The organism is Paenibacillus sp. 01T47, from assembly GCF_056398245.1.
In genome coordinates this window covers 115,343-173,013 of record NZ_JBFTPA010000005.1, presented here as the reverse complement: position 1 = coordinate 173,013, position 57,671 = coordinate 115,343, and the positions used below count along the sequence as shown (strand labels likewise).

General features: G+C 44.3%; 49 protein-coding genes (2 of these 49 running past the window's edge). 10 read left to right on the top strand and 39 right to left on the bottom strand.

What is annotated here, in order from left to right; all coding sequences use genetic code 11:
* On the bottom strand, nucleotides 1–2,048 hold the beginning of the coding sequence (locus tag AC1DOV_RS12770; RefSeq protein WP_477550116.1) for a glycoside hydrolase family 3 C-terminal domain-containing protein. It extends 2,590 nt beyond the left edge of the window; 2,048 of the gene's 4,638 nt are visible here — the first part of the coding sequence; the start codon lies at nucleotides 2,046–2,048; its stop codon lies beyond the left edge, outside the window.
* 747 nt (nucleotides 2,049–2,795) lie between these two features.
* Between AC1DOV_RS12770 and AC1DOV_RS12765 the strand changes: the two genes are divergently transcribed.
* The 4 genes from AC1DOV_RS12765 (at nucleotide 2,796) to AC1DOV_RS12750 (ending at nucleotide 10,254) form a co-directional block, all read left to right on the top strand.
* The gene (locus AC1DOV_RS12765; RefSeq protein WP_477550115.1) at nucleotides 2,796–4,775 is read left to right on the top strand and encodes an AraC family transcriptional regulator; all 1,980 of its coding nucleotides are present in this window, start codon (nucleotides 2,796–2,798) and stop codon (nucleotides 4,773–4,775) included.
* 6 nt (nucleotides 4,776–4,781) lie between these two features.
* Nucleotides 4,782–5,819, top strand: coding sequence for a FecCD family ABC transporter permease (locus AC1DOV_RS12760; RefSeq protein ID WP_477550114.1), 1,038 nt, complete (start codon nucleotides 4,782–4,784; stop codon nucleotides 5,817–5,819).
* Complete coding sequence (locus AC1DOV_RS12755; protein WP_477550113.1) at nucleotides 5,816–6,820, top strand: FecCD family ABC transporter permease; 1,005 nt, start codon at nucleotides 5,816–5,818, stop codon at nucleotides 6,818–6,820. The genes AC1DOV_RS12760 and AC1DOV_RS12755 overlap by 4 nt, the downstream gene beginning before the upstream one ends.
* A gap of 284 nt (nucleotides 6,821–7,104) precedes the next feature.
* A complete protein-coding gene (locus tag AC1DOV_RS12750; RefSeq protein WP_477550227.1) occupies nucleotides 7,105–10,254 on the top strand; it encodes an ATP-binding protein in 3,150 nt (1,049 codons plus the stop codon).
* A 223-nt stretch (nucleotides 10,255–10,477) separates the two neighbouring features.
* On the opposite strand, the gene AC1DOV_RS12745 is transcribed toward AC1DOV_RS12750, so the two are convergent.
* The 9 genes from AC1DOV_RS12745 to AC1DOV_RS12705 form a co-directional block, all read right to left on the bottom strand.
* On the bottom strand, nucleotides 10,478–12,091 hold the full coding sequence (locus AC1DOV_RS12745; RefSeq protein WP_477550112.1) for a helix-turn-helix domain-containing protein: 1,614 nt from the start codon (nucleotides 12,089–12,091) through the stop codon (nucleotides 10,478–10,480).
* A 124-nt stretch (nucleotides 12,092–12,215) separates the two neighbouring features.
* Nucleotides 12,216–13,250, bottom strand: coding sequence for an ABC transporter substrate-binding protein (locus AC1DOV_RS12740; protein WP_477550111.1), 1,035 nt, complete (start codon nucleotides 13,248–13,250; stop codon nucleotides 12,216–12,218).
* Between the two features lie 250 nt (nucleotides 13,251–13,500).
* On the bottom strand, nucleotides 13,501–14,346 hold the full coding sequence (locus AC1DOV_RS12735) for a carbohydrate ABC transporter permease (protein WP_477550110.1): 846 nt from the start codon (nucleotides 14,344–14,346) through the stop codon (nucleotides 13,501–13,503).
* A 13-nt stretch (nucleotides 14,347–14,359) separates the two neighbouring features.
* Nucleotides 14,360–15,253 carry a carbohydrate ABC transporter permease gene (locus tag AC1DOV_RS12730; protein ID WP_477550109.1) on the bottom strand — a complete coding sequence of 298 codons (894 nt, stop codon included), beginning with the start codon at nucleotides 15,251–15,253 and terminating at the stop codon, nucleotides 14,360–14,362.
* Nucleotides 15,254–15,295: 42 nt separating this feature from the next.
* Nucleotides 15,296–16,627 (bottom strand): ABC transporter substrate-binding protein, encoded by a 1,332-nt coding sequence (locus AC1DOV_RS12725; RefSeq protein WP_477550108.1) that lies wholly within the window; start codon nucleotides 16,625–16,627, stop codon nucleotides 15,296–15,298.
* Nucleotides 16,628–16,708: 81 nt separating this feature from the next.
* A complete protein-coding gene (gene bglS, locus AC1DOV_RS12720; RefSeq protein ID WP_477550107.1) occupies nucleotides 16,709–17,926 on the bottom strand; it encodes a beta-glucanase in 1,218 nt (405 codons plus the stop codon).
* Nucleotides 17,927–17,983: 57 nt separating this feature from the next.
* Nucleotides 17,984–19,159 carry a family 16 glycosylhydrolase gene (locus tag AC1DOV_RS12715; RefSeq protein ID WP_477550106.1) on the bottom strand — a complete coding sequence of 392 codons (1,176 nt, stop codon included), beginning with the start codon at nucleotides 19,157–19,159 and terminating at the stop codon, nucleotides 17,984–17,986.
* Nucleotides 19,160–19,522: 363 nt separating this feature from the next.
* Nucleotides 19,523–19,807, bottom strand: a complete 285-nt coding sequence (locus AC1DOV_RS12710) for a hypothetical protein (protein WP_477508977.1) — start codon at nucleotides 19,805–19,807, stop codon at nucleotides 19,523–19,525.
* A 167-nt stretch (nucleotides 19,808–19,974) separates the two neighbouring features.
* Entirely contained in the window at nucleotides 19,975–20,514 is a 540-nt protein-coding gene (locus tag AC1DOV_RS12705) for an NADPH-dependent FMN reductase (RefSeq protein ID WP_441908252.1), read from the bottom strand.
* A gap of 203 nt (nucleotides 20,515–20,717) precedes the next feature.
* On the opposite strand from AC1DOV_RS12705, the gene AC1DOV_RS12700 reads away from it, so the two are divergent.
* Entirely contained in the window at nucleotides 20,718–21,716 is a 999-nt protein-coding gene (locus tag AC1DOV_RS12700; protein WP_477550105.1) for an NAD(P)/FAD-dependent oxidoreductase, read from the top strand.
* Between the two features lie 39 nt (nucleotides 21,717–21,755).
* On the opposite strand, the gene AC1DOV_RS12695 is transcribed toward AC1DOV_RS12700, so the two are convergent.
* Entirely contained in the window at nucleotides 21,756–22,409 is a 654-nt protein-coding gene (locus AC1DOV_RS12695) for a helix-turn-helix transcriptional regulator (RefSeq protein WP_477550104.1), read from the bottom strand.
* Nucleotides 22,410–22,643: 234 nt separating this feature from the next.
* Between AC1DOV_RS12695 and AC1DOV_RS12690 the strand changes: the two genes are divergently transcribed.
* Together AC1DOV_RS12690 and AC1DOV_RS12685 are read left to right on the top strand one after the other, a co-directional pair.
* Nucleotides 22,644–23,006, top strand: a complete 363-nt coding sequence (locus tag AC1DOV_RS12690; protein ID WP_305953881.1) for a HesB/IscA family protein — start codon at nucleotides 22,644–22,646, stop codon at nucleotides 23,004–23,006.
* A 127-nt stretch (nucleotides 23,007–23,133) separates the two neighbouring features.
* The gene (locus AC1DOV_RS12685) at nucleotides 23,134–23,748 is read left to right on the top strand and encodes a superoxide dismutase (RefSeq protein ID WP_477550103.1); all 615 of its coding nucleotides are present in this window, start codon (nucleotides 23,134–23,136) and stop codon (nucleotides 23,746–23,748) included.
* 58 nt (nucleotides 23,749–23,806) lie between these two features.
* Here AC1DOV_RS12685 and AC1DOV_RS12680 read toward each other — a convergent pair whose 3' ends face one another.
* The 8 genes from AC1DOV_RS12680 to AC1DOV_RS12645 all read right to left on the bottom strand — a co-directional run bounded on the left by AC1DOV_RS12680 (nucleotide 23,807) and on the right by AC1DOV_RS12645 (nucleotide 33,687).
* Nucleotides 23,807–24,580: a polysaccharide deacetylase family protein gene (locus tag AC1DOV_RS12680; RefSeq protein WP_477550102.1), complete on the bottom strand. Its 774-nt coding sequence runs from the start codon at nucleotides 24,578–24,580 to the stop codon at nucleotides 23,807–23,809.
* An 83-nt stretch (nucleotides 24,581–24,663) separates the two neighbouring features.
* Nucleotides 24,664–25,365, bottom strand: coding sequence for a YhcN/YlaJ family sporulation lipoprotein (locus AC1DOV_RS12675; protein WP_477550101.1), 702 nt, complete (start codon nucleotides 25,363–25,365; stop codon nucleotides 24,664–24,666).
* Between the two features lie 87 nt (nucleotides 25,366–25,452).
* Nucleotides 25,453–26,289, bottom strand: a complete 837-nt coding sequence (locus AC1DOV_RS12670) for a polysaccharide deacetylase family protein (protein ID WP_477550100.1) — start codon at nucleotides 26,287–26,289, stop codon at nucleotides 25,453–25,455.
* Between the two features lie 249 nt (nucleotides 26,290–26,538).
* Nucleotides 26,539–27,429, bottom strand: coding sequence for a transglutaminase family protein (locus AC1DOV_RS12665; RefSeq protein ID WP_441876846.1), 891 nt, complete (start codon nucleotides 27,427–27,429; stop codon nucleotides 26,539–26,541).
* Nucleotides 27,426–28,421: an alpha-E domain-containing protein gene (locus AC1DOV_RS12660; RefSeq protein WP_441876843.1), complete on the bottom strand. Its 996-nt coding sequence runs from the start codon at nucleotides 28,419–28,421 to the stop codon at nucleotides 27,426–27,428. The genes AC1DOV_RS12665 and AC1DOV_RS12660 overlap by 4 nt, the downstream gene beginning before the upstream one ends.
* 18 nt (nucleotides 28,422–28,439) lie before the next feature.
* On the bottom strand, nucleotides 28,440–29,897 hold the full coding sequence (locus AC1DOV_RS12655; protein ID WP_441876840.1) for a circularly permuted type 2 ATP-grasp protein: 1,458 nt from the start codon (nucleotides 29,895–29,897) through the stop codon (nucleotides 28,440–28,442).
* 224 nt (nucleotides 29,898–30,121) lie between these two features.
* The gene (locus tag AC1DOV_RS12650) at nucleotides 30,122–31,129 is read right to left on the bottom strand and encodes a globin-coupled sensor protein (protein WP_076267612.1); all 1,008 of its coding nucleotides are present in this window, start codon (nucleotides 31,127–31,129) and stop codon (nucleotides 30,122–30,124) included.
* A 662-nt stretch (nucleotides 31,130–31,791) separates the two neighbouring features.
* Nucleotides 31,792–33,687, bottom strand: a complete 1,896-nt coding sequence (locus AC1DOV_RS12645) for a PrkA family serine protein kinase (RefSeq protein WP_339204377.1) — start codon at nucleotides 33,685–33,687, stop codon at nucleotides 31,792–31,794.
* 242 nt (nucleotides 33,688–33,929) lie between these two features.
* On the opposite strand from AC1DOV_RS12645, the gene AC1DOV_RS12640 reads away from it, so the two are divergent.
* On the top strand, nucleotides 33,930–34,655 hold the full coding sequence (locus AC1DOV_RS12640) for a DUF2161 family putative PD-(D/E)XK-type phosphodiesterase (RefSeq protein ID WP_477550099.1): 726 nt from the start codon (nucleotides 33,930–33,932) through the stop codon (nucleotides 34,653–34,655).
* Here AC1DOV_RS12640 and AC1DOV_RS12635 read toward each other — a convergent pair.
* From AC1DOV_RS12635 to trmL, 3 genes are all read right to left on the bottom strand, one after another.
* Nucleotides 34,639–35,835: an aminotransferase-like domain-containing protein gene (locus AC1DOV_RS12635; protein ID WP_477550098.1), complete on the bottom strand. Its 1,197-nt coding sequence runs from the start codon at nucleotides 35,833–35,835 to the stop codon at nucleotides 34,639–34,641. The genes AC1DOV_RS12640 and AC1DOV_RS12635 overlap by 17 nt on opposite strands.
* Before the next feature lie 340 nt (nucleotides 35,836–36,175).
* Nucleotides 36,176–36,424 carry an AbrB/MazE/SpoVT family DNA-binding domain-containing protein gene (locus AC1DOV_RS12630; RefSeq protein WP_054023539.1) on the bottom strand — a complete coding sequence of 83 codons (249 nt, stop codon included), beginning with the start codon at nucleotides 36,422–36,424 and terminating at the stop codon, nucleotides 36,176–36,178.
* Between the two features lie 176 nt (nucleotides 36,425–36,600).
* Nucleotides 36,601–37,065, bottom strand: coding sequence for a tRNA (uridine(34)/cytosine(34)/5-carboxymethylaminomethyluridine(34)-2'-O)-methyltransferase TrmL (gene trmL / locus AC1DOV_RS12625; RefSeq protein WP_339204382.1), 465 nt, complete (start codon nucleotides 37,063–37,065; stop codon nucleotides 36,601–36,603).
* Nucleotides 37,066–37,214: 149 nt separating this feature from the next.
* Between trmL and AC1DOV_RS12620 the strand changes: the two genes are divergently transcribed.
* Complete coding sequence (locus AC1DOV_RS12620) at nucleotides 37,215–37,937, top strand: response regulator transcription factor (RefSeq protein ID WP_076267607.1); 723 nt, start codon at nucleotides 37,215–37,217, stop codon at nucleotides 37,935–37,937.
* A gap of 99 nt (nucleotides 37,938–38,036) precedes the next feature.
* Here AC1DOV_RS12620 and serC read toward each other — a convergent pair whose 3' ends face one another.
* The 11 genes from serC to liaF all read right to left on the bottom strand — a co-directional run bounded on the left by serC (nucleotide 38,037) and on the right by liaF (nucleotide 50,830).
* Nucleotides 38,037–39,122 carry a 3-phosphoserine/phosphohydroxythreonine transaminase gene (gene serC / locus AC1DOV_RS12615; RefSeq protein WP_477508989.1) on the bottom strand — a complete coding sequence of 362 codons (1,086 nt, stop codon included), beginning with the start codon at nucleotides 39,120–39,122 and terminating at the stop codon, nucleotides 38,037–38,039.
* 217 nt (nucleotides 39,123–39,339) lie between these two features.
* On the bottom strand, nucleotides 39,340–40,764 hold the full coding sequence (gene glnA, locus AC1DOV_RS12610) for a type I glutamate--ammonia ligase (protein ID WP_076267605.1): 1,425 nt from the start codon (nucleotides 40,762–40,764) through the stop codon (nucleotides 39,340–39,342).
* 290 nt (nucleotides 40,765–41,054) lie between these two features.
* Nucleotides 41,055–42,116: a 3-deoxy-7-phosphoheptulonate synthase gene (gene aroF, locus AC1DOV_RS12605; RefSeq protein ID WP_076267604.1), complete on the bottom strand. Its 1,062-nt coding sequence runs from the start codon at nucleotides 42,114–42,116 to the stop codon at nucleotides 41,055–41,057.
* 297 nt (nucleotides 42,117–42,413) lie between these two features.
* Nucleotides 42,414–43,394, bottom strand: coding sequence for a 4-hydroxy-3-methylbut-2-enyl diphosphate reductase (locus tag AC1DOV_RS12600; protein ID WP_339204386.1), 981 nt, complete (start codon nucleotides 43,392–43,394; stop codon nucleotides 42,414–42,416).
* 37 nt (nucleotides 43,395–43,431) lie between these two features.
* Nucleotides 43,432–44,955 carry a sensor histidine kinase gene (locus AC1DOV_RS12595; RefSeq protein ID WP_441876821.1) on the bottom strand — a complete coding sequence of 508 codons (1,524 nt, stop codon included), beginning with the start codon at nucleotides 44,953–44,955 and terminating at the stop codon, nucleotides 43,432–43,434.
* A gap of 4 nt (nucleotides 44,956–44,959) precedes the next feature.
* Nucleotides 44,960–45,652 carry a response regulator transcription factor gene (locus AC1DOV_RS12590; protein ID WP_076267601.1) on the bottom strand — a complete coding sequence of 231 codons (693 nt, stop codon included), beginning with the start codon at nucleotides 45,650–45,652 and terminating at the stop codon, nucleotides 44,960–44,962.
* An 84-nt stretch (nucleotides 45,653–45,736) separates the two neighbouring features.
* The gene (locus AC1DOV_RS12585) at nucleotides 45,737–47,425 is read right to left on the bottom strand and encodes a S1C family serine protease (protein ID WP_441876817.1); all 1,689 of its coding nucleotides are present in this window, start codon (nucleotides 47,423–47,425) and stop codon (nucleotides 45,737–45,739) included.
* 192 nt (nucleotides 47,426–47,617) lie between these two features.
* The gene (locus tag AC1DOV_RS12580; RefSeq protein WP_076267599.1) at nucleotides 47,618–48,031 is read right to left on the bottom strand and encodes a YugN family protein; all 414 of its coding nucleotides are present in this window, start codon (nucleotides 48,029–48,031) and stop codon (nucleotides 47,618–47,620) included.
* Nucleotides 48,032–48,106: 75 nt separating this feature from the next.
* Nucleotides 48,107–48,772, bottom strand: a complete 666-nt coding sequence (locus AC1DOV_RS12575; protein ID WP_076267598.1) for a response regulator — start codon at nucleotides 48,770–48,772, stop codon at nucleotides 48,107–48,109.
* 17 nt (nucleotides 48,773–48,789) lie between these two features.
* Nucleotides 48,790–49,803 (bottom strand): sensor histidine kinase, encoded by a 1,014-nt coding sequence (locus AC1DOV_RS12570; protein ID WP_430060077.1) that lies wholly within the window; start codon nucleotides 49,801–49,803, stop codon nucleotides 48,790–48,792.
* A 7-nt stretch (nucleotides 49,804–49,810) separates the two neighbouring features.
* Entirely contained in the window at nucleotides 49,811–50,830 is a 1,020-nt protein-coding gene (gene liaF, locus AC1DOV_RS12565; RefSeq protein WP_441876812.1) for a cell wall-active antibiotics response protein LiaF, read from the bottom strand.
* Between the two features lie 263 nt (nucleotides 50,831–51,093).
* Between liaF and AC1DOV_RS12560 the strand changes: the two genes are divergently transcribed.
* Entirely contained in the window at nucleotides 51,094–52,389 is a 1,296-nt protein-coding gene (locus AC1DOV_RS12560; RefSeq protein WP_441960593.1) for an ammonium transporter, read from the top strand.
* A gap of 68 nt (nucleotides 52,390–52,457) precedes the next feature.
* Here the strand turns inward: AC1DOV_RS12560 and AC1DOV_RS12555 are convergent, their stop codons facing one another.
* From AC1DOV_RS12555 to mqnC, 6 genes are all read right to left on the bottom strand, one after another.
* Nucleotides 52,458–52,841 (bottom strand): hypothetical protein, encoded by a 384-nt coding sequence (locus tag AC1DOV_RS12555; protein WP_339204396.1) that lies wholly within the window; start codon nucleotides 52,839–52,841, stop codon nucleotides 52,458–52,460.
* 182 nt (nucleotides 52,842–53,023) lie between these two features.
* On the bottom strand, nucleotides 53,024–53,152 hold the full coding sequence (locus AC1DOV_RS12550; RefSeq protein ID WP_477508994.1) for a hypothetical protein: 129 nt from the start codon (nucleotides 53,150–53,152) through the stop codon (nucleotides 53,024–53,026).
* Nucleotides 53,153–53,213: 61 nt separating this feature from the next.
* Entirely contained in the window at nucleotides 53,214–53,807 is a 594-nt protein-coding gene (locus tag AC1DOV_RS12545) for a 3D domain-containing protein (RefSeq protein ID WP_477508995.1), read from the bottom strand.
* Nucleotides 53,808–53,867: 60 nt separating this feature from the next.
* The gene (gene thrS, locus AC1DOV_RS12540) at nucleotides 53,868–55,805 is read right to left on the bottom strand and encodes a threonine--tRNA ligase (protein WP_477550097.1); all 1,938 of its coding nucleotides are present in this window, start codon (nucleotides 55,803–55,805) and stop codon (nucleotides 53,868–53,870) included.
* Nucleotides 55,806–56,253: 448 nt separating this feature from the next.
* Entirely contained in the window at nucleotides 56,254–57,186 is a 933-nt protein-coding gene (ytxC, locus tag AC1DOV_RS12535; RefSeq protein ID WP_441960589.1) for a sporulation protein YtxC, read from the bottom strand.
* A 174-nt stretch (nucleotides 57,187–57,360) separates the two neighbouring features.
* On the bottom strand, nucleotides 57,361–57,671 hold the 3' end of the coding sequence (mqnC, locus tag AC1DOV_RS12530; protein WP_430060069.1) for a cyclic dehypoxanthinyl futalosine synthase. 826 nt of this gene lie beyond the right edge of the window; the window shows 311 of its 1,137 coding nt (coding positions 827–1,137); its start codon lies beyond the right edge, outside the window; it ends in the stop codon at nucleotides 57,361–57,363.

The window sequence follows — 57,671 nt, the reverse complement described above, 5'->3', positions numbered from 1 at the left end:
TTCACAACCGTTTCTTTAAATTTCACATCTGCACTGCGAATAGCTGCATTCGATTCATTTCCGAGTACCGCAGCTGCTGTTTTCAGCTTGGCATCTGCACCTGCTGTAATAAAACGTCCATTTGAATAATACCAATTTGTAAAATCACCGGAGAAGCCGCTTCTATAGCCATTCGCTACAAGCGATATGGTTTGGTCAGCGTTTTGCTCGATGCGAATTCTTGGCGGGATCGCACTCGTATTCCCAAGCATCGCTGCAAGATCCCAATCATTGTTGGTTAAATTGAGCGTTGTTCCATCCGTATTGCCTACCGCTGCATTATTACTGGCCGGAGATGTCACCCAGCGGTTGTTTTTGAGCGATAGCAAGCTGTACCCTTCTTGTCCCCAATCGAAGACCCGGAATAGCTGGGCAGGATCGGAAACATTAAGCTGGTCCGCTGTCGTTACTAGCTGAGCTCCTCCCGTATTAGCTGCAGGATCATACACATTAGCGGTAACGGTCTGATTATTATTCATTGCAGTAAGTGCGATAACCTTGCTCGCTGAATCGTAAGTAACATGGTTAGATCCATTCGCATTAATAATCGCGAGCAGCGGAGATACGCCCGATTCAGGAAGCGCAGGAGTTGTTCCTACTGAATAAGTCGTTTTAAATCTCGCATCTGCGTAGATACCGGATACCGCTGCATTTTTATTTTTGGCCAGCGGCAGAATACCGTCATTTTTCAATAAAACAATGCTCTCTTGCGCTGCTTGAAGTGCAATTAGCTGATGCTCCGGCAAGCTGTAAGTTGCTGCCGCTGCCGTACGCACATCCTTAGCATCCTGTGCAAACGGATAAAATTTCGGTATTCCGTTTTCATTGACTTCATTAAAAATGCCAACGCGTACCATTTGATTCACATGAGGCCTTGCTGCCTTAATTAAATCCTCTGCGGTAATGCCATACTCCCCTTTATTTACCAGTGCAACCAAATCCGGCACATCGGCAGGCGTCGTACCTGACGGCCTTCCGGCATTCGCTTCAGCCAGCGCCATCAGTACCGTTGCATGCGTACGGTCGACAGCATAATTAGTATCATAGCCGTTGCTTAAATTGCCTGAACTCGATACATGGGCATCCGCGTTAAAGTCTGGCGAGCTGTAAACGCCGTACTTCGAGAAATCATTCGCATGCAGCTGCAGGGGAGATAAAATATTCGGTATCCCATTCGTACGGCCATATGAAGTCATAACACCTGCAATTGAGCCCGATTCCAGACCCTTAAGTGGGCTGCGTGTCTGGTACTCGAACATCGCTCTTGCCCCGGCGCTATTGTTTGAAGTCTCACGGAACCATTGCGCGTTATAAACAGAATAATGCTTGGTACCGACAGCTGCACGCATCCAGAATCCGTCATCGCTTGCCGCTTGGTCTATGCCGCTAAGTCCCGAAGCCATCTTATCTATTAATGTCCCTGCCATGTAAGGATCTTCAGAATAGCCCTCGTCGAATCTTCCGCTTAAAGGGTTGATACGCATGTCGCTGACCACTGTAAAAGCAACAGTAGCCGATGCATTCGTACCGCCATGAATATTGGACTCTCCTTGTTTTACTTTAAGTAAACTGATTTTTTCACTGCCCACTACCTTCCCTATATTGGAGAGCAGCTCCTTGTTCCAGGATTGTCCCATGCCTACCAGCGCTGGGAAATCCGTTGACACCCCTTGCACATTATCCGCGGCCGCAAGTGCGCCAGGAATGATTTTCCCGGCATTTCGCCCTTGTGTCAGCGTATAATGATTGCGTGAGCCTGTTACATAAACAGCGGGTCCCTCGAGCCCCGTATAATCAAAATACGTATCCACATACGCATCCAAATGCTCCGGATTGCCATCAAATAACGGCATCCCGTCAAAGACTCCTCCGTTCTGCGTTTTAAATACAACATTTGCTGCTGCTTGAACTGGCTGGACGGCGTTTGCAGTTATGCTTGTGGCAAGAACCCCTGCAAGCACCAAAGACAGCATTTTCTTACCCCTTCTATGCTGGGTTTTGTAGTTCATTTTTTCGCTCCCTCTCTTCTCTCATTTTTTTGCAATCGCTTTCAATAGTGACCCAAGCTCATTATACAATTGCCAAGAGTACACTTTGTTTCTACCTTTTGGTGCAGTAATTTTAGATTTTCAGTTCAGTAGAACCACCAACCCCCGAGGCACTCCCCACCTCTTCCATCCGGGTTTCATAACCATATCTTTCTACAACATGCTGAAAAAGTTGCTTTTTCATTCGAATACTCGAAAACAAGATATGAAATTTGATGATAATACGACTATGCAAAAAGCTCATTGTCAGTGTTCTACAATTAACATAATGTCTCGTGGAAAAGTTAGTCCTAGGCATGTTCTGCACTTTTCGTTGTGCATTGTGTTTTTCTATGTGCCAGGTACCTCGCTTACGAACCTAGCAGCTCTTATTTCGCCAATTTATTAACGATTAGAAGTTTAACGAACTCCAGAATCATTATTTGTTGAAAAACAACGCAAAACACCCCAAACAGCATGCAATAACGCTAATACGATTCGCTAAAACGTAAGAATATTAGTTTTCTTCATAATAAGCGTCATACTGTTCGTTAGAATCGCAAGCACACAGTCATCACTTAAATGCCAATTCGACAGCAAATCAGCATATTTAAATTGTAAGTGATAATGGTTATCAATTATAATGGTGAGATCGTATAGCTCTAACGTACTTCTCCCCGTTTATACGAATCCAATCTTACAGGGAGAAGGATTGGAGATGAAAGCATTATGAAACTGGAAGAACATATTTTGTTATGGAATCATGCAGCTGTAAAAATATTGGACATACGTCACGTTATTATGGAACCAGGCGAGCTGCTTGAGTCTTATCTGCTGCCGGCAAGCAGCTTTATTTATGGTGTTCGAGGTTCAGCAACTCTACAGCTCGACGGCAATAAGCATGAAGCAAGGCGCTTTCATATGCTGCATGGCGGTAAAGGGATGCGCCTAGATATAGAGGCAAAGGAAGAATTTGAATATTATCAACTGTTTTACAAAACCGGGTATGCATTCACGGGCCGGAAAGAGCTTACACAATTAATGGAGCGCTATCATCCTTTTTCGCTCCAATATGCCTTTCGGCCAGAGGAGCCGCTCGCTCTGCTCCGCTGCCTCACCCTTATGAGAAATATATGGCAAGGTGCGCATAGTTTGGATCAGCTTCATATTAAGGGACTTTTTTATCAGTTTCTGCATGAGCTTCTTCGTCAAATGGATACTCAAGGGATTGATGCGCGCAAACCGGATCTTGTATCACAAGCCATAAGGTACATAGATGAACATTATCAAAAGAGCCTAACACTGGAATCAATTGCTGATACGCTGAATTACAGCCCACGTCATCTATCCATGCGGTTTAAGGAAGAAAAAGGGGCCAGTCCGATCCATTATTTAATTCAGGTTCGGGTAGGTCACGCCATCGAATTACTGCTTGGTACAGATGCTGATATGCAGGAAATCGCAAGGGAAATCGGCTATTCAGATGTCTATTATTTCAGCCGAATTTTCAAAAAATATACGGGATTGTCACCGCTTCGCTTTCGGACATCAGAGCGGCAGCGACGAAAAATAGATGATTATCCATTTAATTTAACCAGATTATCCATTGGATCAGGCGGGATGAGGCGTTATATTGGTAACGATGATGATAATCATTATCAATATAAACGTGGAGGGTCTATACAAATGAAAAGACACACAAAACCTAGATTAGCTGTGAGCATATTGCTCAGTTTAATGCTACTGCTAGGAGCTTGCTCAGCAGGCGGAACGAATACCGGCAATTCTTCTTCGACTACTACAAATACCGCAGCTGCATCCAATGCCGCTCAAAATACGAATGGTACCGCTGGCGATATCAATCAAGCAAGTAAATCAACACGTATCGTGTCTACTGTAATGGGTGATGTTGTGGTTCCAGCTGAACCTAAACGTGTAGTCGTGCTTTATTTGCTAGGTGACGTCGTTGCTATGGGAATTAAGCCAGTTGGTGTGTCCGATGTATTCGAAGGGGCTGCTTTTGAAAAGGATCTTGCAGGTGTGAAAATGCTGGGCAGTTGGTTTGAGCCGAACCCAGAAGCCATTATGGCGCTTGAGCCAGATCTCATTATTGTCCCTTCTGAGGATACGTTTAAGAAATTAAACCAAATTGCACCAACCATTCTTGTTCCAAATGAAAAAATGACTACGGATGAAAGACTTGCTTTGCTGGGCAAAACCTTCGGTAAGGAGCAGGAAACGCAAACCCTCCTTGACAACTTTAATACGAAGGTAAAAGAAAGCAAAGAGAAGCTCGCAGCAGCTGGCGTACTGGACAAAACGGTAACGATTATTGAGGGCGGAAAAAAAGAAATGTCGGTCGTAACAGGCAAGCAATTTGGACGCGGCTCTCAAATTATTTATGAATATTTAGGCATGAAAGCGCCAGAGATCATTCAGAAAAAAATTGATGGATCAACGAATGAAGAAGGTGATACCGTTTCTATGGAAGTCCTTCCAGAGTATATTGGCGATTATGTTGTCCGTTCTTCCTATGAAGGAATGGATGATTTGACTGGCAATCCTATTTGGAATAGCATTCCAGCTGTCAAAGAAGGCAGAATGATCGAGCTGAGCTTTAACCTCTCATATTACAGTGATATCTATTCCCTTGATGAACAGCTTGACTTTATCGTCGAACAGTTGCTGGCCACAGCAACAAAAAACTAAACCGGCATGGTCTACGTAAAAGAGCAGCTGGCTTCAAAAAGCCAGCCTACAAACACATATTTTGCTACCATTATGCTCGTTGGATGCCTGTTAGTGCTGTTGGCTGCTGCAGCGTCCATTTCCTTCGGAGCTGCTCGAATGAACCTATCAACGGCATGGAGCGCTGTCTTTTCTTTTGATCAGAAGCTGACTGAACACCAAATTATTCGTTTCCTGCGGTTTCCCCGAACCATTGCAGATATCATCGTTGGTTCCAGCCTTGCAGTCGCAGGAGCGATTATGCAAGGAAGCACACGCAATCCGCTGGCTGATTCAGGGTTGATGGGAATAAACGCAGGAGCCGCCTTAGCTATGGCGATTGCATTAGCATTTATGCCGGGGAGCCAATATAGCGTGCTGCTATTGGTATGCTTCATCGGAGCCGGCCTTGGCGCAGGGTTAACGTATTTAACCGCTTCTCTGAGCCGCAAGGGCATGTCACCGCAGCGGCTAGTGCTTGCGGGCATGTCAATCACGCTGCTTTTTGGAGCAATTGGTACATTTATCTCTATTAATTTTAATATCGGTCAAGCTCTCTCCTACTGGACGTCAGGAAGCGTTGCTGGGGCTACTTGGGCGGAGCTCGCACTGACAGCCCCTTGGTTTGTGATAGGGTTAGCACTATCGATGGGACTCGCCCGCTCAATTACTATTCTGAATCTAGGCGAGGAAATTGCACGGGGCGTGGGTCAGCGAACCGTAGTCGTCAAGCTCCTCTCTTCCCTTGCTGTTCTTCTATTGGCCGGTGTATCTGTTGTGCTCGTAGGTCCGGTCGGATTCGTAGGACTTATTGTTCCGCATATGATGCGGTTCATGGTTGGGGTAGATTATCGGTATATCATACCTGCCTCGGCTGTATATGGCGGACTTTTTATGCTAATCGCCGATCTAATCGGCCGTTTGGTCAACCGTCCGAACGAAATGGCGCTTGGCATTATTTTCGCCATTGTCGGCGTTCCTTTCTTCTTGTTGATTTCTCGCAGGGAAAGGAGAGCGTTTGAATGAGGCAGCAACTATTACACGGAAGAAGAAGTCTGCTGCTAGCAGGGCTGCTGGTGATGCTAATTGCTGGTATTCTTATCAGCATGAATACAGGGAAGATGGCGCTTCACCCCGTAGAGGTGTTGAACACTTTATTTGGACAAGGCACGGAGAGACAAAATCTTGTCGTGTTCAAGTTTCGGCTGCCGCGCATCGTATTGGCTGCGCTTGTAGGCATTGGGATGGCGATCTCTGGAGCTGTCCTCCAAGGACTTCTGCGCAACGATCTCGCTGATCCAGGGATGCTCGGTATCAACGCCGGTTCAGGGCTCATGGTTCTACTGTTCATTACGCTATTCGGCCTTTCTGGATTATCATCTGCCTTCCTGCTTCCCGTCATGGCGTTTGTTGGGGGATTGCTGGCTGCACTGTTGATTTATATTCTTGCCTATAGGTCACGAAGCGCTCCTTCTTCCACTCGTCTCGTACTGACAGGAGCTGCAATAAATGTCGGCCTCAGCGCCTTAACCCTGTTTCTGACGCTCAAGCTCGATGATGAGCAGTATGTCTTCGCTCAGAAATGGCAGGCTGGTTATTTATGGGGGACGGAATGGCAATATATTGCGCTTCTTGCCCCATGGGTGCTGATACTTGTGTCGTATATCTGGTACAAATCATTAGTGCTCAATACATTGAATCTTGGCACTGAGATTGCTACTGGCGTAGGCGCTCACGTTAAAAAAGAATTTCTAGGGCTCGTCCTAGCCGCGGTCGCCATTGCATCAGGATGCGTCGCACTCGGAGGCTCAATCGTCTTCCTCGGGTTGATTAGTCCTCATATTGCACGCAAACTTGTTGGTCCAGACCATAAGCTATTGCTTCCTGCTTCAGCGCTCATTGGCGGCATTATTATGGTTGCGGCCGATACGATTGCCCGCACCATTAGTTTTGGAGCTGATATTCCAGCAGGTATTATCGTTACGATCCTAAGTGTCCCTTATTTCCTATATTTATTGATGCGATAAACATGGTAAAGAAAATTGAATGTAATCAGATACATTTCCCCCTGATGTAAAGAAAGATAAAATAATCGATAATGATTCTCATTTACTCATACAGTATATCAAAACTAACTACCTATGAGAACATATTCTACTAATTAGCTTAATGAACATAACTAGAAGCACCTTTGCCGCTGTTTTTTTGATATTTTCCCAAGCTGCCAATCGTATATATTACTCGCTTCAATCATAAAATATCCAAAATATGTTAAAGGAAAAACGCGTATTATGTCGAATTTCAATGTATGATGATACAGCTGAAAAATAAAATCACCTTCAAATATGTAGCTATTATTCTATTGTTTCTTAGCATTCTTCTTGCCCTGCGATGGACATGGTCTGAACTATTTTCTACAGCGGAGCACCCTCGTGCTGTAAATGGCGTACTCGACATGCGCGGCTGGGACTTTAACAACTCAGCTACCATTCCCTTGGATGGCCAATGGGAGTTTTACCCTGCAAAATTAATCCATCAACAGGATGTTCAGCCGCTGCAAAACCAGTTCCGCTATATTCAGGTTCCAGGTGACTGGGGCAGTGTGCTGACCAAAGAGGCAGACACCTCTATCGGGTACGGAACGTACCGATTGCGTATTCTGATCGATCCGCTAGAGCAGCCTGTTGCATTTTGGCTGCAAAAAATACAAGCCTCATCAGGCGTAGAATTAAATGGACTTGTTGAGAACGACTTCGGAAAACCTGCCGAAAATGCTGAGGAGTACAAGCCCAAGAAAATCTCCTACACCGCTTCTTACTCTGTAAAAGGCACCAAAGAGCTTGAACTGCTCATTCGTGTTGCTAACTATGACGATGCTTACAACGGGGGAATTTTACACTCCATTCAATTTGGTTCACAAGCAGCGATTGATTATGTGCGATGGTACTCTATCGGCTTTCAGCTCGTCATATTTGTTGTTTTGCTGCTTCACGGCTTGTATGCTACTATCCTTTTCTTATTCAATCCTAAAGAAAAAAGTTTGCTTATCGTTGGTTTATTAACGCTCGCTACCGGTATTACGATCGTCGTCGGCCATGACAACCTGCTCTTGTTATGGCTGCCACTCAACTATACATGGGCGCTGAAGCTCAGGCTGCTCTCTCTGCTTTGGCATTCCTTTTTTATTTTTCTACTATTTAGAAGATTGTCTTCGGCTCCTCCGAAGAACCGCTGGCTGGGAGCATTCACTGCAGCGCTCATTTTTTATTCTGTGTTTCTAATTGTCGCAAACGCACCGCTTGTAAATGAATCGGTAGCATTAAAAATATTTTCTTTTTTTTATCTATTGCCCTTTGCTTGGTTCGTTTATATAACAGGAACGATGGTCTTAAGGAAGCAAACAGACAACAACGACGTCGTCTTCCTGTTGTTATCTGCTGCAGGCGTTATGTCCAGCTTTCTGTGGAGCTTAATCAACTCAAATAGCCAGGTTTCGGTTGTATATTATCCAATAGATATCATAGCAGCTATCATTGGTTTTTCTACGTACTGGTTAAAGCAATTTTTCCGTAACTCGAAGGAAAACAAAGAGCTGAACGAACAGTTAAAAAAGGCTGACAAGCTGAAAGACCAATTTCTTGCCAATACTTCACATGAACTGCGAACGCCGCTGCACGGTATTATGAATATTGCTCAAACCGTTGTAACGAAAGAGAAAGGGCAAATGAATACAAAAAGCGTTAACGATATGGAGCTGCTTATAAGAATAAGCCGCCGTATGTCGCATATGCTCGGTGATCTTCTAGATGTAGCAAGGCTGAAGGAACACCGAATCGTGCTGCAGCAGGAGCCTTTACAAATTCAATCCATCGTGCCTGGCATCGTTAGCATGCTGAAATTTATGATCGAAGGCAAACCGATTCAACTGCATGTGAATATTGCTGAATCCATGCCTTGGGTCATGGCAGATGAGAAAAGGCTTGTACAAATTTTGTACAACTTATTGCACAACGCTCTAAAATACACGGAAGAAGGAACAATCTCCATCTCTACCGAAATTCAGCATGGGAATGCCGTCATTCATGTCTCCGATACCGGAGTCGGCATGAATAAAGAAACGCAGGCGCGCATCTTTCTCCCTTACGAACAAGGCATTTACGGTATCAATGATGGAAGAGGAATTGGGCTTGGTTTAAGCATTTGCAAGCAGTTGGTCGAATTGCATGGCGGAGCACTAACTGTTCGCTCTACACTCGGCAAAGGTTCTGTTTTCAGCTTTCAATTACTGCTTGCTACTATGTCTAGCCTCCCTTCAACACAAGCTTTGCTTCCTATTGACCATACAACGAAAGGAACAGAAGAAAGCCATGGTGGATTAATTTTTCCTAACATCGCAATCGACGAAATAGCAGCCTCTGCAACCAACCCGCCATTTCTGAATGATGGGAAAATGAATATACTTGCAGTGGATGACGACCCGGTTAATCTGAATGTGCTTGTTGGCATTTTATCTTCCGAGCCGTATAACATTACAACAGCCAATTCAGCACGTGAAGCGTTAGTGTTGCTAGGCAGTCGGCAGTGGGATCTATTAGTTGCCGATGTTATGATGCCACAGATGTCCGGCTACGAGTTAACGAAGAAGGTACGGGAGCAATACTCTGTATCTGAGCTTCCGATTTTACTGTTGACTGCCCGTAGTCAGCCTGCTGACATCTATACCGGATTCTCATCTGGAGCAAATGATTATGTTACCAAGCCTGTGGATGCTCTGGAACTCAAATACCGAATCAGGGCGTTGACTATGCTGAAGCAGTCCATTAATGAACGTTTGCGTTTAGAAGCCGCTTATCTTCAGGCACAAATCCATCCGCATTTTCTGTTCAATACCCTTAACTCCTTAATGGCGCTAAGCGATATTGATACTGAAAAGATGCGTAATCTGGGCGATTCTTTTGTATCCTTTTTACGGATTAGCTTTGACTTCTTAAATACAGGGGAGCTTGTTGAGCTCTCTCACGAGCTGGAGCTTGTCGAAGCCTATTTGTATATTGAAAAAGAACGTTTCGAGGACAGGTTGACTGTCGTATGGGAAGTTGATGCCAACATCAGCTTGCTTATCCCGCCCCTTTCTATACAGCCGCTGGTTGAAAATGCGATCAAACATGGGCTCCTTAGTCAGGACATCGGCGGCACGCTGCTTATTCGAATCAATCGCCAGGACAGTTTCATACGAGTTGAAGTCATTGATAATGGCATAGGCATGAATGAAGAACAGGTCATTCAACTGCTCAGTCCAACGATGAAAGGAAAAGGCGGAATAGGGATTGCCAATACGAATCGACGATTGACTCAAATGTATGGTCAAGGCTTATCTATAATCAGTAAGCCCAAGGAAGGAACAACCGTGTCGTTTGTCATTCCAAACAACCGCAATCAGCAGGCTATGGATAATGATTGATTTTAGCAGCTGCTAAACAACTTCATCGATACAAAAAAGACGGACAAATGGTTTCTCATTTGTCCGTCTTTTTATTATTCGAAAAAAAAATTCAAAAGAAGTGTCCGTGAACTACGACATTCCGTTCGGAACGGTTAAAAGTAGGGGTAAGCTAACCATGAAAGCACTGAAATTGCAGCTTGAAGATATCGGAGAGGAGGGCCTCCTTCACACTCTTTCTTATCTAGCCAAGCGCCCGCAGGACATCATCGATTTTCAGGCTATGGGCGAGGACGCCGTAATTCATCCAGCTCAAAAAATCAACCTCGAAAACACGGTTATGACGTACTGCGGGAAGCGATTGCCAATGGGGCGTCGCGTAAAGCTTCCTTTTCTCTTGTTCTGAAATCTCAAAAGTGACAAACACATTATCGGCATCGATCTGCGCGAGCAATTCTGGTGTTAGCACGGCTGTCCTTGTGCTCTTTGTCAATTGCTTCACAAGCGGATGAGGCGTCATTCCCAGGTCACTATAGAGAATGGGCCCCGTGTATCCCTTATCCGGACCGCCATACAGCAATATTCCATTAGCTTGAATTCGCAGAAAAACGGTCGTTTGATGATGAATCGGGCGAAGCTTTTTCCGAGCAGCTTCTGCTTTTTTTTCATACTTCGCTATAATATCAACGACCTTTACGTTTTTTCCTCTCCCAATTAGATCTGCCATGATTCGCAAAGTTTCCTGCCAATCTTCCCCCTCATTGGACATTTTGTAGAGCGGAGCCTGTTCCTCCAAGAGATGATGATCCCATTTATCTGGAAAGCCGTTGTCTACCAAAATAAAGTCCGGCTTTATCGGCAGCTGAGTTGCATATTTATCGGAAATCTCAATTGCGGGAATATGCTCAAGCCCCAAATACGACTGTTTTCCCCAATTCGTTATGGAGCACTGCAGGATAGGCGTAACGCCAAGCGTTACCAGAAAATCTTCAAGAAACGGTGCGAATACACGAATCTCCTCTCGGTAATGTCTTCGGTATTGCCCTGGCGATATGCCGACCGTCTTCTTGAAGCGGCGGTTAAAATAAAACTCATCGCCAAATCCGGCGTTCTGTGCAATATCGGACAAACGATCATCGGTTGCTTGCAGCAGGTGCTTCGCTTGATTAATTCGAATGCCGGATAAGTACTGCAGCGGCACCTGACCTGTAATCTCTTTGAACAAACGCGAATAGTGTGTCCGGCCAACATCGGTCAAATTCGCCAGCTGGCCCACCGACCATTCGTTGCGATAGTCATGGTATAGCCGATCAATTGTAGCTTCAACCGCTTTCCGACTGCTCTGGGCATGAGAAATGGTCAGATTGTGCTTGAGAATATGCCGGAGCAATTGTTGAAAACATATTTGTTGATCCAAATCGTCCAGCTCATCACTAGTGTCTGATAAGCTAAAGCTATGTAGCCTCTCAACCCACTCCAAGCATTGGGAAAATGGGGGGCACACCACTTCTCCTGTACATGGAAATGAAGTACTCCAATCGCTATCCGAAGCGGCCCGACCATCTTTTCCAACGTAAAGAATCTCAAAGCTTAGTTCATAATGAATGAGTCCGCTGCTGCCGACTTCATTTGTTATGGTTGCCCCTGGCTCGGAAATAAAACATTTGCCGCGCTCGAGCTGATAACCGCATCCATCAAGAACGAGGCGCCCTCCCCCGTCCATAATAACAAACAATCGATAGCAATCATTTTTTCTCGCTTTTTGTTGTTCATAAGGTTCAGATTCCTTATATTTTACTCCGGTTAAGCGATAGATTTTGCTTGGAGATGTATTCGTATTGGCGTTTGTCTCTTGCATAGATTCATAAGCCCTCCTTTCCGTGAGAATGATTATCAATAAAATTACTATAAACGATAAAGAAGAGCACTTCAACTGTTCGTTGAAATGCTCTTCCGATAAAATTGTAATCACAGCGCGAATGTTACTTCAGCAAAACTTTTTCCAAATCTTTAATCTTGAGTTGGTTAGCCGTGAAAGCGCCCGTCTGCCAATAGGTCCGATCCACTTGATAAACATTTCCTTTCTTTATAGCAGGGACGCTTTGCCAAATTGGACTATCGAATAGATTTTTAATGGATTCTTGATTTTCGGCCGATGACCAAGATCCATTTGAAGTTAAAATAATGATATGGTCCGCATTAAGATCAGGAAGCTTCTCCATGGAGATCGTTTCAATAAAGGCTTCCATATCCGCAACCATCTTTGGCGGAGTTAAGCCTAATTCTTTGTAAAGGATAGAACCAACAAATTTGTTCTTAATTCCAAGAAGATTGAGGTCAGTCTCACCGATATTAAGCCGCAACACAGCAACTGATTCTTCTCCAATCGCTGCTTTCAGCTTGCTTTTTGTATCCACGATTTGCTGCTTGTAGTCCTTCACCAGCTTCTCGGCTTTCTCTTGTTCACCAATTAGATCAGCAATCTTAAGAAGAATATCGGAGGAGCTGCTCATCAAAATGTCGTCAGGCATCCGAAAGGTTGGTGCTACCTTAGAGTATTTTTCATAGATAGCTTCATCTACAAAACCATCTGTAATAATAAGATCTGGTTCCGCATCCAGCAGTGCTTCAATGCTTCCTGTTATATCAAATGGAGGTACGTCTAAATTCAAATATTCCTGTTTGCCCCACATAGGATGGTACCACTGTACAACAGGCTCCACGCCAAGAGTGACTAAATAATCCTCCAAATAAATAGCAGCTATTCGCTTTGGTTTAACCGGAATTTCAACGTCACCAAAAAAATCCTTCACTACGCGTGTTTCATTCTCATTCGTTTTCACTTCTTTATCATTCTCTGCGGCTTTGTCTGTTTGCGTATTCACAGCATTTCCTTTGTTCTCTGCTTCTTTCTTCTCTTCTTGCGGTGTGCTGCATGCCGTGAGTGCCATGAAAACAATCAGTAGAGAAATGAGACCCCTTACGATGAAGCTGCGTGAACCTGTATGCTGAAACATATTTTACCCACTCCTGTATATGTATTGTCGTAACGAAATGTTTTCATTGATTATCATTCTCATTTCGTTCATGAGCAATTATATCATTATGGTTTTGGGATACAATGTCCATTCTCTTGCGAGTTTTTTATCCAAACATGAGATAACGAACACGATTCAATCCTAAAAAACATGTCATCTTTATATAAAAAAACAACCGCCTCTAGGCAAAATGTTTCGCCCAAAGCCGATTGTTTGTCGCAGGTAATCATTATTTTACCGCACCAGCAGTTATTCCAGCTACAATATTTCTTTGAAAAAAAGCATAAACGAGTACAACAGGCACCATTGAAATTAACAGTCCAGCGAACAATGGCCCCCATTCGGTTCGGTACTGCATCTCCCCCTGCATGATCGCAATTCCAACAGGCAGTGTGTACTTGGAAGGCTCATTCACGAAGATCGTCCCCATGATGTACTCGTTCCAATTGTTCAAAGCGTTCATAATCAAAATGGGAATCATACCGGAACGAGCCATTGGCAGCATAATTTGAAAAAAGGTTCTAAAATACCCCGCCCCATCAATATAGGAGGCTTCCTCCAATTCCTTCGGCAGCGATTTGAAAAAACTGACCAACACAAAAACGCCAAAAGGCAATGACCACGCTGTATATACAAGTACTAATCCGTTTAGTTTATTAATTAAGTACAAATCGTTTAGTAGAAAGAACAACGGTATCAGCCCCAAAATAAGAGGGATCATCATTGAGGACAAATAGACCATATACATCAACTGGCTGCCGCTGAACTTGAAACGTGCTATAACATAGGCAGTTGTAGCCGATAACAAAATGGATAAGCATGAGCTCATTAAAGTAATGTATACGGAATTCAAAAAATAGTCGCCAAAATGATAGGTTTTCCACACATAAGAAAAATTGCTCCAGTAAAGCGGAAATTCAGGCAGTGACCAAGGTTTGTTCGTTAAAAATTGCGTATTATTTTTTAAAGCGCTTAGTAATGTCCAAAGCAGCGGATAAAGCACAGCCGAGGTCCACAGAAGAAGAACGAGGATGGCTGCTGTCCTAAATATTCGTGAAGGCTGACTGAAGCTCATACATGCATCTCCTCTATGAAAATTCAATGCTATCGCGTCGAAGCACTCGCTGTAAGACTAGCGTTGTTGCTAGAGATAAGATCAAGATCAATACACCAAGTGCTGCAGCGTAACCCATATGAAATTGACGGAATCCCATTTGGTACAAATAGGAACCAAGCACTTGCGTTGAATTATCTGGTCCCCCTTCCGTCATCAATAAAACCATCACGAAGGAGCCGTTTAAAGTCGTCATCACAATATGAAGAATGCTGACCTTAACCTGCTCCCAGATCAAGGGAAGCGTAATCCTCCAAAACTGTCGATTAGGCGAGGCTCCATCCATTTCAGCCGCCTCGTACAAAGAAGCCGGTATGCTAAGAATGCTGGCAACGAGCAGGAGAAAATAAAATCCTACCCCAGCCCAAATCGAGGGCCATAAGATCGACCACAATGCCGTTCCTTCTTCCCCTAGCCAAGGCCTATTGTTATGGGCATTCGTGAATATCCCAAGAAACGAATTCAGAAAGCCGATGCTCGGATTATAAACAAATCGCCATAACACACCTATAACCACAATTGAGATCAAATTCGGAAGAAAAAAGACTAATCTAAAAAACTGCTGCCCCCGCACTCTGAGCCTAGTAACTGCAACAGCGAAGAAAGTAGCTAACAGAATGATTCCAATTACTTTCCCAATCACTAGAAAATAATCGTTGCCAATCGCTCTCCATACGATCGGATCATGAATCAGAGCCTTAAAGTTGTCCAAACCAATATAAGTCATGTGCTCAGAGCTGCCAGACCAGTCAAACAAAGAGATGTATATGCCTTTGGAAATGGGAAACAGTGCAAAAAGGCAGAAGAAGAGGAACGTTGGAATAAGGAATGTAATAATGAATAGCTTTCTTTGTGCTTGACGCGACATTGACGCTCATCCTTTACCTGAAATAACTAGATTGCTAATGGCTTACTTTCTAGCCTTGGCTGCTGCTGCCTCAACCCGCTCCGTCCACTCTTCCGGTGTGATTTTGTTGATCGTTAAAGCTATCGTTGCATCACTCATCACCTTGAATACATCAGCATTAAACACAACTACAGGTGCGACAATCGTATTGTCGCTATTGTAATATTTCATAGCATTTTTGGCCGTATCCCCAGCATTTGAAGATTCCAAATCTACTTTCACGTTCATGAGAGCACCGGTTTTCTCCGCCCAGTTCAACGACGCTTTTTTGGTGAAAATAAATTCGATGAACGCTTTGGCAGCTTCAGGATTTTTCGCTTTTTTGGCAATCGCCATCGTACTTGTGTACGGCAACGCTATGAATTTCCCGCCCTTCGCTTGGGTTATTGAAGGAACGAACCCATATTTAAAATCAGATGGCGCATCATTTTTCATTTCGCTTTCCAGCCATAGCCCATTTGGAATCATAGCAGCCTTGTGCTGTAGAAATTGCATCTGAGAATCTGTATGGTTAAGCGCAGGAGCACCTTTATCAATTAAACCTTTTGCGGAAATCTCGCTTAATTGACGAAGCGCTTTAAGAACGGGCTCGCTTTTGAAAATGCCTTCTTTCATGTCACCCATGTCTTTCAGAATTTGCCCGTTATCTCCGTTCGCCGATATAATCGCTGGATATACGAAGCCGCCAAGAATGTAATCCGGATATACGCCTGTATGAATATAGGGACTAATACCAGCAGCTTTTATTTTCTCACTTACCTCCAAGAAACGATCAAAGTCCGTCGGAACAGCCCATCCATTTTTCTCAAACAACGCTGCATCGTAGAATGTGCCATATGAGCCGAATACAAGCGGAATATTGTAGGTTTTGCCGCCGTATTGCTCAGGGCTTGCGATCATAACATCAGTAATTTTCTCCCCGTCTACGTTGCTCGCTTCATGAATCCAATCCGATAGATCCAGAAGCTGGTCGTCTTCTACCATCTGCCTCGGATTTGATCCAGCTCCATCTATGTAAATAAGATCTGGGGGATTGCCTTGAATCCATCTTGGTTTCATTTGATCGTTAATTTTGGGGCCAGCCGATTGCTTGATTTTCAGATCAGGATTTAGCTTCTGGAATTGATCAATAACATCAATCCACCAAGCATCCCCATAACCCCCGACAAAATATTGGATTTCAAACTCTCCCTTAAGTCCATTAGCCACAGCAGATGGCATGTCCGAAGCTGCTGGCTTTTCCGCCTCAGCACTCCCATTATTTGAACCGCAAGCAGCAACGATAAATAATACCATGATGAGCAGTGTTACAAATACCGGCCTTTTCATGTTCATAATACATCTCTCCTTTTGTCATTACTCCCTTTTGAAAATGATCCTCCGCAACAGATTTCGTCACGGAGGATCATACTGCCATTAATTCAAATACAATCTATTTTGCGGGATGATTTGTTTCGCTTGAAGCGGACTCGACCAAGACAACTTAGCGATGGCGTCTTCCGTATTGTCGTAATATTCAAGCTTAATATCATACTTCTGCCCCGCTGTTAATTGAATCGTTCCAGACCATTCGGTCGTTGCTTGATCCACCCACTTATTAATGATGAGCTGATTATTCACCCATAGCCGAACCCCATCATCGCTACTCGTATAAAAAGTATAGGTTCCTGTATATTGAGGCTTCACTTTGCCCGTCCATCTTATGGAGAAGGTATCTGCTTCCATACTGGTCATAGGAGCCCCTAAACCCCAATCGAAGTTCACGTTTGCATCGGTTCTAGTCGCTTTTAACGAGGTGAAATCCATGTTGTTGAAGTAATTGGCAGTAAGCCCCGTTCCTTCTGCTTCTCCCGGAGGAAGCTCGCTTGCTGGCGTAAATTTAATCCAATCGTAATACGCCTGAATCGGCGTGCCTGGATAGACGAACGGCCCGGTCCAGACTTCAGCAGGTCCTGCGCCTGACCATAAATTGGCCATAATATGACCTGGACTTGTAGGAAGCGCGCCTCGCGAGCCGTTCTCCGTATGCACCAAATTACCATCAACAAACCACTTAATATACGTAGGAGACCATTCGAAGGCATAGTTATGGAAGTCCAAGGAAGAGTCGAATCCAAGATCGATAATCGTGCTATGCTGTCCTACACCGTTTGTGAAGTAGTTCGCTTCCAGCTTGGTCGTATCCTTGCCTAATATTTCAATGTCAATTTCATCGTTTGACGTGTTTGTCGCTTGACCCGAATACGTAAAGAGTGCTGTCACAAGCCCTGTACCCTTAGCCGCTTTAATCCGCGCTTCAACACGACCGTATCCATATTTCACATTCGTTGCATATTCGCCGGAAGCATAATTTTTGCCTGCGCAATTGGTAGGGCAACCCGTATTGTCCAAACGAAGCGCCATAATTCCATTACTAAACTCTTGATTCGCTGCCCGCCAGCCAACGCCAAAGTCCACTCCGTTGCCCCAGCCATCCGATGTGTAGAACAAATTATTGTTAATCCCATTCAACGGTTCATCAAACGCAATATCAGCAGCAGAAGTAACAGTCGGCATCATTAAAGAGAGAAGCAGCATACAGGATAAGAGCCATACCATCATTCTTTTTTTGCTATTGCTTGCCTTGTTCATCATTACACACCTCTTTCTCAGATTGGTATTGCGAAAAAAAGTGGTAAACAGGCTTTCAATTTACTCGTTTCCTCTGCTAATGCTTACTTTTCCATCCTTCCGAATGACGTCAGCACCAATCGCATCCGTTAAAACAAGCAGCGGTACGTAAGCATGGCCATTATTCAGGACGACTGGATTTTTCATCATTGTTTTTATCCCATTAATAAAAGCAACGTTCGAATTCACCTTAAAGATCATTTCGGATTTGGACAATTTGTCATTGACGATGATTTCTTGTTTAGCTGTATTCCATTTCACCGTTGCATGTAAACTTTCCATAACAAAACGAAGCGGTGCCATTTCTGTTTGTCCGATTTTGAATACTTTTAGTTCTCGTGCATCTTCAACTAGCAGATCTACTGATTTCCCTTGTTTTACAGGTGTTGAAGGATCTACATTAGTTTCAGGCTGCTGCTTTGGCAGCGTATAAGCGATTCGATCCACCTCAGCAATCTGGGTTTTACCTGGATACACATACTCGTTCGCCCAGCCATTGGTTTTGGTAGCCGGCCACATGTTCGCAATCATATAGCCAGGTGCTGAAGGGAGCTCTCCTCGTGAGCCGGTTTCCGTATGAACGAGCTTGCCGTCTACATACCACTTGATTGAATCCGGCGCCCATTCAAAGGCGTAATCATGGAAATCATCCGCTGCATCAAACCCTAGAGGAATGATCGTCGAATGCATGCCAACACCTTTTGTAAAATAATTCGTTTCGAACTGCGTCGTGTTTTTACCTAAAATCTCAATATCAATCTCGTCAGCCTTACCGTCTGAATCAGCGCCATAGGTGAAAAACCCGGTTACGACTCCATCGCCTTTAACCGCTTTCATTCGAACCTCAAACTTACCGTATCCGTAACGCTGTGTTGTAGAATATTCCCCTGAAGCATACGGTTTATCGGAGCATTGCGCTTTATCCTGTGCACACGGCTTGTCGTCAATCAACAATTTCAGTTTCCCGTCTTCAAAGATGACATGATCATCTCTCCAGCCGCTCAGAAAGGTTCCGCCATTGGACCATCCATTAGAAGCGTACCAGCGATCCGAATCCTTCTGGTCCAGCAAATCTATAAATGTTTTACCTAAAGCTTCTGGTGCTTCAGCTTCCTCTGCCATAGCAGCAACCGGCATTGCGCAGAGCATAACAGCGATTATGAATGTTAGCAGCGTGGATTTAAGATTTTGTTTCACAAATGAGCCTCCCATAGTAAATTGTGCTTTTCTCCATTTTTAACCCATCCTAATTGCCGTTACCTGAGGCCCCACCTCCCAACGTAAAAGCTTAGTTTTACTTCGTTAAGTAGATGAAAAACATTCTTTACATTCGTGTCATTCCCACAGCAAGCATTTTGCAATAATAAGTTCTTTACGGTTAAATTTTACAAATAAAAAATATGCTTTTCTCCTCTTTAACGATTATAAAATGGCACTATCCAACTGTTATTTGGCATACGACCAGATGAAGCGTAGTTTTTAGGCATAAAAAAAACCGTTCGAGCGCTGAGCTCGACGGTTTAATATGCATATAGACTTTTGCTAAGAGAACAAAAGCATTCACTGCACACTTATTTCATTGCTGCTATCCTCTGCCTTCTTAACAGGTAAAGCCATATAAATAGCAACAGCATAAAATATTATTCCTATAATCATGAACAAAATGCTGATAACATGAGGTGCTGTCATCATCGTCTCATCCATAGCTATTGCGAATTTACCGGGCGGATCACTCCATCCCGTCATTTTTCCAGCAAAATTAGCAATGGCTAGATATACAATACCAAATAGTAGAGTTCCAGATAGAAGGAATGTTGATCCCGCAATTAAACATATTTTTTTCATCTATGATAACCTCCCGATCTGTTATGAAAAAAAGGAGAACCGCTCCAATCAAGCGAAGATCAGAATCAGATCTCTTTTCCATTTTACCATATATCGGAAGTTTTTCTAAAGATCATTGATTATGAAGATTATGATTTATTCGTTTATAACAACGAGCTATTCTTTGCTTAACCTTTTAGCCTAGTCTGCATAAATACTACTTCATCAGCTAATTTCTCGATACGCGCAATGATGTCCTCATTTGCAATTTGCTGCTGCTCATCAAAATGTTCATCATGAATATAAACATGCCCCGGTGCTACATAAGCTCTAAAATAACCAGCTATCGGTTTCAGCTGATTTTCAACTACGAGGTAATGATGACTGGTTCCTCCAGTAGCGATAAATCCCATTACTTTGTTCGATATTTTGGGAACGGGAACGAGATCAAATAGATTTTTTAATACGCCGGTAATCGACGACTGAAAAATCGGTGTGCCGATAATATAAAAATCAGCAGCTGTTATCATCTCAATTACCTTTTGTGTATCTTCATTGTAGTCGGATATATTGCTTCCGTCGCAAAATTGCACGTTTTTGTAATGCCGCATATCCAGAAAATCCACTTCAATATCCGGATATTTGTTCCGGACAACGTCTAAGCTCGCATCTACAGCCGCAGCTGTTTTTGATCCCAAAATAGTGCCTGAAATGCCCAACAATTTCATCCTTTTCACGCTCCCGCAAATGTTATATTGATTTTTATTCCGTTTTTGATTAGACACTTATTAAACTATAATGTATATTATATTGAGGTCATTTGTTCTTTGTCAATGACCATATCCACAGCGTTGACATGATCTAACAGATAAGATACATTTATTATATATTTTAATATACTATATATAAATATAAAGGGAGAGAACCTTTCGTGAGCAATGAACAACCAGATCTATTTACAGATATAACGATTATTGGCGGCGGTCCAACAGGGATGTTCGCTGCGTTTTATGCTGGGATGCGGCATGCAAGCGTGAAAATTTTGGACAGTATGCCTCAGCTCGGCGGGCAGTTGGCTGCTCTATACCCTGAGAAATATATATATGATGTTGCTGGATTCCCTAAGGTGACAGCCCAGCAGCTAATTCATAATTTACAAGAACAAATGAATCATTTCCCTGTGCAGGTTTGCCTGGAAGAGAAGGTTCAGCAGGTGATTAAGAAGGACGAGCATCATTTTGAAATCATCACTGATAAAGGAACACACTTTAGTAAATCTGTCATTATTACCGGCGGCATAGGCGCATTTGAGCCGCGTCGATTAGAGCTTCCAGAAGCCAAACCTTTCGAAAACACAAACTTGCAGTATTTTATAAGTGACTTGAATCAGTATAGCGGCAAAAGGGTGATCATTAACGGAGGCGGCGATTCCGCGGTCGATTGGGCGCTTATGCTTGAACCGATTGCTGAAGAGGTTACGCTCATTCATCGGCGGGACAAGTTCCGCGCTCACGAGCACAGTGTCGAAAATCTTCTAAAATCGAAAGTGAATGTCATTACACCAGCGGAGATTACGGAGCTGCATGGGGATAAACAGATCGAGAAAATAACGATTACGTTTGGCAAAACAGGAGAAACACGCGAACTCGCATGCGACGCGCTCATCGTTAATTTTGGTTTTGTTTCCTCGCTTGGTCCCATTTTGGAATGGGGATTAGAAGTGGAGAACGGCTCTATCGTCGTTGATACTCGAATGGAAACGAATGTTAAAGGGATCTTTGCAGCTGGAGACATTACAAGTTATCCCGGCAAAATAAAGCTTATTGCAGTTGGTTTCGGAGAAGCTCCTACTGCCATTAATAACGCTAAGGTTTATTTGGACCCTACCGCTAAACTCTCGCCCGGCCACAGCAGTAATCTGAAGCTTTAACCACAGAAAAAACAAGAACAGTGAGATATAAATGCTACCTCACTGTTCTTGTTTTTGTCTCTTTTTTATGGAATAGGTACATCTTTGTCCGCCTTTGGCAAGACACTCGGATCTCGAAACCTCTACATCGCCCAGCATCGTTTCAAACAGCTTCAATTCACATTGGCAGGCATGCTGATATTTGGTCGCTACTTGCTCAATTGGGCAATTATTTTCTTTCAAAATAAATTGTTCGTTGTTGATCTTTTCCCATTCCACCATATATCCATTCTCGTTCTGAATTTCTGCGAGTGCCTTCACTCTATCCTCAAGCTCTTTGCTTTGCATGCTCGATTCGTATTTTTTAGTCATTTTGTTTTTGCGGCCTTCAAATAACGACTCTACCGCCGATGAGCCAAGCTGATCGGTAAGCTCATCCAATAATTCAAGCGTTAAGGTATGATATTTGCGCGGAAAAAATCCGTCTGCATGCTCCGTTAAACAATAAACCGCTGTTGGTCTGCCCATCGCTTGTCTTATGGTCTTTGATGAGATAAGGTTATCTCTCTCCAGCGATTGAATATGACGTCTAACGGCCATTACCGTAATTCCCAGCTCTTCCGTAAGATCCTTTGTACTTAAATTACCCTTCGTCTTCAGCAGCTGAAGAATATATTCTCTTGTAGAAAGCTGTCCTTGATCTATGTTGGTCATTCCTAATCACCTTCCGATAATTGTCATATGAAATATTTCATGTCTGAAATGAATACTGCAATAATAACATTTTCTAAAATCAATGTCTCCACTCTGCAATAATTCATCCTGCTATTCATCTTCATTTATCGGAATGGATCATCAAAATTAGATTTGATCTTTTATATACTATTATATATAATAAATTTAATAATTCAACTCCATCCTTTTTTCCAATTCTAAGCGAGGTGCATAATGATGATAGAAATAAGCGAAAAAGCAGAGTCCATTATTAATCAGATGGTTATCGATTCAGGAAATGATCGTACGTTTTTGCGAGTAGGCGTTGAAGATGGCGGCTGCAGCGGATTATCCTATAACATCAAATTGGATGATACCATTACAAATGATGACCACTCCTTGCAAACGGATCATATCAACGTGGTGTGGAACACTCAGAGCGAGCCTTATTTGGCAGGGTTAAAAATTGATTATGTGGAGCAAGGCATGACTGGCGGCTTCACGATTGATAATCCCAATGCTAAAGCAACCTGCGGCTGCGGAGCTAGCTTTCGTACGGCGACCTTCAAAGGTAAACGCGAAAAATGCGATGAATAACCCTCTCCTCCCATTCGGAAAGAGGCATTTTTTTAACACACTTATTATACATTTATATTGACTAAGTATGAAATATCAATTAAGCTGTAAGTATAACTTACCAAATCAACTTATGGAGGAATGAACCATGTCACATCAATTACCTGAACTGCCTTATGCAAACAATGCTTTGGAACCGCATATCGACGAGCAAACGATGATGATTCATCATGACCGCCATCATAATACGTATGTAACAAACTTAAACGCCGCTTTGGCGAACTATCCTGAGCTTCAGCAAAAAAGCTTAAATGAGCTGCTTCAAGATTTAAAAAGCGTCCCTTTAGATATTCGGACAGCCGTACAGAACAATGGAGGCGGACACGCCAACCACTCTTTATTTTGGGAATCGATTGGACCGAGTGGCGGAGGATTGCCTGCTGGTCATTTGGCAGATGCTATCGATAAAGAATTAGGCGGCTTCGACTCGTTTAAGGAGCAGTTTACGAAAGCAGCTACAACTCGTTTCGGCAGCGGGTGGGGGTGGTTAAGCGTAGATCATAAAGGCCATTTGTTCGTATCGAGCACGCCTAATCAAGATAGTCCGCTTATGGATAATCTGACTCCCATTTTAGGACTCGATGTTTGGGAGCATGCTTATTATCTGAACTACCAGAACAAACGCCCTGATTATATTTCAGCATTCTGGAATATCGTGTTATGGGATGTTGTAGCGAAACGATACGAAGCGGCTATCAAATAAGATGACAACGGATTATAAAAAGCTAGGCTGCTGCATGGCAACCTAGCTTTTGTCATGCTTATGGCGACTCCAAAATGCTTCCGTCACTGCCGTCGTCAACTTTTGATTCTACGCTTGTCATTGATTTCATTAACTCCGTTACGGTCACGAATTGAAAACCCCGTTTATCCAGCTCGTACAGTATCGTCTCCAAGGCTTTGACTGTCTGCTGAGAACCAGGAATGTAATCATGCAGCAATACGATGTCTCCGTTTCTTGCGTTATTCAAAACTTTGTTTACAATTTTGTTTACGCCAGGGCTTCGCCAATCATTTGTATCTTGATGCCATGACCACAAAATCGTTGTGTAACCTAATGTTTTCGCAACCTGAATTGAACTTTCATTATAATAGCCTCCGGGCGGGCGAAATAAAAGCGGCTTTTTCCCCGTTAAGGCTTCTAACGCATTTTCAGTTTTTACAATCTCCTCTCGAATAGTCGCTTGGCTTATCGATTTCAAGAAGTAAACATGATTAAACGTATGATTGGCTACCTCATGTCCTTCTGCAATTTCTCGCTTAATTGTTTCCGGGTAAAGCTTTACCTTGTTGCCCAGTACAAAAAACGTTGCTTTCGCATTGTATTTCTGCAACAAATCGAGAATAACTTCCGTTGTTTTCGGATATGGCCCATCGTCAAAGGTTAAAGCAATTTTCTTATCCTCTGTAGGAACCTCCCACACAATTTCCCCCCGCTTCTCATAAAAAAAACGGTCCTTTTTAATTGGTGCTGAGAAACCTACCAAAAAAACGAACATGAGCAGCAATAGCAGGCCACGCTTACTAATGGACAACGGTTTTCCTCCTAGCGGCTTATCGATATGTATGACGAGATGGATTCGGCAGCTCCTTAAGGAGCTGCCGATATCAAGTCTTATTAACGGAGCGGAGCGGTTATTGCATTGCCAATATCGCGAATCATGATGGTCACGTCATTCGCTAACGTCTTCAATGGATGGCCATTAGTCATGCTCGTGTTCATCGTTTGTATTTTCTTATGCATACCTTGATCGGATGTCACATGAATGTTGTACTCAGGGTATTGTCCTTTTAAGGCAGCATGCACTTGTTTCTCAATAATGGCTTTTTTGCCGATGTTATCAACATCTAGGCCTACGATTGCATCTTTATTATGAATGACGACTGTTGCTTTTTTCACACCGCTAACTTGCTTAGCACGATTCGCTAATTGACCAGCGCTTTTATTATGATCCATTCCGAGGCGATGTACCGTTCCATCGGTGCCATTCATACGATTTATGCCATTGAGACTGTTGGTTCCATTCATTCCATCACCGTCAATACCATAGGTGCGATTAGCACTATAAGGATTGGCGCTGTATGAATTGTTATTATTCACTAAAGGATCGACACCATATGCTCTATTATCCAAATTGTTATATCTTCTATCCGTCATATTAGTGCCGTGTGGAACCATTTTTGATTCAATACGATTCATGTCGTTTTTAACTCTCATCGATTTTTGGTTCACCGTATGGTTTTGACCGCATGCCGATATCGAAAATCCAATAGCTAGCACCATAACTGAAGTAAGAACCGGTTTTAAATGTTTTTTCACTACATAACACCTCCTGTTTAATGATAATAAGTTGTGCTAAATGTGATCATTCATACATGGGAAAAATATTTCAAGCAGCAACGGCATTTAAGATAACCTTTTTATTCGTTTATAAAGCACCTCAGGCGTAATATCGGGACTGCCTGCATTAATGCGCGGTATTTCCAATTTATTAATCCCTTTTTTGGCCAATCCAGGTTTTGTTGTATAGCCATAAATAACGCCTGCCTCCAGCATCGTTGGAAACAAAGCCTTAGAATAGATGCCAAAAGGATAGCTGATCGAATCTGGATTTTTCACACCTGCTTTTTTCAGATGGCTTATGCATGCTGCAGTGTCCTGCTTGACGCGTGATTTATGAAGCTCCAGTGCATTTTTCCCGCTGGCTTTTTTATTTACATAAGTTAATGCGCTTTTCTCCCCAACCTTCTGATGCAATTGATTGGTATGGCATTGAAAATCGATACTCGTTGATTTGGCCATCATTTGTTTTAATTGCGCGTAAGACAAATGCGGTATCGTCTGAGATGGCTTCTCTAAATAGCTTGTAATCGTAAAATTAACTGCTGGAATGGATAATTCTTTTAGGATCGGATAAGCCACTTTGTAAAAACTTTCATATCCGTCATCAAACGTGATCAATACGGCATTGCTCGGTACGGCGCCGCCAGCCAAAAAATGACGAAAGTCCTCCAGTCTAATGAACTGGTAGCCCTTGCTCCTTAAATAAATCAGCTGATCCCGAAAGAGCATCGACGAAATCGTCGAAGAGCTTGAATCTTTATCGTGAACATGATGATACATTAGAACAGCGACTTTATCCTTATACACACCAGATGAGCTCTTTGCCGAAACAGAGGAGGAACTTATAAGTATTAGAAAAGCCAGACTCAGCATGAAGGTCATTCGAAAAATGATATTCATTTTGTCGATTTGCTCCTTTCTAATGAACTCAGCTGTTCTCAAATTTTTGCAATATCCTCTGGAGGGTCGTAGTCATAAGGTCTGCAAAGCACCAGCAATCATACATGGTAAAAGTAGCTTCCATTCCTTAAAATAACAGGCTTCCATTTCTCCCAAGCAGGGATGGTTTTTTTTGCACGCAAAAAAGGAACAGTATCCGCATTCTACATAAGCGGTTAACTGTTCCCTCTACATTTGATTTTCCATCGTTTAATCCTCAACATTTCTTACATCTACAGATACATGCAATATTTGCTCGCCCGTGCCTCTATATACACCTTTAACCGGCACAATATCTTTATAATCCCGCCCGTGCCCAAGCTTTACATAACGCTCTCCAACAGGATCAACGTTAGTTGGATCAAAGCTGCACCAGCCTAGTCCGGGTACAAACGCTTCAACCCAAGCATGCGAAGCTTGCTCGAAATCAGCGCTTCCTCCCTGCAAATCACCAACAAAGTGATAGCCGCTTACGTATCTGACTGGAATGCCAAAAGCTCTGCAGCTTGCGATCATTAAATGCGCAAAATCCTGACATACGCCGCGTTTGCTCAAAAACATATCCGATGTTTTCGTCTTTACATCTGTCGCTTCAGGATCATAAATGAACTCGCTCCTAATCTTTGTAGACAGCGCACTTAGCCAATCGAGAACGCTGGCTTGACTGCTCGAGCTTGCGCTCAAAATTTCACCAGCAAATTGCTCCACCTCAGACGTAACAGCTGTATATTCGGTCGTAAGCAAAAACTCGGTGAAACGGTTGGCAGCTTCATCTGTTCTTAACCAGTTCCATGCCTGCTCTGGCGGCCGCTTGCTTAAGTATTGTTCACGTTCCTCCGACGTTGGCGCCTGCTTCGTAACAACGGTCATAGATGTTCGAATGGTAAGCCGCTTATGGGGACCATTAACCGAGAACGCATGAACACGGTTGCCAAAATAGTCCTCATAGGTGAACAAAGAGGCATTCGGTTCAATCGAAATCGCTTGCTGGTAACAGGACTGCCTTTCATTGGTGCTGGGCGTTAGTCTAATTTCATTGACACTGTCCGTCACTGACTCTGCATACTCGTACTGCGTGACATGTGAAATACTGAGCTTCATGCGCTTGCCTCCCCCATACGAAAAAAGGTTTTGGCAAAAGCCATCCCAAGCTGCTGACAAGCATCAAGCAAATGAGCAACGATCGTTCCATTCCGATCAATGACCATATCCTCTCGCTCAAGACACGCCAAATCCGCTTTCACCTTGCTCACTTGGCGGATTACTTTCTCATGTGCGGTGCGAAGCTGTTTATCCTGCAGTTCAATATGCCGCATATGTTCATCAAGGGTATGCAGTGCAAAATGAAGAGACCGCGGAAACACACCATTAAGAACAACAAATTCAACGATCGACTCCACAGAGATGCCATCAGCATAATAACGACGAAACGCTTGATAGCCGCTAACCGAGCGCAGTACGGCCTGCAAATATGGATATGCCCTTGCATTGTCCCAATCCTCGCCGCTAGCTGCGTTGCCCACTGCCTTGATGATGCGCAGCGTATTCTCAGAGCGCTCCAAGTATCGCCCGCATTCAATGAAATGCCATTCATTTTCCCTTGGCATGACGGATTGGCTGACCCCTTGAAATAGCGCCGTCCATTCCTTGATTCTTCCGAAAAACAAATGTGGAGATTCACGCAGCAAATCATCAGGCTGCTTCTCCCGCAGCCACAAATAAAAAGCATTTGTTGCATCCCACATTTCACTTGGCAACTTCTCGCGCAATGTACGAAGATTGCCGCGAGCATGACTGACGCAGGAAACCAAAGAGTTCGGATTATCACGATCAAGCGTCGTGTAGAACAGAACATCACGTTCATTGTAGCTGCTATATTGCTGCTCATAAGCCTCTCGGCTGCCAAGAGCATCTACAATTCTTGCCCATTTCGAATAAGACACCATCTCGTCGCCCTCCAGCTTTCCTTTTAGGCTTGGCGTGTCGTCGTCAACCTGCAGGTGGTAATGAACATCAATTAATCTAGCATGATTCTCAGCACGCTCCATGTAGCGGCCTATCCAAAACAACGCTTCTGCATTCCGGTTCAGCATATCAATCCCTCCTGTTAATTATCGTTTTAGGACCCACGTATCCTTGACTCCGCCGCCCTGAGAAGAGTTGACCACAAGTGAACCTTCCTTCATCGCAACACGTGTTAAACCGCCCGGAATGACATGAGTCTCTTCACCCATCAAAGCAAATGCGCGCAAATCAATATGCCGGGGCGTCATGCCGCCATCCACCATAACCGGCGCTCGCGAGAGCTTCATCGTCGTCTGGGCGATATATCGCTCAGGTTCCCGCTTAATAGCTTCAGCAAAAGCATGAATCTCGGGCAGGGAAGCGCTTGGACCAATCAACATGCCATAGCCCCCCGAAAGCGATGTCTCCTTCACGACGAGCTGATCCAAGTGTTCCAGCACATAATCACGTTCCTCCTTGCGCGTTAAAATGTACGTTGGAACGTTATGCAAAAGAGGCTCTTCTCCCAAATAGTAACGAATCATGTCTGGAACATACGCGTAAACGGCTTTATCATCTGCCACGCCTGTTCCCGGCGCATTAGCGATTGCTACATTTCCGGCACGATAAGCGTTCATGAGTCCAGGTACACCAAGGAAGGAATCCGGCTGAAAGGCAAGCGGATCAAGAAAATCATCATCAATGCGTCGATAAATAACATCCACTTGACGAAGTCCGCGCAAATCACGCAAATAAATTTTGTGGTCTTTGTATACGAGGTCCCTGCCTTCAACGAGGTGAATGCCCATCTGCTGCGCCAAAAAGGTATGTTCATAATAAGCTGAATTATAAGCACCAGGAGTGAGCAGCACGATCAAGGGGTCGCGTTTGCCGCTTGGAGAAAGCGCGCGAAGTGAGCTTAGAAAACAATTTAAGCTGCGGTCAATACTTTGTACTGAGCTTGATAAATACAAATCATGAAATAGCTCATTCATTAACGTTCTGCCTTTAAACAAATAAGAAAAGCCTGATGGAGAACGCAAATTATCCTCCAGCACATAATATCGGCCTTTCTCATCACGAATCAAATCAATGCCCGATGCTGTAATATATACACCGCCTGGAACATGTAGACCAGCCATTTCAGGCCGAAAATAAGTATTTGAAACAATCATTCTACGAGGAATGATACCGTCTGCTACAATTTTTTGTCCGTGATATACATCATGAAGGAATGCATTCAAAGCTTTGATTCGCTGCCTTACTCCTCGGTCAACGCCATCCCATTCATGCTTCGGTATGACGCGAGGGATATAATCGAACGGAATCGTTCGCTCAAGCGGCTCATTTTGCGCACCGCTGTACAGCGTGAAGGTAATGCCCTCCTCCATCATTCTTTGATTAATCGCGTTTTGCCGGACTGCAAGCTCAGTTGGATTCATTCTTCCGAATAATCGATGAACGCTTTCGTAGTGGTCACGAACAGAAAAGTCCTTATCGAACATTTCATCGTAAAAGGTCTGAGCATCGTAATATTGCGATTGCGACTGTTTGGCCGTCGACATGACAACCGCCTCCTTCATGATGGCCGCTATACCAGTTTGGTACTAGCTAGGGGGAAAATCGATCAATTTTGTTGATTTCACGTTAAAAAACTTAACATTAATTACATATTTGTATCGGAATGTTAGGATAATCATACTAAATTCTAAATATTGTGTCAACTTATATAACACGAAAGCAGGAACCCTCAAATGAGAGAATTCCTGCTTTTTCTGAGCTGCATTACCTATTCGGATTGGTTTAATTGCTGCAAATCCTTTGTAACTTTATCAACCATATTAACGAATGAAGCCAGTTCTTGGGATCGAGCTGCTTGATTACGGGCCTCAACCGAGGTTTGCTCCGATTCAAGGCGCACTGCGGATAGCTTCTTATCGATTTCCTCAAGCTTTGACTGTATCCCTTCAAGTGCGTTCCTTGATGAAGCGGCCAGCTTGCGCACTTCATTCGCAACAACTTCGAAGCCTCTCCCATTCTCGCCAGCTCTCGCAGCTTCTATCGCAGCATTAAGACCTAACAAATGCGTTTGATCCGATATGCCTCGAATCAAAGTTCCCATTTCGTTAATGCCTTCAAGCTCTTCACGAAGCTCACCTAATAGTGTATGCGTCTTATCCTGAGATTGCGAAGTCGAAATCGCAGTTGCCGCAATCGATTGTGCACCCTCGTCCAGTTCAAACATAAGTGAAGCAAGCTCTTGCACAGCACTCGTAACAGTCGTCAGCATGATGGAACGATTGTCTGCCAGCTCTTGAATTTTTTTCTGTTCATGCTGATTGTAAGCTTCAAGCACGAATTGCGAGTCCAGATTGAACAATTTCGTCAAAGCATGCACAACATCCTTCCAGCGTTCAGGAAGAACTCTTTTCAGTACGTTCGTCGATATGTCCAGATAAGTCATATATGTACCCAAATACCAGTCCGTCGTCAATCCAATTCGGGAATGAACAGCGCCTATTTTTATGCGGTTATCAATGTAAGCTTGGTCGATTACCCCCTCGGTAAGCGACATGTAATACCATATCTGCGTTTCCTTCAAACGCTCAATGGTGCTTACATTAGAAATAATAGCTACAAGCTCCGGCTGTTGGCCTATGCTTTCATAAAACCGGTCGACCACTTCATGGACAATATTTTGAAAAATGGGCTTGCATTCCGCTAAAATTTTGAGATCCTGCTCCGTAATGCCCGTGTATTCAATCTGCTTCTTGCGCTCTGCTGATAAATTAATCAAAATAGCCCGACTCCTTCGGTATATAGTAGACCACTATTACCTATTATATCGGAAAATATTCAAGAAACAGTATGATCATCTCAAATTCTTTTTAAACCTAGAGGAAGAAAAGAAATGGGGCTGTCCGTAAAGCAATTTCCGAATCATTCAGCCTCCACTTTTCAAGCAGTATGCTAGCAAAAAAGAACCTTCAGATTCAATTTCATAGTGGTTTTGAATGTTCTTTTGCATATACTTTGGGGTTCTCTCACACAAGTTTACCCTTTTTGAATATCCCCTTTTCTAATCCGGCAAGTATGCACTTCTACATTGTCCTTAATTATTTTCTATACTGCATATTCGCAGGATAGCGGCATCTTTCTCATACTTACGTGTAGCTATACTGTATTTCCTACAGTGTAAGCACTCTTTAAATGCTAAAATGGCAGATCATATTGCAAATTATTGCATAAATACAACATAAGTATCCAACACAGCTAAAAAAGGGCGAAGTTCCTGCAATTGTGCAGGATAGCTGGACGTAGATCGAGGAAAATGGTGTTGGAGACTTATCAAAATAGCATCAAAACAAAGAAATATGGTTTTACAAAATGAAGAAGGGGCGTCCCTAAGTCATTTATGACTTTTGAGACACCCACTTCTCTAATACTCCGGGCAATTTTTTATCGATTGAGCAGGCTTCCTACATAACGAAGCAATTCATTTGAACATACCGAGCAGTAGCTATGCTCATCCATAAGACGTTTCGTTACTTCATTAATTCGCTTCAATTGACTCTCATCCGGTGTTTTTGTAGACGTCGTTATTTTCACAATATCCTTCAGATCAGCGAACAGCTTCTTCTCAACGGCTTCGCGCAACCGCTCATGACTTGTAAAATCAAACTTTTTCCCTTTCCGCGAATAAGACGAGATTCGAATCAAAATCTCTTCGCGGAACGCTTTTTTCGCATTTTCGGAGACGCCAATTTGCTCCTCGATGGAACGCATGAGGCGCTCATCCGGATCCATCTCTTCGCCTGTCAGCGGATCTTTAATTTTTGCCCAGTTGCAATACGATTCAATGTTATCCAAGTAATTTTCAAATAAAGTACGGGCAGATTCTTCATAGGAATATACGAATGCCTTCTGAATTTCTTTTTTCGCGAGCAGATCGTATTCCTTGCGGGCCACCGAGATAAAATTCAGGTAGCGTTCACGCTCATCCTTCGTAATGGATGGATGGTGATCCAATCCTTCCTTAAGCGCACGCAAAACATCAAGCGCATTAATACATTGTGTATCCTGCTTAATAAGCGCGCTGGAAATTCGGTTAATGACGTAGCGCGGATCAATACCTGTCATGCCTTCCTCTAAGTATTCGTTTTGCATTTCCTTCAAATCTGCTTCCTTGAACCCTTCTACTTCCTCGCCGTCGTACATCCGCATTTTCTTCACAAGATCCATGCCTTGCTTCTTCGTTTCCTTCAGCCTCGTTAAGATGGAGAAGATGGCAGCAGCACGCAGCGCATGCGGTGCGATATGGATATGGCGCATATCGCTTTGCGCGATTAGCTTCTTATAAATTTTTTCTTCGTCGGACACTCGCAAATTGTAAGGGACCGGCATAACGATCATCCTGGAATGCAAGGCCTCATTTTTCTTATTGCTTATGAACGATTTGTACTCCGATTCATTCGTATGAGCAATAATAAGCTCATCCGCGCTGATCAAAGCGAATCGGCCTGCTTTAAAGTTGCCTTCCTGCGTCAATGAGAGCAAGTTCCATAAAAACTTCTCATCACACTTGAGCATTTCTTGAAATTCCATCAATCCGCGATTTGCCTTATTAAGCTCACCGTCAAAACGATAGGCGCGAGGATCGGACTCAGATCCATACTCCGTTATCGTCGAGAAATCGATGCTTCCTGTAAGATCGGCAATATCTTGTGACTTCGGATCGGATGGGCTGAATGTGCCAATACCAACACGGTTATCCTCAGAAATAAACACCCGCTCAACGAGTACGTTTTCAATATCGCCGCTGTATTCCGTCGTAAGCCTCATTTGGCATGAAGGGCATAGATTCCCTTCAATTCGAACACTGAGCTCTTTTTCAATATCAAGCCGAAGCTCATGGGGAATAAGATGAAGCGGATCCTCATGCATCGGGCAGCCTTTAATCGCATAAACGGCTCCACGCTCAGTTCTGGAAAATTTCTCTAGTCCTTTTTTGAGCATCGTAACGATTGTGGACTTTCCTCCGCTGACCGGACCCATTAACAATAGAATCCGTTTGCGAACCTCCAGCCTGCGAGCTGATGAATGGAAATATTCTTCAACCAGCTTCTCTACCGCACGATCCAGCCCAAAAATTTCTTGATCGAAAAATTTATACTGCTTGTTGCCGCCAACATCTTCCACCCCATGAGATTCAATCATTTCATAAACGCGAGAATGTGCTGTCATGGCCGGGGACGGGTCCTTCCTTAACAAATCAACGTAATCCTTGAATGTTCCTGTCCAAGCAAGTTTCTCGCTCTCAGCCTGATACTCCGATATTCGCTTGAAAATGTCCATACCGTGCCTCCTCCCATCGCTTCCGCATTCCACTTATCATTCTACGCCCGGGATTTGTCTCTAGACGCTCTATCGAGTGGTGCCAACTTTTATTGAGGTATTACATTCCTATGCTTATTCGAGGAGATAATTGCACACTATTTTTGTCCTTCATCCATCAAAAAACGACAAGTGCGCAAAATCCTTTGCTATAATGATTCATAAGCATCAATGGAAATGAACGTGGAGAGGAGTTAGCAAACGTGGCAGTAGCACGCGAAGAAGAGCTCTACAAACCTATAAAAAAGTATTATGAGCAGCTTGGTTATGCAGTAAAAAGCGAGGTCCTTCATTGCGATTTGGTCGCTATTCATCCTGAGCGAGCCGATACGATAATTGTCGAAATGAAAAAAACATTCAATCTCGCCTTGCTTTTGCAAGGGGTTGAACGTCTTCGATTAAATAGCCATGTCGTGCTGGCGGTTGAACGCAATCGAACGAAAAGCGGAGCGCACAACCAGCGCTTTGGCGATTTGACTGAACTGTGCCGAATGCTTGGACTCGGATTTATGACCGTCACCTTCTATAAAACAAAGACGCCGGTCATCGATTGGTTATGTCAGCCGGGCGATCCGCCGCTTCGCGGAGTAAGGCGCAAGAAGCAAGCACAGCTGCTGACCGAATTTAAGGAGCGCAGCGGCGACTATAACGTCGGCGGCAGTGCTGGCCGCAAGCTTGTTACAGCATACCGCGAGAAGGCTCTGCGCTGTGCTTATGCGCTTCACACCTCGGGACCACTAGCTCCGCGTGAGGTCGCAGCCATTACAGGCTATAGACGCAGCGGCGAAACGCTGCGCAGCAATTATTACGGCTGGTTTGATCGCATTGAACGCGGCAAATACAGCCTGCGCCCTGAGGGCGCGGCTGCATTATCTGAATATAGCAATGTTATCGCTGAATGGTCAGCAACGGTTAGCTCCGCCCCGTAAATTCACCGATCGCTTCAACAAACCGCAATACGCCTTGTTCTGTACGCGCTCCTGTATTATACGTGTAATTCAACCTTGCAGTGTTGCGCTGTGGATGATCGGCATAGAAAGAGCTGCCTGGCACAAACGCAACCCCTTTTTGAACCGCACACCGCAGGAGCGCCTCTGCATCCAACCCGTAAGGTAGCTCCAGCCATAGGAACATGCCGCCTTTCGGTTTTACCCAAGTGACGCCCTCTATTGCCTGGCGCTCAAGGAGACCATGCATCTCAAGCATACGCTCGCCATATGACTTTGAAATAAGACGGATATGATCATCGAGATCAAACCCTTTAAGCAATTGACTTAATATTTGTTGATCGATCGTACTCGAGTGTAGATCGGCAGCTTGCTTAGCTTTGGCTACCATGTTGATGACTTCGCTGTCTCCGATAGCCCAACCTGACCGCAGCGCAGGTGCTACCGTTTTAGAAAACGTACTCGTATAAAAAACAGCGCCGCCCTCTACTTGTCCTTCTAATGAGAACAGTGTAGGGAATTGCTCGCTCTCATCAAATTTTATGTCACCATAAGGATCATCTTCTATAATTGGCATTTCGTTTTGCTTGCAGAGAGCAAGTATTTTCTTCCTTCGCTCAACGCTCCATACACGTCCCGTAGGATTGCCGAATGTCGGTACAGCATACAGCAGCTTCGGACGATGCTCGCGAATAAGACGCTCTGCATCCTCAGGAATGATTCCATGCTCATCACTCTCCGCTGCCACTACTTTTAAACCATGAAGAGCAAAGACTTGCAAACTTGCCAAGTAAGTTGGCTTCTCAACCAAGATTACATCTCCAGGCTCTGTAAGTACGCCAACGAGCAAATCAATCGCCTGCTGCGATCCTGTCGTCAGAATCATCTGATCTGGATTAACATGCATTTGCTTAACTGCCATTCGCTCACAAAGCTGCTCCCGCAATGGCAAATACCCAGCTGTCAAACCATACTGCAATGCGCTTGCTCCAGCTGTAAATACACGATCTGCTGCTTCGCGCACGGCTTGTACGGGGAACAGCTCCTCAGCTGGAAGTCCTCCAGCAAATGAGATCATTTCCTTTCCTTGCGTCAGCTTAAGTATATCCCTAACCGCTGAAGATTTAAGCTCTGATACTCTAGATGAAAAACGATAATTCATATTGATTGCTCCTCCTCGCAAGCTATATTGTTATGCTTATACTCTCTATGTTAACAATGTGTTCACAACTTTTAAAGTTTTCTTTTTTGCCATCGTTGGTTATAATAAATACAGCATACTTGGAGGTGTCCCACAGATGAACTTTATTATCGTTATGACTGTGTTTGCATTGTTCATTATTGCGATGCTTACCAGCTCTTACAATGACGACAAAACAAAAGGACTATAAGCCTGCTTTATCCGCTTATAGCCAGCGCAACAAAAAAATGAAGCTTCCCGAAGAGCATTAATACTCTTCTCGGGAAGCTTCATTTCGTTATACAGCATGCAAAAACGCTGATTAGCGTTGCAGAACTGCCATTTCTTCCATACATACACCACAAACATAGCGATCCTTGAAATCACGAACTTCAACCATTGAACCGCAAAAAACACACTTTGGACGGTAACGCTCCAAAATGATATGGTCACCTTGGACGAAAATTTCAACGGGATCGCCCTCGTTCATCAAATAACGTTTACGTAATGATTTTGGAAGTACAATACGTCCGAGTTGGTCCACTTTTCTTACTACACCTGCTGGTTTCATCACTTTCACCTCTTCTGTGTCTGGTTTCGCAAGCTATTTTTGAGAAACCTCTGCGTTATAGTCTTTCGATGGCACTTCAGTATTTCCTTCCTAATTTAATAATTTCTTAATATCCTGCAATAATTCTTTTTATTAGAGCAAAAAAATTCCAAAAAATGAGAAATAAATTAACATTTTTAATCGAGTCCTGGAAAATGATTTTGTCTAAGCGCTTCATACACGATAATTGCTGCTGAATTGGACAGATTAAGTGATCGCACTTTATCCGTCATCGGCAATCTAATGCAAGTTTCTATATTCGCATCTATAAGCTCCTGTGGCAAGCCCTTTGTTTCTTTTCCGAATACAAAGAAATCGCCATCCTGATACTCGAACTGTGAATACGTCTTCTTCGCTTTCGTACTTGCGTAGAAGAATCGGCCTTGCGGATAACTTGCGAGCACCTCATCGAAGGAATCATGATACTCGATATGTACCGAATGCCAATAATCGAGTCCCGCCCTCTTCAAGGTACGATCGTCCGTATCGAAGCCAAGTGGTCTTACCAAATGCAAAATAGTGCCGGTTGCAGCGCATGTACGAGAAATATTACCTGTATTTGCAGGAATTTCTGGTTCTACCAAAACAATATGAAATGGCATAGTTTTGTTTCTCACCTCTCATTTTGCCTATTATACACGAAAATGACGAATATTTTTACACCCACTTTACGTACCGTTAATCTCAAGCATAATTTCAACCTTCATAATAGAACCATAATAGGCGGAAACACATGGAGGAGAGCTGAATCATGCGAAAAAAAATTTTGATCGTGGATGACGAACCATCTATTTCAATGTTGATTGAATTTAACTTAAAGCTGGCAGGTTATGATGTACGTTGTGTAGGTGATGGTGAAGCTGTATTCGAAATGCTTAAGCCTTTCCGTCCCGACTTAATTGTTCTAGATCTCATGCTGCCAAAAATGGATGGACTCCAAGTTTGCCGCGAGCTGCGCAAGCAAAGCAATGCTGTACCCATCGTTATGCTGACTGCACTTCAAGACGTAACCGATAAAATAGCTGGTCTTGATAATGGTGCCGATGACTATATGACTAAACCTTTTAGCCCGCAGGAGCTTGTTTCCCGTATTCAAGCTATTTTCCGCAGAGTTCAATCGCTTCCAGGCACTGCTGATGACACAACGTTCAACATTGGCCGCTTGAAGGTTCAGGTTGAACAGCGCGAAGTATTCATAGACGGCAAATCCGTTGAGCTTACGCCAAAGGAATTTGAACTGCTATTGTTCCTATGCCGCCACAAAGGAAAAGTGCTTAGCCGCCAGCAGCTGCTTCACGGCGTTTGGGATTACCATTTCCTCGGTGACACACGAATCGTCGACGTTCATATTAGCCATCTGCGCGACAAGATCGAGAAAAACGCACGTACGCCGGAATATATTATGACCGTCCGCAATGTCGGTTATAAATTAAACGGTCCTCATATTGCTGAGAGCAGTCTTGCCCAAGCTTAATGAACTTATAACTTCTATACCCAAAAAACAGCCTGCTTCTATATTAGAAGCAGGCTGTTTCTATTCTAGCAATAATAGGCGTGAAATCAAAACTACTTATTAACCGTTCCGTTTTTGGAAGTCAGCCATGAATTGTGCAAGCGCCTGGCAGCTCTCAAGCGGAACTGCATTGTATGTTGAAGCTCTTAGGCCGCCAACATCGCGATGACCCTTCAAGCCTTCAAAACCTTCTTTCAACGACTCCTTAACGAACAGAGCCTCAAGCTCCTCCGTTTGAATACGGAAAGTAATATTCATAAGCGAACGGCTTTGCGGCTGAGCACAGCCCGTGTAGAAGCCGCTGCTTTGATCGATAGCGTCATAGATCAGCTTCGTTTTGTCGCGGTTGTACTGCTCAAGCTGAGAAACTCCGCCTTTTGCCTTGATCCACTCCAGAACCAGCTTCACCATATATACCGAGAAAGACGGCGGTGTATTGTACAACGAGCCGCTCTTCGCATGCGTGCTGTAACGGAACATCGTTGGAATCGTTTTGTTGCTGCTCTCGATAAGATCCTTACGAATGATGACAACGGTAACGCCTGATGGACCTAGGTTTTTTTGTGCGCCGGCATAAATGACGCCAAATTTGCTCACATCAATCGGTCTGCTCAAAATATCACTGGACATATCCGCAATTAGTGGCACATCACCAGTGTCAGGGAATTCTTGGAACTGCGTTCCGCCGATCGTTTCATTTGATGTTAAATGTACATAGGAAGCATTGCTCGGAACTTCAATTTCTGACAAAGTCGGCATACGCATAAATTTGTCAGCTTCAGTCGAAGCAGCAATAACCGTTTCTCCGACAAGTTTCGCTTCTTTAAGCGCTTTGTCAGCCCAAGCTCCTGTCATGACGTAAGCGCCTGGCTTGCCAGGCTGCAGAAGATTCAGAGGAAGCATAGCAAACTGTGTGCTCGCGCCGCCTTGCAGCAATAAAACTTCATAGTTTTCTGGAATTCCGAACAATTCACGAAGCAGGGCTTGCGATTGATTGTTCACTTCTTCATACATTTTGCTGCGGTGAGACATTTCCATAATGGACATCCCCGCGCCCTGATAATCAACAAATTGCTCCTGGGCTTGCTTCAGCACCTCAAGTGGTATTGCGGCTGGTCCTGCATTAAAATTAAATGCTCGTGTCATCTTCGGATACCCACCTCTGTTTCTTTATTTATGATATGGATATGATAGCAATTTTGAAGGGCTGCATCAAGTGTATTCCGCATATTAAATAAATTAAAAGTCGAACGTATGACGCAATACTGTCAATAAACATTCGGATTTCGTTCATTTTATCTTTACAAACCATAAAAAAACGGGTCCCAGAGGGACCCGTTTCTTATATTTCTTGAACGATTGATTAGCAATCGTAGTAAAGGCTGAACTCATGCGGATGAATACGGATTGCAACAGCTTTAGCTTCTTGACGTTTTACTGCAACGTAGTTGTCAATGAAGTCTTTAGAGAATACGCCGCCTTCAGTCAAGAAATCGGAATCTGCTTCAAGGGCATTAAGCGCCTCGTCAAGCGTTCCAGGAACGCTGCGGATTTCTTTTTTCTCTTCTTCTGGCAATTCGTAGATGTTTTTGTCGAAAGGACCGTAACCAAGAGCTACTGGATCAAGCTTGCGCTTGATGCCGTCCAGACCTGCAAGCAGCATCGCTGCAAATGCAAGGTAAGGGTTAGCTGTGTTGTCCGGTGTACGGAATTCAATACGACAGCCTTTAGGTGTTACAGCTGCAATCGGAATACGAACGGCTGCAGAACGGTTGCCTTTTGAGAATACAAGGTTAACCGGCGCTTCGTAACCAGGCACAAGACGTTTGAATGAGTTTGTGCTTGGGTTAGTGATTGCGATCAAAGCCGGAGCGTGGTAAAGTACGCCGCCGATGTAGTGCATAGCCATTTCGCTTAGGTTAGCGTAAGCGCCTTTGTCATAGAACAAAGGAGTATCGCCGTTGAAGATAGAAGCATGAACGTGCATACCGCTACCGTTGTCACCAAATAGTGGCTTCGGCATGAAAGTAGCCGTTTTGCCATATTGGCGAGCTGTGTTGTGAATAATATATTTGAATTTCATAAGATTGTCGGCTGTTTTTGTCAATGTGTCAAAACGGAAGTTGATTTCTGCTTGACCAGCAGTTGCAACTTCATGGTGATGACGTTCTACGCGAAGGCCCGATTCCTGCAATAGGCGAACCATTTCGCTGCGGATGTCTTGTTGGGAGTCGATAGGAGCTACAGGAACATAGCCGCCTTTAACTGGAATTTTCGAACCAAGGTTTCCGCCCTCTTCTTTACGGTTCGTGTTCCAGCCAGCTTCCTCGGATTCAACAACATATGAGGATGCGTTCATTGTGCTTTCATAGCGAACTTCGTCGAAAATAAAGAATTCAGGTTCTGGTGCAAAAAATGCTGTCGTACCAATACCCGTAGTTTGAAGATACTCTTCAGCCTTTTGAGCGATGCTGCGTGGGTCACGGTCATAACGATCGCCTTCAGGTGTATGAATATTACACATAACGTTCAGTGTAGGATGATCAGTGAAAGGATCAATAAATACGGATTCTGTATCCGGCATCATAACCATATCAGAATTTTCGATACCACGGAAACCGTGGATTGATGATCCATCAAAAGCTACTCCGTTTACAAAAGTATCAGCATCAACCTCAGCAGCAGGAAGCGTGATGTGGTGAGCCTTACCTAGAAGATCCACGAAGCGGAAATCTACAAACATAATGCTGTTTTCTTTAATATTGTCCAAAACATTTTGAACTGACATTATAATTTCCTCCATTTCCGAACATTAGCGTAGTGTTGAACAAGTATTGTTCAATTATTGCTCCAAATCCATGTGGTTATTATAAAACTAGCCCTCAATCTCCGTCAATAGCTATGTAAGGTATTTTTTGAACTCATGTTAGGTATACTTACAAGTTTGTACGTTTGTTCACAAATCCTCAATCAAAAAAGCTGAGATCCTTTTATTTATAAGGCTTTTTGAGAACGGTTACACAAAAAAAACAAAAAACTTTGCCATCCTAAGATGACAAAGTTTGTTTTGATGTTATGTTAGATTTTCCACTCTACAAAGGCTTCTGCTGGTGCTTTTGGCGTATCAAACTGTTTGCCTACGATCGGCGCCAGCTTCTCTAGGTCCTTCAATAGGTTAGCGAATTGGTCTGGGAACAAGGATTGTACCCCATCGCCAGTCATCGAGTTATCTGGATCGGTATGCATTTCAACGATCAATCCGTTCGCGCCAGCCGCTACTGAAGCTTTCGACATAGGCTCAACCAGCTCACGACGGCCTGTTCCATGGCTCGGGTCAGAAATAACTGGCAGATGGCTGAGAGATTGAAGGACTGGAATTGCAGATAAATCAAGCGTATTGCGCGTGTAAGTTTCGAATGTTCGGATTCCGCGTTCACACAACATGACATTTGGATTGCCGCCTGCCAAAATGTACTCCGCCGCATTCAAAAACTCGTCATAGGTTGAGCTGAATCCACGTTTAAGCAGTACAGGCGTTTGAATCGTTCCAAGCTTGCGCAGCAAATCGAAGTTTTGCATATTGCGTGTACCTACTTGAAGAATGTCCGCGTATTCTGCACATACATCCACATATTCTGGCGTCATGACCTCTGTAATCGTCAGAAGGCCGTGCTTCTTACCCGCTTCCGCCATCATAACAAGCCCTTCCACGCCTACGCCTTGGAAGCTGTAAGGCCCTGTGCGCGGCTTGAAGGCGCCTCCGCGCAGCACCTGTCCGCCAGCCGCTTTTACTAAACGAGCAATCTCGTCGATTTGCTCCGGTGTTTCAACAGCACAAGGTCCGCCCATTATAACAAGATTGCTTCCGCCGATTTTCACGCCTTTTATGTCAATAACTGTATCATCCGGATGAAAGTCACGGCTTGCTAGCTTGTATGATTTCGAAATTTTAATAACGTTTTCCACACCTTTCATTTGACGCAAATGCTCAGCAAGCGTAGGTTCTGCTTTGCCAATAATTCCAATTACCGTACGATCCGTACCTCTTGATACATGTGCTTGAACTCCTGCTCTTTCAATATGAGCAACAATTTCTGTAATGCGTTCTTCTGCAATATTTGAATTCGTAATAACGATCATAGGGATCACTCCTAAATTTATTGTGGGATTTGGGCAAAAAAAATGTACAAACTTTTGCTTAATAAATGCATGGCATCGCACGAAGCGCGCCTCATTTTCTCATCATTCATTGGATATCCACTTTATAGCTTTTATGCTTCGTAGCTTTTAAGCTTCTACGCTTTTAATCGCTAAAGTAAATATACAAGAGAAACTCATTTTCGTCAACCCCGTCATAATAAAAAAGGAGATGAAACTCATTCATGATGCTTCTTCTGCATCAATCACTAGTCTCATCTCTCTCTTCATGTTAGCTATTTATTCAGGTTTCTCTGCGGTTGCCGTTGCCGCTGGGGTCGACTTCACTCGAACATTAGGCAGCAGCTTATTCATATTGACCGTACGACGGATTTCCCATGTCTCCGGATTATTATGATCGTACTGCTCTAAATAAGTAATGACCTCTTTCGTAAGCGGCGTCGGCGTAGACGCACCGGACGTAACTGCGACACGATCGATGCCTTTCAGCCATTCCTGTTCAATCTCTGACACATCGGAAACGCGGTAAGCTTTCACTCCTGCTATTTCCTCGGATACTTGTGCTAGACGGTTCGAGTTGTTGCTTCGCGGATCGCCAACTACGATCGTAAGCTGCGCTTCGCCTGCCTGCTCTGCCACCGCCTCTTGACGAACCTGAGTTGCCATGCAGATTTCATTATGAACCTCTGCAGTAGGATAACGCTCAAGGAGCTTGCTAATCACATGACGAATATCCCATTGCGACATCGTCGTTTGGTTCGTTATAAGAATGCGCCCTTCCGGCACATTAAGCGCAGCAATTTCCTCTTCCTTTTCAATGAGGTGAACCTGCTCCGGCGCAACGCCGATCGCTCCTTCGGGCTCAGGATGGCCCTTCTTGCCAATATAAATAATATGATAGCCTTCCGCCGATTTATCGCGAATGAGATCATGAGTTCTCGTAACGTCTGGGCATGTTGCATCCACAACGGAAAGCCCCTTGTCACGAGCACGCTGACGCACTTCTGGCGAGACGCCATGCGCTGTAAAGATAACGGTGCCTTGTTCGATTTGATCCAAAATGTCGAGTCGGTTGGCACCATCAAGCGTAATGACACCTTCCTGCTCGAATGCTTCTGTAACATGGGCATTATGGACAATCATACCTAATATATAAATAGGTCGCGGCAGCTCCAAGTTTTTGACCGTTTGCAAAGCCAGTACCATCGCGTCGACGACGCCATAGCAATAACCACGCGGTGATATTCTAACGATTTCCATTTATTGCACCTGCTTTCTGACCGGATATGCGTAACAGCTATGAATCCTTCATTTCATCCGTTGCTACTATTATAGACGAATGAGACGTGTCAGAAAAGCTAATTGGAAGCCAAATCGTAAACTTCGTTCCATTTCCTTCGCTGGTGAGCACTTCTACAGAGCCTTTATGCTCATCAATAATCCATTTTGCAATGGATAATCCTAGACCTGTACCGACGGTAACTCCCCGTGATTCGTCCGCTCGATAGAAACGATCGAAAATATGCGGGATTTCATCAGGATTCATCCCAATCCCTGTATCTTGGATAACGAAGCCGATTTGTAAATCCCTTCTGACCGCACTCAGCTCAACCGTACCCTCCGACGTATATTTGAATGCATTCTCAATGAAAATAAATAACAGCTGCTGCAAATAATTGTGATTGGCATTGACGCGCACCCCATCCAATGCCGATAGATCGCCAAGCTTCCATTCAGCTGTACGCGGGAGCAGCTGTGCTCTGCGCACAACCTCCTCTGTAAGCGGCAGCAGGTCAAGCGGCGTCTTCTCCATCGTATAACCCGCATCTGCTCTCGCAAGCGCAAGCAGATCATTAACGAGCGTACTCATACGAATCGCCTCAGCAGATATATCGCTCATCGCTTCTTTGGACATATCCCATCGATCCGAATCCAGCGGCAACCACTCGCCCGTATCGATATCTCTATTCGTCTCTCGAACTCGCGTCCACATCCGCTCGAGCAGCTCAATATTGCCTCGAATCGTTGTCAAAGGCGTCCTAAGCTCATGAGACGCGTCAGATACGAACCTGCGCTGCGCCTTGTAAGCTTCATCAAGCTCATTGTATGCCATCTCCAAACGCGCAAGCATCACGTTTAACGTACTCACAAGCCTTCCTATCTCGTCCTTCGGCCCCATGACAGGAATCCGTACACTGAGATCAGCACCATTTTCAATTTGCTCTGTAGCACGAATGACACGTTCAATTGGACGAAGTGCCTGACGTGCAATTAACAAGCCTATAGTAAAGGCGATAAGTACAACGATTAAAGAGGCGAAAATGAGCGTCGTACGAACACTGTGCATAAATTTTTCTTCATTGTAAGGGATTGCACCAACCTGAAGAAGGCCAACTAAAGTTCCATCATTTGTATAAATAGGACGTTGGTGAATCAGCATATTGTACTTTTTCTTATTAATTTCCACACGTTTTTCGACTACTCCCTGCTCAGGCTTATCCGATGCTTCAGCATAAGGGAGGACAATTCCAAATTGATTTAAATTGTTTGACTGACTAATTGCACCTTCAATATAATTAACGATTTGAATATACATATCTTTCTCTTCAATTTGGGATTCTCGTCCCAAATTCAAATCATATTGATCCCAAAAAGTAGTTCCACCTCTAACGACAAGCTTTTGATCCTGTTTCTTTAATTGCTCCTTTAAATCAGAATAGGTATTCCAATTTAAAAAAACATAAATGGAAACGCCAAAAACAAGAAGTGTTACCGCAAGCAAACCCGAATACCAAAGCGTGAGCCTGAGCCTAATGGACATATGCTTAACCCGCCTCTCCGCGAAGCACATAACCGGTGCCGCGAACCGTCTGAATGAGTCGGTTTTTGCCTCCGTCCTCTACCTTTTGGCGCAGCATCGCGATATACACCTCCAGCACATTCGACTCCCCGCTGAAGTCATAACCCCAAATCTTCTCCATAATTGCATCTCGCGTAAGTACACGGCGAGGATTCTCCATGAATAGCAGCAGTAAATCGTATTCCTTGGATGTCAACTCAATCCGGCGACCCGAGCGAATCGCTTCTCTGGCATCCATATCCAAAATCAAATCCTCATAAAGCAGTTGATTGCTTGACTGCTCGATTTTATCTGCTTTGCGGCGCAGCAAGGCACGTGTCCGCGCAAGCAGCTCCTCCAGCGCAAACGGCTTAACCAAATAATCGTCAGCCCCAAGATCGAGCCCTTTGACCCGGTCATTGATGTCATCCTTTGCCGTCAGCATCATAATCGGCACCGTACTGCCTCCCTCGCGCACACGGCGGCAAACTTCCCAGCCATCCACTTGAGGCATCATCACATCAAGAATGAGCAGATCCGGCTCCGTCTTAAGCAGCACCTTCAGCCCTTCCATTCCATTCGAAGCGGTAGTTACCTCATAACCTTCAAACGCTAGACTTCTGCGAAGTAAAGAAATAATTTTATCATCATCATCTACAACTACAATATGCTGTCTCAACGGCATGTCCCCCTCTATTTGCAGCAAAAAGCACAGAGCCTGCTGTCTCTCTGCGCTTTTTGTTTCTATCCATCATGTAAGGCTTTATTGAGCGCCTGACGTATTTTTATCACCAATTTCAACCTTCAAGTTCATCGCACTGCCTTTGCGCAAAATGTTCAGCTCGATCTTATCGCCAACTTTTTTGGTTTTAATTTGATCAATAAGAGCTTGCGTGTTTGCGTATTTCTTGCCGTCAATGCCGACGATGACGTCGAACTGCTGCAATTCAGCCAAGTAAGCTGGTGAATTATAGTATACATTGCGAACAATAGATCCCTCTACTTTATCCATGCCTAATTGCTTCGCAATATCCGCTGTTACATCCTGCAGCTCTGCACCAATGTATGGAGCGGCTGGCTTAGGAATCGTCTTGTTGTTTTTAAGATTTTCCAGCACATCTTGAATCGTGCTCGTCGGAATCGCGAAACCGATGCCTTGTGCTTGCGAGCTTACTGCCGTATTAATGCCAACAACCTCACCGTTCACATTAAGAAGCGGACCGCCAGAGTTACCTGGGTTAATCGAGGCATCCGTTTGCAGCAAATGCTCGTATTTACGTGCTCCCTGTGTATCAGGGATATCAATCGGACGTTCTTTGGCACTTAATACGCCAACAGTAACCGTATGATCGAAGCCGTATGGGTTACCGATTGCAACAACCCAGTCGCCGATATTAATCGTATCCGAGTTGCCAAGCGGAAGCGTTGGGAACGCTTTGTCGCCCGTTACTTTAAGTACCGCTAAGTCTAAGTCATAGCTAGAACCCAGCAATTCAGCCGTGAATGGCTTATCATAGCCTTGAACAATAACTTTGATTTGGTCAGATTCTCCGATTACGTGCTGATTCGTTAAAATATAGCCTGTTGAATCGAAGAAAAACCCAGTTCCGATGCCTGATTGCTGCATGTTGCCTTCTTCATTCTTTTGTCCTGCATCCGGCTGTGTCGTTCCAGGGTAATCATCGCCAAAAAATTGGCGGAAAAACGAATCATCGAGCATGTTGTTGCTATTGTTGCGTTTTGCCGTATTAACGAAGGTTTCGATTTTTACTACTGCTGGACTTGCTGTCTCGAACAATTTAGCGATGTTGTCTGGTCTATCCGCGACTGTAGCCGCACCGCCGTTGCTGGTCGTACCCGCAGAAGCAGTGGAACCCGATCCGCTAGATTGTGTATTTGATGTTAATGCGGCTTCTTTCGTGAACCAGTTGTTTAAGTCCGCTGTATACATCAAGCTGCCTACTACAAGAACACCTGCTAGAAACGATGAAAAAATGGCCTTAAAGGAAGTCCGGCGCGGTTCCCTTACTTGCCATGGCCCTTTGGAGGACTGCGGCGACGGCGTGAACGTTCGAATTTGGGATTGCATAGGCGATTGTGATCTTGCCCGTTCAGATTCCATCGTTGAATCCGATTGTACATTCGCTTCTTCTGCACTGGATGCCTGTGCTTGCGTATCGTGTGTATGTGTATTGCCGTATGGCTGATCTTGAATCAGCTTAGGCTTTTCCGATCCGTAGCCAGAAGCTGAAGGATTCCCGCCTTCTTGAGAATTCGCCTTATACGGCCCATACGAATAATAATAAGATGGCTTTGCCGGCTGCTCCGATGACTCATTTGAAATAGGCTGCGCGGAGTCATTTGCGCTTTCGCTGTTATCAGCTGAGCCATGTCCCTCTTCATTTTTGCGGAAAAAGTCGTCAAATCCCTTTTTGTTGTTTTGATCGTCCATGTACGTTCTCCTCCTTGAATCTTATTGCATCATGAGTCCAATTGGTATTCTATCCGGAAACATGTTATTTGATATAGTTCTATCATGCACATTCTACCTTAAAACAAACTTAAAAGGAATTTAAACAGAAATAAAAAAAACGCTCCCAAATGATTTTGGCAGCGTTTTTTTTGAGTGCTTTTACGATGTGAATCAATGCGGAAAAAGCTGCTCTACTTCATTTAATGTTTCTTTTGCGCGATCAATCCACTGTGGTTCTACTTCAGCATCTGGATTTGACGGTGATTGGAATTGATCAAACAGCGCTCCGACTACACGTACCGATGCTTCCGGATCATTACCTTCTCTATACTCATGCTTAAGTACGTACGGTGTACCAAGTATAATCCTCGCTTCATTATCTTTTTCCCCAACATCAATATGACCAGCAATGACTTCAAAAGGAATGCGAAGCCAAATCTTATTCGCATCATCAAGCGCGCGGTCAAAGGAACCAGCAGCATACTCCCAGTTGCCGCCAAGCGTGAATTGCTGCGACTCCAGCAGCTCTTTCGTTTCTAAGAAATGTTGCTCCCGTGATTCCAGCACGGACGAAATGGGTATCATGAAGGCGTCTCCTTTGCACTAGCTTATTTCTAATCTCTTTTTGCTAGTAGGTAGTATACCCTTCCATTTCCACCTTTATGTGCGATTAGCCCAGCCCTTGCGATGGGCCAGCACGGCAAGCTGTGTCCGGTCGTCAAGCTCGCATTTCATCAATAAATTGCTGACATGTGTTTTCACTGTTTTTACGCTTATATGCAGCTCTTCTGCAATTTCTTTGTTCGATTGTCCATCTGCAATAAGCAGCAGAACTTCCTTCTCACGTTCCGTTAACCCCTCATCACCAGACTGAGCGGTCTTCTGTCTTAAGCCTCTCGTTAACGCCTGCGATACGTCAGCAGTCATGACCGGCATTCCTTTGAATGCGCCGCTGATCGCATAAATAAGCTCTTCTGCAGAAACGGTTTTGAGCACGTAGCTGACAGCGCCAGCCTCTATCGCACCATAAACCTTGTCATCTTCGAGGAAGCTGGTCAGCATTACGATTTTCATATCAGGAAAATGCGAGATAATCGCCCTTGTCGCCTCAATGCCATCCATGCCGGGCATCATCAGATCCATCAAAATAATGTGAGGTCTATTTTCGTCCGAGCTAGCCTTCAGCAAGTCAATTGCTGATTGTCCATTGCTCGCCTCTGCAATGACATGAAGTTTTGGCTCCAGCATTAGATAAGTTCGAAGGCCCGTCCTTACCATATCATGATCATCCACGATCATTACTTTTATTAGTTCAGATGCATTCATTATTCATGCTCTCCCCGCTACATTTTTGGTATCGTAACCTTTACCCTCGTCCCGCTCCCAGACTTGCTCCAAATTTCGGCTGCACCGCCAAGCTTCTGTGCTCTCTCCTGCATCGTAGACAGTCCATATGAGCCGCGTCTCACCTCATCTACCTTGAAGCCAACTCCATCATCCTGCAAAATCATGCTAACCTGCCGTTCCGTATCTGCCATTGTCAGCGTGCAGCCCTTTGCGCTTGCATGCTTTACGATATTCGCCATCGCTTCTTGGACGATAAGAAAAAGCTGATGCTCCTTCGCTTCGGATAAACGCTCCTTCAAGCGCCATTCCAGCTCACCTTGCAAATTGTTTTGGCGGCAATAATCAGGGAACCACTTATCAAGCGCTTCATATAAAGTTCGACCTTCAAGCTCCATAGGCCGCAGCTGAGCGATGAAATTCCTCATTTGTTTCTGAGCCAAATTAGACATATTGACGAGCTGCTCGAGCACAGAATCCGCTCGTTCGCGATCAACCTGCTGCAGCTTTGGAAGCGATGAAGCGCACATATGGATAGCGAATAACTGCTGGCTTACCGTATCATGCAAATCCCTAGCCAAACGCTTTCGCTCCTCGAGCACTGCCGCTTCATTAGAGGCAGACTCCGTCATCACATACTCTTCACCGCGTACTTGCAGCCATTTCATCTTTTCTTCCATCTGCTGAGCGAGCTCATTAAACTCACGATAAACCTCATTAAATGAATTATGACCGCCCTCAGTAATCCGAACGCCATAGTTGCCGTTTGATGCTTGCTTTAGCGATAAATGAAGCGTATCAATTCGGCGTCCAATGCGCTGTGCCGCCCAGTAACCGAACGCCACGCTGACAAGGAGGAAGACGGAGGCAGCCCCTAGGCGCACTTCCGTCTTATTGACTTCATCTAAGAGGCCATTCCAGACCACCGCTCCAAGTATTAGAGACACAGTTGATGCGATGACAAACATTCCGATGAGCTCCCACTTTCCGCTCCTCAAAAACCGAACCATCATACTCGAATCACCCTACCTTTGTAACACGAACATCTCCGATAAACGTGCTGACGACCAACTTAATTTTTTTGTTAGCTTCCTGATAAGTTGGCGATTGAATATTGATATTCGTAAACAATCCGCCTTCTTTCTGGCCAAGCACCTTCACATCGCCAATAAAGGCGCTTGATACAACCTGTACGCCTACTTCATAATCATTCGGAACATATACCTTTACATCGCCTATAAATGAAGATACATGAATTTTGGTTTCGCCCATGGATACTTGTGCCTTTGTTAAATCAAGCACGGTATCACCGATGAAATGGGAAATATTAAGCGGCTTTAAATCCCAATAATCATGACCGATATGAATATCCCCGATAAACCCGGAACGATTCTGCACATTGGAATCATTATGGTTCCACCATTCCACATGCTCCTTATGATTTCGTTTCCATTCTTTTTCATTTTTTTTGTATTCTGATTTATGGTGATTTTTCCATTCCTTATACTCTTTCTTGGTGGCAGAAAAATCATCATATGGTTTGTTTGATGCGCTTTCCTGCTTCTCTTCCTTAGTGTGCGTGTCCGCAGGCTGCTTCGTTGGATCAGGGTGAAGAGGCGGCGCTGGCGGAACAGACGCTTCATCTGTGTAAGGGCGGTATGATTTCCAATCATCTGTTGGCGGAGTTTGGCGTTTTGATCTTGGTCTCCAAATAATATTGATCCCGACTAAAATCACAACTATTGGCCAAATGTAAGGAATGATGTCGCCAATAGACCATGAGAACAAGTTTAAATTGCGTCCCAAAAATACACATCCGATTAATAGGACAATCGCGCCCCACCAGCTCGAACCCGAGCCGTACGTTCTGCTGGACAACAATCCGCGAATACCTACAATCATAATGATTACAGGCCAATAGGTAGAAAATAAATCTCCAATATCAAAGGCCACATGACCCGTTTGATTCAGTAAAAACAAGACGCCAACTGCAATGATGATTAACCCGGTGAATAACCGGTTTGCGAAGTTTCCGTTCATGCGGCACCAGCTCCTTACGATTCCATCGTCGTTTGATATTCTTAGTATAACGGACAACATGCAATAGAAAAAGGGACGACCGATTGAATTGTTAGTCAGTCTCTAGACTGAGCTTTTGTTGATTCTATCCATTTTAAACCTAACATGCGTCACGAAACATAACGCAGAGCGTTGACATTGTTAACGTCTAATATTTATAATGATGAACGGATTAAGAAAATAGAGACCGCTATGCATGAATATTAGGAATAGGAGATGAAGAAATGGACGTTATCGAACTGTCAAAAGGACTAGATACCATCTGGGTCGTTTTGACAGCAGCCATGATCTTGCTCATGGAGGGCGGTTTCGCATTGCTTGAAGCAGGATTTGTCAGGCAAAAGAATGCCGTCAGCATCATCATGAAGGTTTTTGTCGACATCGCTTTCGGCGCACTCGTTTTTTACTTTTTTGGCTTCGCACTCATGTATGGGCAGGACGCAGGCGGAATAATCGGAACGACCGGCTTTCTCATCAACGGAGACCTGTCTCACATAAAACTAAATATTACGCACGAAACCTTTTGGTTATTCCAATGCGCATTCGTTATAGCCGTCATTTCAATCGTGTCGGGCGCAGTAGCGGAAAGAATAAATTTTAGAGCATATATTTTACTCACTATTGCAATGACCGGCTTCATTTATCCGTTAGCCGGACACTGGGTATGGTCAAGCAGCGGCTTTCTTGGCAAGCTTGGCATGATCGATTTTGCAGGCTCTGCTGTCATTCATGCTTTAGGAGGTTTCTCCGCTCTTGCCGCAGCCATTTTCATTGGTCCGAGAATCGGTAAGTTCAGTCCAGACGGCAAAGCCAATATCGTTCCGCCTTCCAACTTGCCGCTTGCTTCTGTAGGTGCGTTCATTCTATGGTTTGGCTGGTTCGGGTTTAATGCAGGCAGCACACTTAGCGCTACAAACGGCTCAATCGGACATATTGCGATTACAACGATGCTCTCGGCAGCTGCAGGGGGCGCAACATGTATCCTGTTTACGATGTTCCGCTACAAGAAAGCAGATCCACCAATGGTCATCAATGGTTCACTCGCCGGCCTCGTAGGCATTACTGCTGGCTGTGCATTCGTATCTGACATCGCTGCAATTGGGATCGGCGCAGTATCCGGCATCGCGATGGTGCTGGTCACTGAATGGCTCGAACGCAGGCAGATCGACGATCCAGTCGGCGCCTTTGCCGTACATGGCGTCAGCGGCAGCATCGGAACTATTGCAGTCGGCTTATTCGCACTTCCCGAGCTAACCGAGGGCGTAGGCAAGGGCTACTACGGTTTATTTTATGGCGGAGGCTTCAACTTGCTCGGCGTTCAAGCATTAGGGCTCGTAATGGTTTCCTTATGGGGCTTCGCTTTAACTTGGGGCGCACTATGGCTGATCCGCAAAATTATGCCCGTCCGTGTCTCCAAGGATGAGGAGCTCATCGGCCTCGATGTTGGCATTCACGGTGTTCCCGCATACAGCCAGGAGCATGATTTCCTCGATTATGATCGCTTAAAAAACAGCAAATAAACATAAAGAACCGCCCAAGCCGGAATGGCCTGGACGGTTCTTTGCTATTATTTAGAATGATCATTCCATTAATCGTTCATCTCATTGGCCAGCTCATAGGATACCGTTACAATATCGCTTGGAGCCGATACATTTTTGATGGAGCGAGCACTTTCGATTTCCAGACGGAGCGCACGAACCTTCTCCATCGGTTTTCTTACAAAATGAATATATTCAACGGCCAGATGATGATCTGGCTTCCTGCCAGTCAGCATTCTTCGAAGTGTAGACATCGATTGATACGCGCGGTCTTCCATCAGCCTTCTTTTCTCATAACGCTCAACCATCTGTTCAATTTCAGCTATTTCCTGCTCTTTCTTAGCAACGTAAGCATCAATAAAAGGTAAAACCTCGCCCGCTTTACGATGATGGGCAGCAATTACAAAGCCTGAATGAATGATCGGATCTGTCATGAGTATTCACCTGTCTTGTCATGTTATTATTTCTTACATATGTAATCATACAACAAACCGAGGTCATTTGAAAACTGTTTTTTATTAGATCAAAATAACGGTTTGATGAGCAGAGGATAAATAAAAAGAGGAACCGATAACGGTTCCCCTTTGTTTCCTTCTCATGGCATAGCAAAAAAATATTACTTCTCAGCTTTTTGCTGAGCATTGTTTGCCGCTTGTTTGTTAGTAGCGTTATTTTGGTTAAACTCTTCTGCGAATTCTGCATTGTATTGATTGTTTTGGGCTTTGTTGTTTTTGTTTTTAGCCATTGTATTCACCTCCCCGTTTCATTGATAGTATGGCATTCTTGCCGCTTATTATACGACTCATTTACGATTCTAAATACGTCTGCGGAATAGGCTTTCCAGCCTCTATAGCCAAGTTGATTTTGTTCAGCCATGCCTGCGAAAGCTTGCCCGTTCCCATACGCAGCACCTCTACATGAACGGTGCGCTTGCCCCACTGCTCATACACCTGCTTGATCGTTTCAAAATACAAGTCGATGCGTTTTCCCTTAATCGCTGAACCCGTATCAGCCACCACGCCATAGCCATAGCCAGGTATATAGAGCAGCGTCCCAATGGGAAACAGCCTCGTATCCGCCGCAATCGTTGAGACTTGATCCCTGCGTACCTTTACGCCCGAATAGGTGATTCCGTATTGTGGATGCCCAGGCCGTTTACCGGTCGATTCTACGCCAGCTGTGTAGCCTGTAGCAACAACTTCAACCTTTTTCGGCTTCGTGCGCGCAGCTGCCTCTGACTTGCCCAGGTTGTCGCTTTTGCTTGCAACAGGGCTTTGCTCAGGTGCTGATGCTTCAGCATGAACCGTACCGCCGCCCTTTGTATCTAAACCGATTACGATAACAGTTAGGAGCAGCAATGCCGTTAATCCTTTTTGAATATAAAAAAAGCTTGTAGCCATCTGGGTACTTCCTCCTCAGAAGAATAATGCCCCGATGGCTCAAGCTTTATGCGTTATTTATTATTGTTCTTTGTTTGCGATCTGCTTTTGCAGCTGCGAAATCAGCTCTGCAACTGGAATAGCGCCAAGATCGCCTTCACCGCGTTTCCTTACGGAGACGGCTTCAGCCTGCATTTCATTCTCGCCCACTACGAGCATGTAAGGCGCTTTCTCCAGCTGAGCCTCACGAATTTTGTAGCCCAGCTTCTCATTGCGCAAATCACTTTCTACACGAATGCCGTTTTCTTGCAGCTGCTCGGCAACTTTACGGGCATACTCCTCATAGGCAGTCGATACCGGAATAACCTTCGCCTGTACTGGCGACAACCACAATGGAAGCGCGCCAGCAAAGTTCTCAAGCAAGAAAGCTGTCATTCTTTCCATCGTGCTTATAATGCCGCGGTGGATAACGACCGGACGGTGCTTCTTGCCATCATCGCCGACATATTCAAGCTCGAAACGCTCAGGAAGCAAGAAATCAAGCTGTGCAGTCGACAACGTTTCTTCTTTGCCAAGCGCCGTTTTAATTTGAACGTCAAGCTTAGGACCGTAAAATGCAGCTTCGCCTTCAGCCTCGAAGAATGGAAGCTCCAGCTCCTCGACCACTTCACGCAGCATGCGCTGTGACATTTCCCACATCTCATCATTTTGGAAATACTTTTCTGTATCCTTAGGATCACGATAAGATAAGCGGAAACGATACTCTTTAATTCCGAAATCTTCATACACTTTGCGGATCAAGTTAACCACGCGTGCAAATTCTTCTTTGATTTGATCCGGACGGCAGAAGATATGCGCATCATTTAGCGTCATGGCACGTACGCGGTGCAAGCCTGTAAGCGCGCCTGACATTTCATAGCGGTGCATTGTGCCAAGCTCAGCAATCCTAACAGGCAGGTCGCGGTAGCTGCGCATGTCGCTTTTGAACACCATCATATGGTGTGGACAGTTCATTGGACGAAGAACAAGCTCTTCGTTGTCCATAATCATTTTTGGGAACATATCCTCGCTGTAGTGCTCCCAGTGACCGGAGGTTTTATAAAGCTCCACATTTGCAAGCACTGGCGTATAAACATGCTCATAGCCCAGTCTTTCCTCAAGATCCACGATATAACGCTCCATTGTTCTGCGAAGCTTCGCGCCATTCGGCAGCCATAGCGGCAAGCCTTGGCCAACCTCACGTGAGAATGTAAACATTTTTAGCTCGCGGCCTAGTTTACGGTGATCGCGTTTTTTAGCTTCCTCGAGGAAGTGAAGATGCTCATCCAATTGTGCTTTCTTAGGGAAAGCTGTTCCATAAATACGCTGCAGCATTTTGTTTTTGGAATCTCCGCGCCAGTAGGCACCTGCTACGCTAAGCAGTCTAAAGGCTTTAATACGGCCTGTAGATGGCAAATGCGGTCCACGGCATAGATCGAAGAACTCCCCTTGGTCATACATCGTAATAACCGAATCAGCTGGAAGATCACGAATAAGCTCCAGCTTCAAGTTATCATCAAGCTCAGTGAAAATCGAAAGCGCCTCGTCTCTGCTAACTACACGACGACGAATGTCGATGTTTTGCTGAACGATTTTTTCCATTTCCTTCTCGATCTTTACAAGATCCTCAGGCGTCAACGATTGCTCCATATCAATATCATAGTAGAAGCCATCTTCGATTACTGGACCAATTCCAAGCTTAACATTAGCATTGCCGTATATCCGTTTGATCGCTTGTGCCAGCAAGTGGGCTGTACTATGGCGGTATACCTCAAGGCCGTCTGCTGAATCTACTGTAACGATTTCAATTGCAGCATTGTTCTCGATAGGTGTGTATACATCAACTACTTTGCCATCGATTTTTCCGGCAATCGCATTTTTACGCAAACCCGAGCTGATCGAGCCTGCTACTTCTTCAATAGTTGTGCCAGCCGCATATTCTCTTACCGCGCCATCTGGCAAAGTGATTTGAATTGTCATTTTGGTTCATCCTCCATTTTGTCCGTAAGCGAATTACGCTTCCATTCATCATTTCAAGCAAAAAAGAGCACAAAAAAAGCACGCATCCCTAAAAAAGGGACGAGTGCTTGTGTGCTCGTGGTTCCACCCTACTTCGACTGCTCTTTATTCCTATCGCAGCAGTCCTCGTATTATCTGGTAACGGAGATTTCCGGTACAGCATACTGCTATAGCGCTCAGCTTCATAAGAAACCAGCTATAGGTTGGGCCATACAGCTTCAAAGGGGTACGCCTGTGGACATTGTGGAAGGAAATTACAGCCAAGTTTCCTCTCTCTGGACCAAATATCATAAACAGACACATGTCTTTTTCATTGCCGATTACATCGTATATGTGTGTCATTATAGCTCGACTTACGCGTTTGGTCAAGGCTATAAGCTTCAAATAGACAGTAATTTCGTTAATTCACCTATGGCTGAACGAGTTCATCAAGGCTGCTGCTGCAGGATGCGCATTGCGTGCAAAGCGTGACACGCTGGTCAAAAATCGTTTGAATCGTTCGAATCACTTGCATATCCTGCTGCCTCGTATGAATCGTAATATGCTTGGGAGATACAGCAATCAGCGAGCTGATTACCATGTCTTCAATGTTCATTTCCGTTTCAAGCATTTCGGCTACGATACGATCGGTTGGAGGGTTCGGATCAAGCGGTTGAAACTTTTCGTCATAGAGCATGAATTCATGACCGCCCTTATGCAGCAAATGCACCATAGGCAGCTTTGTATCTTGAAGAAACACAAAATATTTTAACAGGGAAATAAACTCCTGATATTGTTTATCGAGCACATACTCATCTAATGCGTATTCCACAACTTCGGCTAGTTCTTTACGATAGGGCTCAAGCCTGAAGGTTGTAAACCCCTTTACATTAAGCTCCGTGTTATCCTGCAAAAAAAGCTCAACCTCTGCAGCCACTTTGCTTTTCCTTCTTAAGCGATCCGCATCCAAAAATCTCGTTCCAAGGCTATCCCATTCTTTCCCATGCAGCAAATCATGACAATACCGCTCAATAGCAGCTGTATCGGCTGAACTGTTATGGCGATACTTTCTGCGAATAATAGCAGCAAGCATCCCTGGCTCCATCTCACTTACTACAAATTCAGCTATGGCTAGTGATGCTGCTTTATATACGATGTGACCATGCGTTTTTAACTGAAAATTTGGCAACAGCGCTAGACAGCTTATATTTTGATCCGATACCTGCTGAAACTCGATGACGGCTGTTTGCTCCGTTTTTGAGCCAATATGTAAATCGACGAGCGCTTGTTCCTTCAACAATTGAGTTAGTTTATTAACCGACTTTTGGAGACTTGCAGGTAACGATACCGTGAATAGCTCCATCAGCTCACCCCTTTCTTTCCTTATCAGTATATGGTGACGCGTTCGGGGATATACGATGAAGACATTGGAATGTAAGGGAAGCAAGCATACAAAAAAAACGTTTGCCGAACTTCCCACTTTGGAGCGAGAAGTTCAACAAACGTATTGATACTACTTATATCGGTCTAAAAAGCATTAATTTTGCATAACAAAATCGAGATCTGCTTTATCGGATTCATTGTAAACCTTCAAAATATTATATTTGGTATCCCGTTGAGCCGGAATTTTGCCGCACTCGCGAATAAGCTGAAGGATAAGTTCAATGTTCACTTTATGTGTTGTTCCAGCTGCTGAAACGACATTTTCCTCAATCATGGTGCTTCCGAAGTCATTGCAGCCATAAGACAGTGATAACTTGCCCATTTCAGGACCCATCGTTACCCAAGAGGATTGGAAATTCGGAATATTATCAAGCATGATTCGGCTAGCCGCAACAATACGCAAAT

Coding starts and splice junctions, on each gene's coding strand:
- AC1DOV_RS12765 (WP_477550115.1), top strand. CDS start 2,796: ATGAAACTGGAAGAACATATTTTGTTATGGAATCATGCAGCTGTAAAA.
- AC1DOV_RS12760 (WP_477550114.1), top strand. CDS start 4,782: ATGGTCTACGTAAAAGAGCAGCTGGCTTCAAAAAGCCAGCCTACAAAC.
- AC1DOV_RS12755 (WP_477550113.1), top strand. CDS start 5,816: ATGAGGCAGCAACTATTACACGGAAGAAGAAGTCTGCTGCTAGCAGGG.
- AC1DOV_RS12750 (WP_477550227.1), top strand. CDS start 7,105: ATGATACAGCTGAAAAATAAAATCACCTTCAAATATGTAGCTATTATT.
- AC1DOV_RS12745 (WP_477550112.1), bottom strand. CDS start 12,091: ATGCAAGAGACAAACGCCAATACGAATACATCTCCAAGCAAAATCTAT.
- AC1DOV_RS12740 (WP_477550111.1), bottom strand. CDS start 13,250: ATGTTTCAGCATACAGGTTCACGCAGCTTCATCGTAAGGGGTCTCATT.
- AC1DOV_RS12735 (WP_477550110.1), bottom strand. CDS start 14,346: ATGAGCTTCAGTCAGCCTTCACGAATATTTAGGACAGCAGCCATCCTC.
- AC1DOV_RS12730 (WP_477550109.1), bottom strand. CDS start 15,253: ATGTCGCGTCAAGCACAAAGAAAGCTATTCATTATTACATTCCTTATT.
- AC1DOV_RS12725 (WP_477550108.1), bottom strand. CDS start 16,627: ATGAACATGAAAAGGCCGGTATTTGTAACACTGCTCATCATGGTATTA.
- bglS (WP_477550107.1), bottom strand. CDS start 17,926: ATGATGAACAAGGCAAGCAATAGCAAAAAAAGAATGATGGTATGGCTC.
- AC1DOV_RS12710 (WP_477508977.1), bottom strand. CDS start 19,807: ATGAAAAAAATATGTTTAATTGCGGGATCAACATTCCTTCTATCTGGA.
- AC1DOV_RS12705 (WP_441908252.1), bottom strand. CDS start 20,514: ATGAAATTGTTGGGCATTTCAGGCACTATTTTGGGATCAAAAACAGCT.
- AC1DOV_RS12695 (WP_477550104.1), bottom strand. CDS start 22,409: ATGACCAACATAGATCAAGGACAGCTTTCTACAAGAGAATATATTCTT.
- AC1DOV_RS12690 (WP_305953881.1), top strand. CDS start 22,644: ATGATGATAGAAATAAGCGAAAAAGCAGAGTCCATTATTAATCAGATG.
- AC1DOV_RS12685 (WP_477550103.1), top strand. CDS start 23,134: ATGTCACATCAATTACCTGAACTGCCTTATGCAAACAATGCTTTGGAA.
- AC1DOV_RS12670 (WP_477550100.1), bottom strand. CDS start 26,289: ATGAATATCATTTTTCGAATGACCTTCATGCTGAGTCTGGCTTTTCTA.
- AC1DOV_RS12665 (WP_441876846.1), bottom strand. CDS start 27,429: ATGAAGCTCAGTATTTCACATGTCACGCAGTACGAGTATGCAGAGTCA.
- AC1DOV_RS12660 (WP_441876843.1), bottom strand. CDS start 28,421: ATGCTGAACCGGAATGCAGAAGCGTTGTTTTGGATAGGCCGCTACATG.
- AC1DOV_RS12655 (WP_441876840.1), bottom strand. CDS start 29,897: ATGTCGACGGCCAAACAGTCGCAATCGCAATATTACGATGCTCAGACC.
- AC1DOV_RS12645 (WP_339204377.1), bottom strand. CDS start 33,687: ATGGACATTTTCAAGCGAATATCGGAGTATCAGGCTGAGAGCGAGAAA.
- AC1DOV_RS12635 (WP_477550098.1), bottom strand. CDS start 35,835: ATGAATTATCGTTTTTCATCTAGAGTATCAGAGCTTAAATCTTCAGCG.
- AC1DOV_RS12630 (WP_054023539.1), bottom strand. CDS start 36,424: ATGAAACCAGCAGGTGTAGTAAGAAAAGTGGACCAACTCGGACGTATT.
- trmL (WP_339204382.1), bottom strand. CDS start 37,065: ATGCCATTTCATATTGTTTTGGTAGAACCAGAAATTCCTGCAAATACA.
- AC1DOV_RS12620 (WP_076267607.1), top strand. CDS start 37,215: ATGCGAAAAAAAATTTTGATCGTGGATGACGAACCATCTATTTCAATG.
- serC (WP_477508989.1), bottom strand. CDS start 39,122: ATGACACGAGCATTTAATTTTAATGCAGGACCAGCCGCAATACCACTT.
- glnA (WP_076267605.1), bottom strand. CDS start 40,764: ATGTCAGTTCAAAATGTTTTGGACAATATTAAAGAAAACAGCATTATG.
- aroF (WP_076267604.1), bottom strand. CDS start 42,116: ATGATCGTTATTACGAATTCAAATATTGCAGAAGAACGCATTACAGAA.
- AC1DOV_RS12600 (WP_339204386.1), bottom strand. CDS start 43,394: ATGGAAATCGTTAGAATATCACCGCGTGGTTATTGCTATGGCGTCGTC.
- AC1DOV_RS12595 (WP_441876821.1), bottom strand. CDS start 44,955: ATGTCCATTAGGCTCAGGCTCACGCTTTGGTATTCGGGTTTGCTTGCG.
- AC1DOV_RS12585 (WP_441876817.1), bottom strand. CDS start 47,425: ATGGACGATCAAAACAACAAAAAGGGATTTGACGACTTTTTCCGCAAA.
- AC1DOV_RS12580 (WP_076267599.1), bottom strand. CDS start 48,031: ATGATACCCATTTCGTCCGTGCTGGAATCACGGGAGCAACATTTCTTA.
- AC1DOV_RS12575 (WP_076267598.1), bottom strand. CDS start 48,772: ATGAATGCATCTGAACTAATAAAAGTAATGATCGTGGATGATCATGAT.
- AC1DOV_RS12570 (WP_430060077.1), bottom strand. CDS start 49,803: ATGATGGTTCGGTTTTTGAGGAGCGGAAAGTGGGAGCTCATCGGAATG.
- liaF (WP_441876812.1), bottom strand. CDS start 50,830: ATGAACGGAAACTTCGCAAACCGGTTATTCACCGGGTTAATCATCATT.
- AC1DOV_RS12560 (WP_441960593.1), top strand. CDS start 51,094: ATGGACGTTATCGAACTGTCAAAAGGACTAGATACCATCTGGGTCGTT.
- AC1DOV_RS12555 (WP_339204396.1), bottom strand. CDS start 52,841: ATGACAGATCCGATCATTCATTCAGGCTTTGTAATTGCTGCCCATCAT.
- AC1DOV_RS12550 (WP_477508994.1), bottom strand. CDS start 53,152: ATGGCTAAAAACAAAAACAACAAAGCCCAAAACAATCAATACAATGCA.
- AC1DOV_RS12545 (WP_477508995.1), bottom strand. CDS start 53,807: ATGGCTACAAGCTTTTTTTATATTCAAAAAGGATTAACGGCATTGCTG.
- thrS (WP_477550097.1), bottom strand. CDS start 55,805: ATGACAATTCAAATCACTTTGCCAGATGGCGCGGTAAGAGAATATGCG.
- ytxC (WP_441960589.1), bottom strand. CDS start 57,186: ATGGAGCTATTCACGGTATCGTTACCTGCAAGTCTCCAAAAGTCGGTT.